Genomic DNA, 45,133 nt, shown 5'->3' with positions numbered 1-45,133 from the left:
TTTCAAACTCTAGCCGATCCCCGCTCCGAAAAGCGAATCCGGCCGCAATCCCCAAAAATGCACACGCCAAATAAACCCCGTGCGGGAAGCGTTGGTATTTCCAGAGGATTGGCCGCTCCGGGACCGTCCGCGCCAATGCGTGTCCGGTGCTCCCTGTCGAGCGACTAGAGAACACTACCCCTCCCCCGAGATCAGGGCAAGTTGTCCCTGGTCACAGCTCTCCCCGCCCGGGGCGGGGAGAGGGCAGCGGGGCCGGGACCCCCGTCCTGCGGTCCCGCCAGAGCAGCACCAGTACTCCGCCGACACCCACGAAGAGTGCGGCGGCGGCTCCGGCCACGGGGAGCAGCGGGCTCCCTGTGGCGACGCCCAGGGCCTCCGAGCCGGTCAGGGAGCCCGACGGTTCGGCCGGCGTCGAGACGCGGGCGACCCTCGGTGCGTCCGGGACCGGTTCCGCGAGGGTGCCGCAACCGCCGATGCCCGTCATCACCAGTACCGCGCCCCCTGCGGCGCACCTGGCCCGCACTCGTCCTCGTTCCACGGTCCCCCCACTCCCATCGCCGACGGCCACCCTCGCCCCGCCTGACCAAGCGTTCCCAGCACAGTGGGAGAACCGGACCCTCCGCACCCGGATTGCCCGATATTCACTTGTGCGTGTGACCCGCACCCCTCACAGAATCCCCACCCAGTTCGAGCCCTGCGCACAGAGTCCCCTGGCCCTCAGGGCCCGCTGAGCCGCTTCCAAGGTGAGCGGCGAGTGCTCCGGCAGCGCCGCCGCGCGGAGGACGGGCTCGCCGTTCAGCCGAGAAGAGGGTGGACGTCCGGCCACGGGTAGCCCAGCCGCTCGGCGAGCTCGGGCGAACCTCCCCAGACCTCGGCGGCGGCTCGGGGGTCGCCTGCGATGAGCTGTGCTTCGAGGTGCTCGGCCTGCTCCGACGGCTCGTCCGCAGTGATCGGGAGCACCATCCCGAACTGGAGCTGGTCGTTCTCGTCCCGGCCGCGGGGGTGTCTCAGGACGACGTCGATCCGATCGGGCTCCGTGCGGGAGGACCCGACGCCCTCCACCTCGCAGTCCCACCTGACGAGCCAGTCCTCCTGGCGCCTCAGTGCCGCTTCCAGCAGCCGGGCGACCACCCCGCCCGTCCACTCCCAACTGCGGTCCGCGCCGGCTCGCCGGACCTCCGCCTCGTACTGGTCCACGGTGAACCGAAGCTCCGGCAGGTCCAGGTCCTGCCGGGCCGGGTCGCGCCAGCCGGCCCAGACGACGTGCTCGCCGTCACGCCCGACCGTCAGGTACAGGGCGCCGCAGCACTTCTCGTAGCCGCACCCGGACCACGCGATCCGAACCTCGTGGGGCGTGCCCGTGGCCTGCAGCGGCCCGTCGTCGCCGAACAGGTAGCGGGGGCCCACGCCCGCGTACGCGGGTCCGATTCCGTCGTAGCTCTCGGGCACGTCGGCCAGGAAGTCCCGGCCGTTGACGATCGGGCGGACCCCGATGCCGCCCTCGCCGGGCGGTGGGCAGTCGATGTGCAGGGTGAGATGGTCCGGTTGTCCTGTGGTCACCGGCCCATCGTTGCGGCGCCGGGCGGAGCTGTCAGCTGGATTTGGGTGGCCTACCGACGGCGTGCGCCCGGGGTGGTCGTCGGGCCAGGAGATCCGGAGGGTCGCGATGACGCCGAGGAAGACGGTGGCGAAGGCGAGCGCGAGCAGGACCGCGAGGGCGGCGCCGACCAGGAGGCCGGCGCCGCCGAGCCTCATCGGCGGGCTCCGACGCCCCGACGGCCGTGGCGGACGTCGGGGTCGGCGGTGAGGGTCACGACTCCCACGGCCGGTCGCCCCTCTCGCGGAGGACGTGGAGGAGGTTGAGGAGGGTGGCGAGGGAGGTGTCGCCGAAGTGGATGAGGAGGCGGCCGTCGATGGTGGTGCCGTTGACGTGGGCGGAGCCCCACTGGATGCCGAAGGGCTTGCCCCGCTCGTGGAGTTCACGGAGGAGAGCGGTGACCTCGGGCTCGGTGTAGGTGCGCAGGTACGGGTCGTGGGGAGCGATGGGGCCGTTCACGCGGCGGCGTCCAGCTCGAACCAGACCCGCTTGCCGGTCTTGCGGGGGTCCGCGCCGAAGCGGTGGGTGAGGGAGCGGACGAGGTGGAGCCCGCGGCCGGAGAGGGCGTAGGGGTCGGCGGGGTGGTCGGGCTCGGGGAGGGTGGGGCAGTCGTCGCAGACGCAGACGCGGACAGTGCGGTCGCCGATGAGGACGACGACCACGGTGGGCGCGGGGCTGCCGCCGTGCTTCCAGGCGTTGACGTACAGCTCGTGGAGGGCGAGCTCGGCGTCGTGGACGAGGTCGTCCGGCCAGTGGGCGCGGGTCAACGCCTCGCGCAGCTCCTCGCGGGCGGTGGACCAGTCGGGCGGGGTGAAGGCACGCATGAGGGAACCTCCGGGCGGGGGTCGTGCGGTGGGGTTCGTCGTCGAGAGGTCGACGGACACGTCGCCGTGAGCCAGGCCAGGACGAGGCTGGTGGATGCCACGCGTGGCTGCTCTTCGGTGCGAGATGGGCAGAAGGCGCCTACTGCCCGTGAGTACAGGCTTTACTGACGATCCGTCGGATCGACATGGCACGACCATAACGCAGGCCCATGAGAAATTTTCCATGGATCCGCGATATTCCCTCTAACGTGGCATCGCGAAGCCCAGAATGGACCGTGACTCGGCAGCGCGGCAGACTGGGGCCACTCTTGTCGGGGAAGGAAGCAATGGCTCGCACGAACCCAACCCTCCGCCAGCGTCGGCTTGGTGCAGAGCTTCGAAGGATGCGCGAGCAGGCCGGCTTCGGTGGCAGTGAGCTCGGCCGCGCGGTCGGCATGAACCCCGCGCAGGTGACGCAGATGGAGGCCGGGAAGATCGGCATCAGCGTGGAACGGCTGCGTACGGTCGCCGCGACGTGCATGTGCGCCAACGAGCCTCTGATCGCCGCCCTCGCGAACATCATCACGGAGCGCGAGAAGCCCGGCTGGTGGGAGGAGTACCGAGGAGTCCTCTCGACGGACTTCGTCGATGTCGCGGAGTTCGAGAGCCAGGCTCGACGGCTCACCACCTTCACGATGGCCTTCGTTCCCGGACTGCTCCAGACCGGCCGCTACGCCGCTGCGGTCTTCGCCGAAACCTTCCCACCTCTGCCACGCCACGAGGTCGACCTCAGGACAGCCTTCCGCATGCAACGGCAGCGCGTCGTCCGATCCGGCGCGACGCCATACTCGGCGTTCATCCATGAAGCGGCGCTACGCATGAAGTTCAGCGGTCCCACCGTTCTCGCCGAGCAACTCGACGCTCTCATCGAGGACTCCGAGCAATCGACCATCTCCATCCGAGTGATCCCGTTCGACGTCGACGCCATGCCGAGCTCCAACGAGAACTTCACCTACGCCGACGGACCGATCCCCGAGCTGGACACCGTACAGATGGACACGGGCCTTGGTGGCCGAATCTTCGACACCCCGGCCCACATCGCAAAGTTTCGATCCCTGCTCGCTCGATTCGACTCGTGTGCCCTCTCCGAGGAGGAATCCCGAGGCTTCATCGGATCCATCAAGAAGGAAGTGGCAAGCAAACATGCATAGCTCTGCTTGGCAGAAGTCCAGCTACTCCGCCGCAAACGACGAGTGTGTGGAGGTCCGTATCGCTGACGAGGGGATCGAGCTCCGCGAGTCCGACGACGCCGATGCCATCATCCGCACCACCCCTGCCAAGTTCGCCGCCCTCCTCAATCGCACCAAGGCCGGCGCGTTCGACCACCACGGCGGCTGACGCGACAATGATCGGCCCTCGCTCCATCGAGCGAGGGCCGACCCATGGCCACGGCCTCGACGCCATGAAGAGCCACCTCGCGGCTCACCCCTCACCCCTGGCGCCGGCCGTACTGGAGCGGCTCCGCGAGCTCGCGTCGGAGGGCGCGTTCGGCGGGTTCTCGGTGGAGGAGCACGCGGGCGGCTACGACAGGTACTACGAGGACGGCTGAGCCCGGCGGTGGCCGGTTGCTGACAGGGCGGGCGGCTATCCCCGTTCGTGGCGGCGTGTCACAATCCGACTAGAGCGATGTGACATGTCACATGTGTTCCCGGTTTCCACCGGGAACACCTAACGAGGGAGGAACCCCTTTGAAACGCTTTGCCGCTGTTCTCGCCGGCACCGCCGCCCTGGCCGCGCTGACCGGAGTCCAGTCCGCCTCCGCCAACCCCGTGGGCACCACCGTGTGCGGCACCCCGGGCGTACCGAACCACGTCACGGTCAAGGCCTGTATCAACATCAACCAGGGCCACGTCTACGCGTTCGGGCGCGCCACTCCGTACAGCTCGACCTGGCAGGACCAGCAGGTCTCCTTCCAGCTGAGCACCATCGGCATCACCAACCCGGCGCTCGGCACCGTCTACCCGACCGTCCTGATCACGGCCATCGGGCCGGCCCAGGAGATCGGCAGCGTCACCGGCGACGTGCCCTGCGGCTCGCAGGTGACCGCCACGTTCACCGTGACCCAGCCCGGCTGGTACCCGTCGTCCTCGACGGTCACGACCGTCGTGAACTGCTGACGCGACCGACCGGAACCGGGGCCGCCCCTCGCTCGGCGGAGCGAGAGGCGGCTCTTCGCCGCTTCAGAGGCGGCGGAACATGAAGTGCTGGCCGACGTAGCCGTGCTCGGGGTGGTCGAAGACCCCCGGGACGGTGCCGATGACCTCGAAGCCGAGCGACTTCCACAGGTGAACGGCCGACTCGTTCGTCTCCACGACGGCGTTGAACTGGATGCCGTGGAAGCCCTGCTCGCGGTGCCAGGCGATGACGTACTCGCCGAGCGCGCGGCCGACGCCCCGGCCCTGGTGGGCGGGGTCGACCAGGAATGACGCGGTGCCGATGTGGGAGCCGCGGCCCGGCTTGTTCGGGCCCATCTTCGCCGAGCCGACGATCCTTCCGTCCAGGACGGCCACCACGGTGCGGCCCGGGGGCTGCTCCATCCACCAGGGCTTCGCCTCGTCGAGGGTCTGCCGCTCGGGGAAGGCGTACGTGCGACCCTCCGCCATGATCGCGGCGTAGAACGGATAGATGCTCGGCCAGTCCTCGTCGGAGGCGGTGCGGATGTCCATTCGGGAGAGCGTACGCGGGGCGTGCGCCCTCGGGACAGTCCCGGGCGCAGAGCGGGCAGAACGGCCGGCGATCCCGCACTAACGTCGCTCTCGTAGCGCTCCGGGGAACCGGGAAAGCGCCTGACGCAACGTCAATTCCCTGTGCTGATAAGGAACATAACCATGGTAGACATCGCCTCGGTCCACGCTGCCCCGAGTCCGGACCTGCTCACCCCCGACAACGCGATGATGCTGTTCGTCGACCACCAGCCGCAGATGTTCTTCGGCACCGGCAGCGGCGACCGCACCGCGATCATCAACTCCACCGTCGGCCTCGCCAAGGCCGCCAAGATCTTCAACGTGCCGACCGTGCTGTCCACCGTCGCCGCCGAGTCCTTCTCCGGCCCGATCCTCCCGCAGCTGAAGGAGGTCTTCCCCGGCCAGGAGGTCATCGACCGCACCACGATGAACGCCTGGGAGGACGAGGCCGTGGTCGAGGCGGTCAAGGCGACCGGCCGCAAGAAGATCATCCTGTCGGGCCTGTGGACCGAGGTCTGCCTGGTCCTGCCGGCGCTGTCGGCGCTGGAGCAGGGCTACGAGGTCTACGTCGTCGCCGACGCCTCCGGCGGTGTCAGCCCACTGGCCCACGAGCACGCCCTGCAGCGGATGACCGCCGCCGGCGCCGTGCCCGTCACCTGGATCCAGGTGCTGCTGGAGCTCCAGCGCGACTGGGCCCGCGGCGAGACCTACGTCCCCGTGACCGAGCTGGTCATGGAGCACGGCGGCACCTACGGCCTGGGCCTGGTCTACGCCCACTCGATGATCAACCCGCACGCCGCCGGCTGACGGATCCCCGCCACCCCGTGATCCGGGCCCCTGCCGCACCGGTGCGGCAGGGGCCCGATCGGCCCCCGACACACCCCCCTGAACAAAAGGACTTCACCATGCCGTTCATCACCGTCGGCCAGGAGAACACCGCTCCGATCGAGCTCTACTACGAGGACCACGGCACCGGGCAGCCGGTCGTCCTGATCCACGGGTTCCCGCTGAACGGGGCCTCCTGGGAGCGGCAGAGCGCCGCCCTGCTCGACGCCGGCTACCGGGTCATCACCTACGACCGCCGCGGCTTCGGCCGCTCCTCGCAGCCGACCACCGGCTACGACTACGACACCTTCACCGCCGACCTCAACACCGTCCTGGAGACCCTGGACGTCCGGGACGCCGTGCTGGTCGGCTTCTCGATGGGCACCGGCGAGACCGCCCGCTACGTGTCGACGTACGGCTCCGAGCGGATCGCCAAGGTCGCCTTCCTCGCCTCGCTGGAGCCCTGGCTGCTGAAGAACGACGAGAACCCGGACGGCGCCGCCCCGAAGGAGTTCTTCGACGGCGTCGTCGCCGCCGTGAAGGCCGACCGGTTCGCCTTCTACACGGGCTTCTTCAACGACTTCTACAACCTGGACGAGAACCTCGGCACCCGGATCAGCGAGGAGGCCGTCCGCAACAGCTGGAACGTCGCGGCGAGCGGCGGCGCCTTCGCCGCCTCGGCCGCCCCGAGCACCTGGTACACGGACTTCCGCGCCGACATCGCCCGCATCGACGTCCCGGCCCTGATCCTGCACGGCACCGGCGACCGCACCCTGCCGATCGAGAACACCGCGCGCCGGTTCCACGAGGCGCTGCCCTCCGCCGACTACGTGGAGATCGAGGGCGCGCCGCACGGCCTGCTCTGGACCCACGCCGAGGAGGTCAACGCCGCGCTGCTGGCGTTCCTGGCGAAGTAGGAGGCAGGAGGAAGAAGGGCCGTACCGCCGCGCCCGGGTCCCGTCCACGACGGGGGCCGGGCGCGGCGGCGTGCGGGGCCGAGCGGGCGGCGGGAGGGGGGTCAGGAGGACTGCTGCCGGGCGTCGGCGTGCGCGGCGTGGGCCTGCCACTCCCGCGGCGAGACCCCGTAGGTCTCCCGGAACGCGCGGCTGAAGTGGGAGTGGCTGACGAAGCCCCAGCGGTGGGCGACGGCCGAGACGCTGATCTGGCGGCGGGACGGCCGCTCCAGCTCCCGGCGGCAGGCGTCCAGGCGCCGCCCGCGCACCCACTGGCCGACGGTCGTGCCGTCCTGCTGGAAGAGCTTGTGCAGGTAGCGCACCGAGATGTGCTGCGAGCGGGCGATCGACTCGGGCGAGAGCTCCGGGTCGGAGAGGTTCTCCTCGATGTGGTCGCGGATCCGCTCCAGGATCCCGGCCGGCGCGGTCGGGTGGTCCGGGTCGACCCGTTCGAGCAGCTCGGCCACCAGGATGGCGACGATGTCGGAGACGCTGCGCGCGAGTTGGGTGGCGGGCCGGGCGCGGTGGGAGCCGGTCCGGGCGGCGAGGGTGCGCAGCACCTGGGAGGCGAGCGAGCCGATGCCCTCGTCGCCCCGGGCCAGCAGCCCGCCGGTGCGCCCGACGTCGCCGTGCCGGATCCCGAGGTAGAAGCAGGGGACGCGGAAGCGGATCATCCGGCACCCGGGGTCGGACAGCAGGCCCGTCGGGTGCGGGGTGGTGCCGATCAGCAGGTCGCCGGGTTCCAGGGCGGTGCCGGCGCCGTCGCGGCGCAGCGACGCCGTGCCCTGGAGGTGCAGGGCGACGTAGAGGCAGTCGTCCGGGTCGGCGCCGGGCGGCGGCGGGAGGATGTCGATGCACCCGGTGCCGCCGTCGTGGGCGGTCCGGTGGGGCTGGTCAAGCTGGTGGGGCTGGTGGGGCTGGTGGGGCACGGTTGCGGACATGGGTGAGGGACCCGACTGGATCACGGGGGGGCTCCGACCGGTTCGTATGGCTCTGTGCGGGTTCTGGGGCAGGGTGGCGCGCCGCCTGCCGCTCGGCCGCGGGGCGCTGGGGAAGACTCGGGAAGGCTCGGGAAGGGAAGGCGCAACCTCCGGTCGCATTCATACAAGAGGCGAATCCCCGGACCCAACCCTTCGACAGGACGAGAAAACGCCCGCTCACCGCCCGGAAACGCTGCGGCTACCGGGCGGTACGACCGCGTCCGGCCCCGGCGCGGCGGTGAAGGGTGCGCGGATCGTCATCCCGTGGTGCACCGCCGGAACAGGTCCCGCCGAGGCTTCTGCCTAACCTGGACGGGAACCCGCCTCTCCCCTGTCCACCGGCAGCTCAGCTCCCAGGGCCCGAGGCGAGAGCAGCGCGCCACCGCCCGTCCGGCGGACGGCCCTCTTCGCCCCGTACCGATCGGCGCCGTACCGGGCCCGACCCGACCCCGGAGAACCCATGTCCGCGCCCCACCCGCTCCCCAACCCGCAGCCCTGCCCGGAAGCCGCGAGCACCGAGGTCGTGCTCGAAGCCCGGATCATCCTCGGCGAGGACCAGTCCCTCGGCATCCCCGTGCGGTTCGGCTACCGCCGTGACGACCCGTTCGCCGTCTCCCTGGAGTTCCTCGGCGCCGCCGCCGAGGCGGGCACCTGGCAGTTCTCCCGCGAGCTGCTGTGGGAGGGGTTGCAGCGGCCCGCGGGCCAGGGTGACGTCCGGATCTGGCCGCCCTGCACCTGCCACGGCCGCGCCTCGCTGCGGATCATGCTCCAGGGTCAGGACGGCTCGGTGCTGGTCGACCTGCCGGCCCGCCAGCTGCGCCGCTGGCTGCGCCGGGAGAGCTTCGGGCTCGTCCCGGCGGGAACGGAGCGGACCCTGATCGACTGGGACGCCGAGCTGGACGGCCTGGCGGGTTGACGGGCCGACGGGCTACTGGGCCGGCGCGGCACCGCGCTCACCCGGTCCCCTCCCCCGGGCGCGCCAGCAGGTCCGCCGCCGTGTCGGCGATCAGCTCGGGCGCCTGCCCGACGAACAGGGTGGCGCCCCGCTCGTCCGGTTCCAGCGGTTCGAGGGTGGCGAGCTGCGAGGTGAGCAGCGACGGCGGCATGAAGTGGCCCGTGCGGCGGCCGATCCGCTCGGCCAGCAGGTCGTGGCCGGCCGTCAGGTGCAGGAAGTACGCGCCGGGGCAGGCCGCCCGCAGGATGTCCCGGTAACGCCGCTTCAGCGCGGAGCAGGCGACCACGCAGCCGGCGCCCTCCGCGTCGCGCTCGTGCAGCCAGCGGCCGACCGACTCCAGCCACGGCCCGCGCACCGCGTCGTCGAGCGGGACGCCGGCCGCCATCCGGGCGATGTCGGCCGGGCGGTGGAAGTCGTCCGCGTCCGCGAAGGGGGCGTCCAGCCGTTCGGCGAGCAGCCGGGCCACCGTGGTCTTGCCGGTGCCGGAGACCCCGAGCACCACCACGCACGGGGCGCGCCGCGCGCCGCCGGGGCCCGTCGGGGCGCCGTCCGGGGCGCCGTCCGGGGTGCCGTCGACCATCGCGCCGCGCCTACGGGTACCGCGGGGCCGGCCCCTCCGAGCCGGCCGGGTACTCCTCCAGCGGCACGAGGTCCCGCTCCCAGGCGGCGAGCACGGGTTCGAGGACCCGCCACGCCTCCTCGGCCTCGTCGCCGCGGATGGACAGCGCCGGATCACCGGTCAGGACGTCCAGCAGCAGCCGGCCGTAGGCGGGCAGCTCGGCGGGGTCCATCCGCGCGGTCAGCGAGAGCGGGGCCAGCTCCTGAGCCCGGCTGCCGACGCCGGTGAGGTCGAGGGCCAGCCCCTCGGGTTCGAGCGCGAAGCGCAGCACATTGGGCCGGGCCCCGCCGCCCTGGCCGAACGGCAGGTGGGGCACCGGGCGGAAGCGCACCGCGACCTCCTTGCGGTCCGCCCCGAGCGCCTTGCCGCTGCGCAGCCGGAACCGCGTGCCGGCCCAACGCCAGCCCTCAAGCTCCAGTTCCACCTCGGCGAAGGTCTCGGTCCGCCGCCGCGGGTCGACGCCCTCCTCGTCGGCGTACGCGGGGACGGCGCGGTCGCCGATCCTGCCCGGCAGGTAGCGGGCGCGGCGGGTGCGGTGCAGCACGTCGTTCTCGGTCAGCGGCCGCACGGACCGCAGGACGTCCACCTTGCGGTTGCGCAGGTCGCGCTCGCCGAGGGTGATCGGCGGCTCCATGGCGACCAGGCAGAGCAGTTGCAGCAGGTGGTTCTGGATCATGTCCTTGAGCGCGCCGACGTGGTCGTAGTAGCCGGCCCGGCCCTCCAGCGCGAGGGTCTCGTCCCAGACGATGTCGATCTCGGCGATGTGGGTGCTGTTCCAGATCGGTTCCAGCACCCGGTTGGCCAGCCGGCTGCCGAGGACGTTCTGGACGGTCGTCATGGCGAGGAAGTGGTCGACCCGGAACACCGCCTGCTCCGGCACCAGCTCGGCGATCAGCCGGTTCAGCTCCCGGGCACTGGCGAGGTCCTCGCCGAACGGCTTCTCCAGCACGATCCGGCTGCCCGCCGGCAGGCCGGCCCGGTGCAGGGCGGAGACCGCGGCCGGGAACAGCGCCGGGGGCAGCGCCAGGTAGACGGCGACCGGCCCGTCCCCGGCGACGACCGCGGCGACGTCGGCGGGGTCGGTGACGTCGGCCCGCAGGTACCGGGCCGAGGCCGCGACCCGCGCCCTGGCCTCGGCGGAGCAGTCCCCGGCGTGGCGGTCGAGCTGCTCGGCGGCCCACTCCCGGTACCGCTCGGTGGACCAGTCCTCCCGGCTCGCGCCGGTCAGGCTCAGCCGTTCGCCGAGGTGTCCGCCCGCCCGCAGCGCGGCCAGCGCTGGCAGCAGGAAGCGCGCGGCGAGGTCGCCGGTGGCGCCGAGGACGGCGAGCCGCTCGATCATCGCCGCACCCCCGCCCTCGCCCGGGCCAGGTTCACTCCGCTGGCGGTGATCCCGATGTGGCTGAACGCCTGGGGGAAGTTGCCCATGAACTCTCCTGTGGACGGGTGGATCTGCTCCGACATCAGCCCCAGCGGGCTCGCCCGGGAGCACAGCGAGGCGTACAGCTCCTCGGCCTCCTCCGTCCGGCCCTGGCCGATGAGGTTGTCGACCAGCCAGAAGCTGCACAGCACGAACGCGCCCTCGTCGCCGGCCAGGCCGTCGGGGGACTCCTCGTGCAGGTAGCGGTAAAGCAGCCCGCCGCCGGCGGACAGCCGCTCGGCGACGGCCGCGGCGGTCGCCACCATCCGCGGGTGGTCGATCGGCACCACGTGGCGCAGCGGGAGCGCGAGCAGGCTGGCGTCCAGGACGCCGCCGCCGTCCAGGTGGGCGCTGAGGGTCTGCGCGCCCTCGTCCCAGGACTGCTCCAGGATGAGCCGGCGCAGGTGGTCGGCCGAGGCGCGCCAGCGGGCGGTCCTGATCGGCAGGCCGAGCCGCTCGCCGATCTGCGCGGCCCGGTCGAGGGCGACCTGGCAGAGCCCGGCGGAGTAGGTGAAGATCCGGCCCTCGCTGCGCACCTCCCAGATGCCCTGGTCCGGCTCGCGCCAGGCCTCCTCGGCGGCGTCGGCGAGGGTGGCCAGGCCCTCCCACAGGGCGGGCTGGATCTCGCCGCCGGCGCGCAGCCACTGGTCGGCGCAGTCCAGGATCTCGCCGTAGACGTCGTGCTGGCGCTGGTCGGCCGCGCCGTTGCCCCAGCGCACGGGGGCCGAGCGCCGGTAGCCCTCCAGTTCGCCGTCCTCGGTCTCGTCCGGGACGGGGCCGCCGCGCAGGGCGTACATGATCCGGGGCCGGCCGCTGTCCTCGAAGGCGTCGAGCACCCAGCCGAGGAAGGCGTCGGCCTCGCCGCGGAAGCCGATGCGGCGCAGCGCGAAGACGGCGAACGCGGCGTCGCGGATCCAGGTGTAGCGGTAGTCCCAGTTGCGGATGCCGCCGATCGGGGCGGGCAGCGAGGAGGTGGGCGCCGCGACCAGGGAGCCGTCGGCCCAGTCGTCGCACAGCTTCAGGGTGACGGCGGCGCGTCTGACCAGGGGTTCCTGGGGGCCGTCGTAGTCGAAGTGGCGCATCCAGCGCCGCCAGGCGTCGGCGGTGTCGGTCAGCATGGCGTCGGTGTCGACCCGGTGGTGGCGGTGGACGCGGCCCCAGGAGAGGACGAGGTCGAGCCGCTCGCCCCGGCGCAGGTCGTGGGTGCTGTGCAGGCCGTCGAGCGGGCGGTTGGAGCGCAGGTGCAGCCGCAGGCCCGGGCGCCGGGTCGGGCGCACCTCCAGCCCGCTGAACAGCGCCCTGGTCCGGGCGCCGCCGCGCGGTTCCAGTTCCGCCCGCAGGCGGACGTGGCCGTCCACCACCACGGCGGAGCGCACGAGCTCGGAGCGGCCGGCGGCGGCGTCGTCGGTGAGGTCGGCGCCGGAGCGCAGCGCCAGCGCGTCGGTGAGGCGTACCAGGCCGGTGCGCGAGCGCAGCTCGGTGACCAGGACGCCGGTGTCCGGCTCGTAGCGCTGGCGGGCCTCGACCAGGTCCTCCGGCGCGAGGGTGAAGTGCCCGCCCCGGGCGTGGTCCAGCAGGCCGCAGAAGAGGGGTTCGGCGTCGAACCGGGGCAGGCACAGCCAGGGGATGGAGCCGTCCAGGCCGACCAGGGCGGCGGTGGTGCCGTCCCCGATGAGGCCGAGGTCCTCCAGCGGCAGGTAGCCCTGCCGCCGGAGAACCGGCCGGAAGGGTGGGTCGGGGTCGTACATGCCGCCTCGCTCTCGCAGCGCCGGGGGGAAGGGGCGGACAACGCCCTCGGAAGGCGGTCAGCACCTCCACCACGTCCTCCAGCCCTCCCACCGTCGCCGCAACCGCGCCGGAGCGCGACCCGGCCGCCGCGGCGGCGGTGCGTTCCGGTGACATCCGCCGGCCGCCCCGGGCGGTCCGGCGGGGCCGCCTGCTAGCGTCGGAGCGCCGGTGGCGGACGACGGACGACGGACGACGGAGGGTGCTGTGGAGGACAGGGGCGCGGTGCGGGCCTACATCGGGTCGTTCACCTCGGCGGGCGGGCGCGGGATCACCGTGGCGGCGGTCGACCCGGGCACCGGGGAGCTGAGCGTGACCGGCACCGTCGACGCCGTTCCGAACCCGTCCTACCTCGCCCTCGGCCACGCGGAGGGCGGCCCGGTGCTCTACGCCGTCTCGGAGACGCTGCCGGGGGCGGTCGCCGCCTTCGACCTCTCCGGTCCGCTGCCCCGTCCGCTCGGGGCGCCCGTGCCGGTGCGCGGCGACGAGCCCACCCACCTCGCCCTCTCCCAGGGCCACCTGCTGACCGCCAACTACGGCTCCGGCAGCGTCAGCGTGCTGCCGCTCGCCGCCGACGGCGCCCCGCAGGCCCCGAGCGGCGTGCTGCCCAACGAGGGCGGCGGGCCGCACCCCGAGCGCCAACGCGCCCCGCACGCCCACCAGGTGGTGCCGGACCCGTCCGGGCGCTGGGTGCTCGGCGTCGACCTCGGCACCGACGCGGTGCGGATCCTCGCCCTGGACCCGGTGACCGGCGAGCCGGCCCTGCACGGGCAGACCGCGCTGCCGCCCGGCACCGGCCCGCGGCACCTCGCCTTCCACCCCTCCGGGCGCCACGCCTACGTGCTCGGCGAGCTGCGCCCCGTCGTGACCGTGTGCCGCTGGGACGCGGCGGCCGGGGTGCTCGAACCGGTCGGCGAGGCCCCGCTGTTCCCCGACGGCCCCGAGGGAGCGGTCCTCCCCTCGGCCCCGGTGGTCTCCCGCGACGGCCGGTACCTGTGGGCGGCGGTGCGCGGCACCGACACCATCACCGTGCTCGCGCTCGACGCGGACGGCGAGCGGGCGCGGGCGGTGGCCTCGGTGCCGTGCGGCGGCGCGTGGCCGCGCGACCTGGTCCTCGACCCCGCGGGGACCCGCCTCTACGCGGCGAACGAGCGCTCGGGGGACGTCACCTGGTTCGACGTCGACACCGGGACGGGCCTGCCCCGCCGGGCGGGCTCGCTGGCCGTGCCGGCGGCGTCCACCGTCCTGTTCGGCTGACGGCGCCGTACGCCGACGCCGCCCGGGAGCCGGGCGTCAGCCGCCGTCGCGGAACACCAGCACCGGGCAGGCGGCGTGCCGGGTGCAGTGCTGGGCCACCGAGCCCAGCAGCATCCCGGAGAAGCCGCCGAGGCCCCGGCTGCCGACCACGAGCAGGTCCGCGCCCCGGGAGGCGTCGATCAGCGCGCCGGACGGGGAGCCGTGGCGCGTCGCGACCCGCACCTCGGCCGGCGGCCGCGGCCCGACCGCCTCCTGGACGGCCTTGGCTGCCTCCCGGCGCGCCTTGCCCTCCAGCTCGGCCTCGTCGGTGCTCCCGGGCGGGAACCAGCCGCGCGCGCCGTGGAACGTCGGGTACTCCCAGGCGATCACCGCCTCCACCGCGGCGCCGGTGAGCTCCGCCTGCCGCACCGCCCAGCGGAGCGCCCGCTTCGACGGCTCCGACCCGTCCACGCCGACCACGATGCGGCCGGTCCCTCCGCGCTGCTCCGCCATGCCCGCTCCTCGGCTCGACACCCCCGCCCTCCACCCTGGCGCCGACCGCCCCGCCCGCGCAGTCCGGCAGGGCCGGCCGGGGAGCGCCGTCACGCTCCGTCCGGGTCCGCGGGATCTCAGGGCGCGGCGGCCTCCTCCGCCAGCGCGCCGAACCGCCGCAGGCGCGGGACCGGCAGGCGGTGGTTGACCGCGACCGCCGTCGCGCCGCCGTCGTGCCGCCAGCGCAGCAGGGCGGCGCGGTCCTCGACCGAGCCGGCCAGCACCTCGGGCGCCCCGGCCGCCGGGAGCCGGCCGCTGATCTTGACGTCCAGGCCGAACTGCTCCGTCCAGAAGTACGGGTCGGGCCGGTAGGGCGGCGCCGCGTCGCCGTGCAGGAGGGCGGCCGCGGCGGCCCGGCCCTGCTCCACCGCGTTGGTCCAGTGCGGGGTCCGGCGGGTGCGGCCGTCGGGGGTGCGGCGGGCCACCACGTCCCCCGCGGCCACGATCCCCGGGGCCACCCGGCAGCGCTCGTCGGCCACCACGCCGCCGTCCAGCGGCAGGCCGGAGCCGGCGAGCCACTCGGCGTTGGGCAGGTCGCCGGCCGCCGTGACGACCACGTCGGCCTCCACGGTCTCCCGCCCGAGGCGCACAGCGTGCGGGCCGAGCGGGGTGACGCCCCCGGGCGCGAGCCGGAAGGCCACGCCCCGCTCGCGCGCGGCGGCGACCACGAGGCCGGCGAGCCAGTCGCCCAGCAGGCGGGCGAGCGGCGGATCGCGGTCGATCACGGTGACGTCGAGCCCGAGGGCGCGGCAGGTCGAGGCGAGCTCCATGCCGAGGAACCCGGCCCCCACCACGGCGACGCTGCGCGCCCCGGCCAGCCGCGCGGCCAGCAGCTCGGCGTCGTCGAGGGTGCGCACCACCAGTTCCCCCTCGCCGCCGAGCCGGCGGGGGCGGGCGCCGGTGGCGACGACCAGGCCGTCGTACGGGACCTCCTCGCCGTCGGCGAGGGTCACCACCCGGCGCGCGGGGTCGAGGGAGTCCGCCCGGGCGCCGGTGCGCAGCTCGATGCCGTCCCCGGGCTCCGGCAGCAGCACCGCGTCCCGCAGCGCGTCGCCCGAGCGGAGTCCTTTGGACAGCGGTACCCGGGAGTAGGGAGGATGGGCCTCCTCGGACAGCAGGACGAGGGAGCCGTCGTAGCCCTCGGCCCGCAGGCTCCCGGCGGCGGTGAGGGCGGCGATCGACCCGCCGACGACGACGATCCGCCTCATCGTGCCGCCTCCACCGGGCGTCCGGTGTCCGGCGTCAGACCAACTGCGACCACAGCGCGCGCTCCTCGTCGTTCAGGGGGACGGGGGGGAGCAGCCGTTCCGGATGACCGGGCGGCGGGCCCGCGAGGGCGGGCTCCGAATGCTCCTCGACAGGGGGGAGGAGGACCACTCCGAGTCCCGTGGAGCCCCAGCAGACCGCGAGCGCGGACCAGCCCGGCATGAACCGCATGATTCTTCGCCCGATACCCGACCAGAATGTCCCGTGCATCACTTTTCCTCCGCCTTCGCTGCTTCCCTCCGCCGTCCGCGGCACGATGGCGCACCGCTCTTAAGCTCGCATTAAACGACCGACCGCCCGGACCGCCCCGCCGTCGCGGCCGGAACCCGGCCGCCGACCCCGGCCCCCGCCGCCCGGCGTTCGCGGTGTGCGCAGGCCGTGGCCGGGGCGTGAAGGCATAAGACGCTGACTAACTTTATGCAGGCATCGGGTTCGTAAACGAAGGAAACAGCGCGGAGAATACCGGGAACGCGGTCGGTGAAGTCGGCATGAATGACCGGAATCGTAAATTCCGTGTGACTCCTGTCAAAGACCCGTTCCGGAGCCTCCCGGCGAACTAGGATGCCAACCACCGCCCTTCGGTCATCCCGGCGCCCAGCGCAATTCCGGACATGTCAGCTCAAGCAGAGGAGATCGGAAGTCGTGTCGGCAACAGTGAGCTCCCCTGTCTGCTCCCGGCAGCCGTCCACCGCCCACTCCCCCGCCTTCCGCGCGCTCGTCGCCGGCCTCGACGCGCTCGCCACCGGCTCCGGCTCCGCCGCCGAACTGCGGGGCGACCCCGGCTCCGGGAAGACCTGGCTGCTGTCCGCGCTCGCCGACGAGGCCCACCGCCGCGGCATCCGCGTGCTCCGCGGCTGCGCGACCGAGTACCAGTCCGCCAGCCCCTACCACCTGGTCGCCGACGCCTTCGCCAACCCGCTGGGCGACCGGTCGGGAGCGCCGGCGACGGCCGACCCCGCCGCCCTGGTCCGCACCCTCGCCTACGGGCCGTTCAACGGCCCGGACACCGCCGCCGCCCCCCGCACCGACCAGGGCTGCGAGTTCCTGCGGGCGGTGAACGGCCTGCTGCGCGACTGGTCCCAGGACGGCCTGCTGCTGATCATGGACAACGTGCACTGGGCGGACCCCGACTCGCTGAAGGTCCTCGACTACCTGCTGCGCCAGCGCATCACCATCCCGCTGTACCTGGTGGTCGCCCAGCGCCCCCGGCAGGCCGCGCCCCGGCTGCGCGGCACGCTCGCCCAGGGGGTGGAGCAGCGGACCGTCCGGCGGATCGAGCTCGCCCCGCTGACCCGGCGGCAGTCCGCCGCCCTGGTCGGCATGGAGCCGGACGCGCCGCTGCTGCGCCGGCTGCACCGGGAGAGCCACGGGGTCCCGCTCTACCTCAACGCGCTCGCCCGGGTCGCGGCCCGGGCCGGCCTGACCGAGCAGTCCGCGTCCGCCGAGCCCATCCCGGTGAAGGCCGTGCCCGAGGAGCTGGCCGCCCGGCTGCTCAGCGAGACCGGCGCCCTGGCCCCCGACGAACTGCTCGTCCTGCAGGCCTGCGCGGTGGCCGGCAGCCCGGTCGACAGCCGGGTGGTCTCCCACGTCGCCGGCCTCGACGACCAGCGGACCTGCGAGATCATCGACACGCTGAACGCCCGGGACCTGCTGCGCACCACGGACGAGGACGCGCCGGGCCTGGTCTTCCGCCACCCGCTGCTCCGGCGCGCGATCTACGACGACCTCGCCCCCTGCTCCCGGATCAAGGCCCACCGCCGGGCCGCCGGCGCGCGGGCCACCCTCGGCGCCCCCGACCACGAGGTGGCCCGGGACGTCGAGCGCTTCGCCGCGCAGCCGCTGCCGGAGCAGGCCGCGCTCCTGCACCGCGCCGCGCACCAGGTGCTGGCCACCGACCCGGTGACCGCCACCCGCTGGCTGCGGCTCGCCCTGCAGGGACTGCCCGCCGGCCCCGAGCGCGGCCAGGTGCTGCTGACCCTGGCCACCGCGCTGGCCTCGACGGGCGCGCTGGCCGAGAGCGACGAGATCCTCCTCGAACTGCTGGACGCCGAGCGCGCCGCCCCGGCCGGCCTGCGCAGCGCCGCCGTCGAACTCGGCGCCCGGATCAGAGCGGCCCTCGGCCACTACGTGGAGGCCCGCTCGGTGCTCGCCTCCGGGACGGGCGCCGACCCGCTGCGGGCCTCGGACGGCGACGGCGGGGAGCACGTCGCCGTCCTGCTGCTCCAGGGGTTCATCGACCTGCTCGCCGGCCGGCCGCCGGCCCGCGAGGAGGTCGACGAGGCGCTGCGGCTGGCCCCGCGGACGGCCGACCCGGCGAACCTGGCCGGCGCGTACGCGATGGACGCCCTGCACGCGGCGCTGACCGGCGACACCGCGCGGGCCGGCGCCGCGGCCGACCGCGCCGCCGAGGCCGTCGACCAGCTGAGCACCGCGGGCCACCCCGAGTACCTGGCCGCCGTCGGCTGGAGCGAACTCGTCCTCGGCCGCCCGGCCTCCGCCGAACGGCACCTGGCCCGCGGCGAGGCCGCCCTGCGGGCCACCGGCCAGGGCTACCTGCGGCCCGTCTTCCTGCTCGGCCTGGCCTTCAGCCGGATCGGGCTGGCCCGGCTCGACGAGGCCCGCGCCACCGCGGCCGCCGCCGAGGCGGCCGTGGCCGAGTCGGGCCTGGAGTGCGGCCTGGCCAAGACCGTCGCCTCGGTCAGCGGCGTGCTGGGCGCCCTGACGGACCGGCACGGCGGCCCGGCCGCCCCGCTCGTCTCGCAGAACGGCCACTGGAGCACCCTGGCCCGCCTCTGGCTCGCCGAGGCGGCCCAGCTCGCCGGCGACCACCAGCTGGGGCTGAACCTGCTCAGCCCGGTCGCGACCGACCCCACCCTGCCCCAGCTGCCGCCGCCGGTCCGCCCCCGCGCCCACGAACTGCTCGCCGGCGCCTCGGCCTTCCGCGGGCGGCCGGCCGCCGTCTGGGCCCTGCAGGCCGCCGCGGCGGCCGCGGCGGGACCGGCCCACGACCGGGCGTTCGCGCTCGCCGCCGAGGCCCACCTGGCACGGCAGAACGGCGCGTCCGGGCGGGCCGCCGCGCTCTACGAGGAGGCGGCCGACCTGCTGGAGTCGACCGAGGTCCTCTGGGCCCGGGCCTGGACGCTGGCGAACGCCGCCACCTGCCTGGCGGAGTCGGACGGGGCCTGGCGGGCCGAGCCGCTGCGGGCCAGGGCCGAGGCGATCACCGGCCGCGCGATGGTCCCGGAGCCGGTCGCCGTACCGCGGATCCTCGGTGCGCCGCTGCCGCACCGGCCGGGCGAGGAGCCGGCCGGGCGGGCCCGCAGCGGGGCGGCGCTGTCGGTGCTGACCGACCGGGAGCGCGAGGTCGCCACGATCGCCGGCGCCGGGCTGCGCAGCCGGGAGGTCGCGGAGCGGCTGCACCTGAGCCCGCGGACGGTCGACGTCCACCTGAACCGGATCTACCGCAAGCTCAACATCACCTCGCGCAGCGCTCTGGTGCGCCTGATGGCGGAGCGCAGCTGACCCGTCTCCGCCGAGGGGCGGGGCGCGACCCGGTCGCGCCCCGCCCTCGGCGTGCGCGCCCCCGGACCCTCCCCGGATTGTCATGACCGCTCGTCAGATCGGCTGTTAAGGACCGATTTAGAACCGGCGGCCAGAGTGCGGCAACGGACTGTCGGCACCGTCGGGACGACTCTGCCGAGGCCGTTCTCACGAACCGGTCATGCGCACGAGGAGACGGAACCTTGCAGACCCCGAACCACCAGGCCGCCGCAGCCACCCCCGCGACCGCCCGGGCCGCCGGCCGCGGCCCGCGCAACGCGCCGCGGCCCGCGGCGCTGCTCTCCGCCGCCGTGCTGCTGATCGGCCCCGCCGCGGCGGCCTGCGGATCGGACTCGGACCCGGACTCCGGATCCGGCCCGGCCGTCGCGGGCGGCACCCTCAGGTACGCCGTCGAGACCGAGCCGGCCTGCATCGACCCGCAGGTGAGCCCGCTGGACGTGGCCGCCCTGATCGACCGCAACATCTTCGACTCCCTGGTCGAGCTGGCCCCGGACGGCACCATCAAGCCCTGGCTGGCCGAGCGGTGGGAGATCTCCGACGACCGCACGGCGTACACCTTCCACCTCAGATCAGGGGTCACCTTCCACGACGGCACGGTGCTGGACGCCGCCGCCGTGAAGGCCACCCTCGACCACGCCGTCGACCCGAAGACCAAGTCGCAGTACGCCGTCGGCCTGCTCGGCCCGTACGCGGGGGCGGACGTCGTCGACCCGTCGACCGTGCGGGTGCGGCTGTCCCGCCCGTACACGCCGATCCTCCAGGCGCTCAGCACCGCCTACCTGGGCATCCAGTCCCCGGAGTCGCTCAAGCGGGACAACACCGAGGTCTGCAGCAGCCCGGTCGGCTCGGGCCCGTTCAGCTTCACGGCCTGGACGAAGAAGCAGAAGATCGACCTCACCCGGAACGACAAGTACGCCTGGGGGCCGTCCTCCGCGAAGCACACCGGCGCGGCCTACCTGGACGCCATCAGCATCCAGTTCATCCAGGAGGACTCGGTCCGCATCGGCTCGCTGACCAGCGGCCAGCTCGACGCCGTCGGCGGGCTCTCGCCCTCCCGGGTCGCCGCGCTGAAGTCCAACGGCAAGCTCCAGTACCTCAAGGCCGAGGCGCCCGGCGGCGTCTACGCCGTGCACCTCAACAGCAACCGCGGGCCGCTCGCCGACCAGCGGGTGCGCACCGCCCTGCAGCGCTCGGTCAACCTCGACCAGCTCGTCTCCACCGTCTACTTCGGCCAGTACAACCGCGCCTGGAGCCCGCTCAGCCCCACCACCCCGGGCTACGCCAAGTCCCTGGAGAACACCTGGCGCTACGACCCGGACCTCGCCAACCGGCTGCTCGACGAGGCCGGCTGGACCGCCAAGGACGCGGACGGCTACCGGGTCAAGGACGGCAAGCGGCTGACCCTCGCCTGGCCGTTCGGCGCGCAGCTGCTGCGCGAGCAGCGCGACGTCCTCGCCCAGGGCATCACCGCCGACGCCAAGAAGGTCGGCATCGAGGTCAACCGCGAGGGCCTGGACACCGGCAGCTACGCCAAGCGCGTGATGGCCGCCGACGCCGACCTCTGGGACGCGAGCACCGTCCGGGCCGAGCCCGACATCCTGCGCACCCTGTTCGAGTCCGAGCAGGGGCCGGCCAAGGGCGGCATGAACGTCCTCAAGGTGAACGACCCGCAGCTCGACGAGTGGCTGCGGCACGCCGCCGGCACCCCGCACGGGGACGCCCGCGACGCCGAGTACGTCCAGGTGCAGAAGTACGTGGTCGACCAGGCCCTGGTCATCCCCGTGTACACCCCCTCGTACCTGCTCGGGGCGTCGAAGAGCCTGAAGGGCCTGAGCTTCGAGCCCACCGGCTACCCGCTGTTCTACGACGTGTCGAAGGGCAAGGGCGCGTGACAGGCACTCTCCGGTGGCTGGCGCGCCGGCTGGCGCTGTCGGTCCTGGTGCTGCTGGGCGCCGCCACCGTCTCGTTCGGCGCCCTCCAGCTGGCGCCCGGCGACCCGGTCCAGATCGTCCTCGGGGGGACGGCCGCCACCCCGGCGGCCGTCGCCCAGGTCCGGGCCGACCTCGGACTGGACGACCCGCTGGCCGTCCGGTACGGGGACTTCCTCGGCCACCTGGTGCGCGGGGACCTCGGCCACTCCTTCCAGCTCAACGCCGACGTCTCCGACGTGATCCTCGACCAGCTCTGGCCGACGGCGCAGCTGGCGCTGGCCGGCTTCGCGATCGCCCTGGGCCTGGCGCTGGTGCTGGCCCTGTCGACGGCGGGGCGGCGCCCGCGGCTGCGGCTCCTCTCCTCCACCGTCGAGCTGGTGCTCAGCTCCAGCCCGAGCTTCTGGATCGGGGTGCTGCTGCTCACCGTCTTCTCCTTCCAGTGGCAGCTGTTCCCGGCGACCGGCGGCGACGGGCTCGACGGCCTGGTGCTCCCCGCGGTCACCCTGGCGGTCGGCATGGTCGGGCCGTTCGCCCAGGTGCTGCGCGAGGGCATGGAGAGCGTGCTGCGCGAGCCGTTCGCGCTCAGCGCGCTGGCCCGGGGCACCGACCGGTCGGCGGTGCTGACCCGGCACGCGCTGCGGCACGCGCTGATCCCCCTGGTGACGCTCGCCGGGTGGGCCGTCGGCACGCTGCTCAGCGGCGCGGTGGTGATCGAGACGGTGTTCACCCGCCAGGGGCTCGGCCGGGTGATGGCCTCGGCCATCTCCGGCCGGGACCTCCCCGTGGTGACCGGGGTGGTCGTCGTCTCGGCCGTCGCCTTCGTCCTGATCAACCTCGTCGTCGACTGGCTCTACCAGGTCGTCGACCCCCGACTGAAAGAGGCACACCTGTGACCGCTCGCATCCTCCACGCGGACCTGGTGCTCCCCGATCCCGCCGACCAGGGCATCGCCGACGGCGCGGTGCTGGTGGTCGACGGCCGGATCGAACTCGTCGGGACGTACAGCGAGGTGCACCGCCGGACCGCTCCGCAGACGCCCGTGCACCACTTCCCCGGGGCGACGATCCTGCCCGGGCTGATCGACTGCCACGTCCACCTGTCGATGAGCGGCGAGGGCGACGCGGTGGCCACGCTGGACGCCTCCGACGACCGGAGCCTGCTGCTGGCGATGGCCGGGCGCGCCCAGGAGCTGCTGAACGCCGGGGTCACCACGGTGCGCGACCTCGGCGACCGGGGCGGCCTCGCGTTCGCCCTGCGCGACGCGATCGCCGCCGGGCGGCTGCCCGGCCCGCGCATCCTGGCGGCCGGCGCGCCCGTCACCGTCACCGGCGGCCACTGCTGGTACCTCGGCGGCCAGGCCGACGGGGTGGAGGAGATCCGGGCGGTGGTGCGGCGCAACGTGCAGAACGGCGCGGACGTCATCAAGGTGATGGCGACCGGCGGCGGCCTCACCCCGGACGGTCCGGCGCCGTGGGTGGCGCAGTACACCGACGAGGAGGTCCGGGCGGCCGTCGAGGAGGCGCGCCGGTTCGGGCGCCCGGTCGCCGCCCACGTGCACGGCTCGGACGGGGTCCGGATCGCCCTGGAGGCCGGGGTCGACACCCTGGAGCACTGCACGTTCATCCCCCCGCCGGGCAGCGCCCGCGGGCCGGACGACGCCGCCGCCGAGCTGATCAAGAAGATCGCGGCCGAGGGGACGTCGGTCTGCCCGACCTTCAGCGCGGTGCTCGACGAGACCATCAAGCGGATCGGCGAGAGCGGCGTGCGCCCCTGGCTCGACCTGGTCCGCCACCAGCACGAGCAGGGCGTCCGGCTGCTCGCCGGGACCGACGCCGGGATCCCCGGCTCGGGCTTCGGCCAGTACGTCGACGGTCTGGAGTGGTTCGCCCGGGCCGGCCTGGACAACGCCAGCATCCTGACGGCCGCGACCTCGGCGGCCGCCGACGCCCTGGGCGTCGGCCACCGGACCGGCCGGCTGCGCACCGGCCTGGAGGCCGACCTGCTGGTCGTCGACGGGGACCCGCGCACCGAGCTGGCCGCGCTGCGCCGCTCCCTGCTGGTGCTCGCCCGGGGGCGGGCGTTCCGGCCCCGCGGCGAGTTCGGCGGCCTGCGATGAGCGCGCTCTCCGCCGCCCGGCCGTCCGGGCCGGCCCGCGCCCGCGCCGCCCTGCGCCGCCGCCCCCGCGCGGTGGCCTTCGCCTGGGCCGTGCTGGCGCTGCTGGCGGTGGCCGTGGTCTGGCCCGGCCTGCTGGCCCATCAGGCCCCGGACGCGGTCAACCCGCTGGAGGCGCTGGAGGGTCCGAGCGGCCGGCACCTGCTCGGCACCGACCAGCTCGGCCAGGACCTCTACAGCCGGATCGTCCACGGCGCCCGCTCCTCGCTGGCCATCGGCCTGGGCGCCACCGGTATCGCGGTCGTCGCCGGCACCCTGCTGGGCGTGCTCGCCGCCGCCGGCGGCCGGGCCGTCGACGAGGCCGTGATGCGGGTGACCGACATCCTGCTGGCCTTCCCCGGGCTGCTGCTGGCGCTGCTGGTGGTGGCGATGCTCGGCCCGGGCACCGGGAACGCCGTGCTGGCGATCGGCTGCTCGCTGACCCCCGGCTTCACCCGGCTCGCCCGCGGCCAGGCGCTGGTCATCCGCGAGTCCGGCTACGTCCAGGCGGCCACCGTGCTCGGCCGCCGCCGCGGCTGGATCTACCTGCGCCACCTGCTGCCCAACGCCGTCCCGCCGCTGCTGGTGTTCGCCACCGTCGGCGTCGGCAGCGCGATCATCGCCGGCTCCTCGCTGAGCTTCCTCGGCCTCGGACCGAAGCCGCCCACCCCCGAGTGGGGCGCGATGCTCGCGCAGAGCCGGGACCTCCTGGACGTCGCCTGGGCGCCGGCGGTCCTGCCGGGCGTGGCCGTCACCGTCACGGTGCTCACCATCAACGTCGTCGGCCGCGACCTGCGCCGCCGTTTCGAAGGGCGGAACCCCGGTGCCCGAGACTGACACCCCCGAGCCGCTGATCACCGTCGAGGGGCTGCGGGTCACCTTCCCGGCGCCCGGCGGCCCGGTCACGGCCGTCCACGACATCGGCTTCACCCTCGCCGCCGGCGAGTGCCTGGCGATCGTCGGGGAGTCGGGCTCGGGCAAGACCGTCACCGCCCGCTCGCTGCTCGGCCTGGCCGGGCCGACCGCCACCGTCACCGCGGAGCGGCTGGAGCTCGCCGGCACCGACCTGCGCACGCTCTCCGAGCGCGAGTGGCAGCGGGTCCGCGGCGGGCGCGTCGGCCTGGTGCTCCAGGACGCGCTGGTCTCGCTCGACCCGCTGCGGCGGGTCGGCCACGAGGTCGCCGAGGCGCTGCGCAACCACCGGCCCGCGCCGCGCCGCGCGCTCTGGGACAGCGCGGTGGCCCTGCTGGAGGACGTCGGGCTGCCCGAGGCCCCGCGCCGGGCCCGGCAGTACTCCCACCAGCTGTCCGGCGGCCAGCGCCAGCGGGCGCTGATCGCCTCGGCCCTGGCGGCCGGCCCCGAGGTGCTGATCGCCGACGAGCCGACCACCGCGCTGGACGTCACCGTGCAGGCGCGCATCCTGGACCTGCTGGCCGCCCGGAAGCGGGCCGGCACCGCGGTGCTGCTGATCAGCCACGACCTCGCGGTGGTGGCCCGGCTGGCGGACCGGGTGGCGGTGGTGCACGCCGGGCGGGTCGTCGAGCAGGGCCCCACCGGCGAGGTGCTGCGCTCCCCCGCCCACCCGTACACCCGGCGGCTGCTGGCGGCCGTGCCCACCGCCGGCACCCGGGGCCACCGGCTCGCCGGGCCCGCGCGGCCGGAGGGCGCCGCCGCGCCGGAGGCCGGGGGCCGCAGCGGCCCGGAAGCGGTGGCGGGCGGCTGCCACTACGCTCCGCTCTGCCCGGTCGCGGCCGACGAGTGCCGGGCCGAGCGGCCCGTGCCGGTCGAGACCGGCCCCGGGCACACCGCCCGCTGCCTGCGCCTGGACGCCCCCTGGAAGCCGTCGCCGGCCGTCCACCGGGAGCCGGCCGCGGCGGCCGGCACCCCGGTCCTGGAGGTGTCCGGCCTGGTCAAGACCTTCCGGACGACCGGCCGCGGCCGGCACACCGCCGTGCGGGACGTCTCGTTCGTCCTGCACGAGGGCGAGACCCTCGGCGTGGTCGGCGAGTCGGGCTCCGGCAAGACCACGGTCGCCCGGATCGCCATGGGCCTGCTGGAGCCGGACGCGGGCGCGGTGCGGCTGCTCGGCGAGCCCTGGTCCGGCCGCCCGGAGACCGCGCGCCGGGAGCGGCGGCGCTGGATCCAGCTCGTCCAGCAGGACCCGCTGGGCTCCTTCGACCCGCGCTGGACGGTGCGGCAGATCGTCGGGGAGGCCCTGCCGGCCCAGGACCGCCGGCGGCGCGCCGCCGAACTGCTGGACCAGGTGGGGCTGGACCAGGCCCTGCTGGAGCGCCGTCCGCTGGAGCTGTCCGGCGGCCAGCGCCAGCGGGTGGCGATCGCCCGGGCCCTGGCGCCCGGCCCCAAGGTCCTGGTCTGCGACGAGCCGGTCTCGGCGCTGGACGTGTCCGTCCAGGCGCAGATCCTGGACCTCTTCGGCGACCTCCGGGAGCGCCTGGGGCTGTCGCTGCTCTTCATCTCGCACGACCTCGGCGTGGTCAACCACCTGAGCGACCGGGTGCTGGTGATGCGCGACGGCGAGGTGGTGGAGAGCGGCCCCGTCGACGAGGTCCTCCACCGGCCCGCGCACGACTACACCCGGTCGCTGCTCGCCGCGCTGCCCAGGGCGGAGGACGCCTGGAACCCTCCGACGGCCTCCCCCGCCCCCACGACCCCCACCTCCGACGGCCCCCGGGCCGCCGGCGTCCCATCCCACCCGATGAACGGAACCTCCCTTGTCTGACGCCGACTTCAAGCTGTCCGTCCTCGACATCACCCCGGTGCCGACCGGCTCGACCCCCGCGGACGCGATCCGCAACTCCGTCGACCTGGCGACGCACGCCGACCGCCTGGGCTACCACCGCTACTGGGTCGCCGAGCACCACAACACCACCGGCGAGGCCAGCTCCGCCCCCGCCGTGCTGGTCGGGCAGATCGCGGCCGCCACCCGCTCGATCCGGGTCGGGGCCGGCGGGGTCATGCTGCCCAACCACTCCTCGCTGGTGGTCGCCGAGCAGTTCGGCGTCCTGGAGGCCCTGCACCCGGGCCGGATCGACCTCGGCATCGGCCGCGCCCCGGTCGACCCGCTCACCGCGCACGCCCTGGAGCGTCCCGCCGGGGCGCAGAACGGCTCGCTGTTCCCGCGCCAGCTCTCCGACCTGATCGGCTACTTCAGCGCCGAGAGCGGCGCCGAACCGGTCACCGCGGTGCCCGCCTCGGCGGCCAACCACCCGCCGCTGTGGATCCTCGGCAGCAGCCCGTCCAGCGCCCAGCTCGCCGCCGCCCTGGGCCTGCCGTACGCCTTCGCCAACCACCTCAACGGCGACGCGTGCATCCCCTCGATGGAGCTGTACCGGCAGCAGTTCAGGCCCTCCGCGGTGCTGGAGCGCCCGTACGCGATCGTCACCGCCATGATGGTGGCCGCCGACACCGACGCCGAGGCCGAGCGGCTCTGGGGCACCCTCGGGCTGGCCGCGATCAAGATGCGCAAGGGCTACCTCGGCCCCTACTCCAGCCCGGAGGAGGCCGCCGAGTACCCGTACACCCCGCTGGAGCGCGAGTTCCTCGCCTCCCGGCTGGCCCGCCACCTGGTCGGCGGCCCGGAGGCGGTCCGCCGCAAGACGGAGGACTTCGTGGCCCGCACCGGCGCCGACGAGCTGATGGCGTTCAGCCTGGTCCACGACCACACCGCCCGGGTGCGCTCGCACGCGGTGCTCGCCGAGGCCTTCGGCCTCGCGGGGGCCGCGCAGCCCGCCCTCTCGCACGCGGGCTGACCAGGCCGATCCCGGCCGGGCGCAGCAGCGGATGCTAAGCCCGGCTTTAGCGGCGGGGCCGAATCTGGTCGGGGGAGCGGGCGGCGGCATTCGATGCCCTCGTGCCATCGCCCGCTCTCCCCTTCGGCCAGGCCACGACGCTCGGGAGAGGAACGGACAGTGAACGTCATCGGGGAAACGGCGGTGCCGAGGTGACGGGCACCCACGTCCCGCGGCAGCGGCGGCACACGCTGTACTTCCTGGAGGAGATCCGGCCCTTCTCCCCGGTGTTCCTCGACACCGAGGTGGACATGACCCGGGTCCTGGAGCACCGCGCGGAGCCGGCCGGGCGGCGCCACTCGGTGATCGGCTACGTGCTGCACACCGCCGCCCGGGTGCTGGTGCGCCATCCGCAGGCGAACGTCGCGGTGCGCGGCGGCGTGCTGCCGAAGGTCGCGCCGAGCCCCGGGGCGCACGCCAAGATCGCACTGGACAAGACCTGGGGCGGGCAGCGGGTGGTGCTCTCCGCCGTGCTGCCGGACCTCGACCGGGCGGACCTCGACGAGATCCAGGACAAGCTGGAGCACTACCGGGACTCCGACCCCGAGCAGCTGCCCCAGTACGCCGGCCTGCCGCTGCTGCACAAGCTGCCCCGCCCGATCGCGCAGACCGCCTTCCGGCGGGTGGTGCGCCCGCTGGGCGGCCGGGCCCAGCGGATGGGCACCTTCTCGGTGACCTCGCTCGGCCACCGGGCCGTGGACGGCTTCCACTCGGTGGGCGGCACCCCGGTGACCCTCGGCGTGGGCCGGATCACCGACCGCCCGGTGGTGCGCGACGGCGCCCTGGCGATCGCGCCGACCATGCGGCTGAGCCTCGCCTTCGACCACCGGATCCTCGACGGCGCCGAGGCGGCCGACATCCTGACCGAGGTCAAGGAGGGCCTGGAGTCCTTCGGGGCCGGGGTGTCCGCCGCGGCGCCGGTGTCCGCCGGGGCCCGGGCCGGGGGTGCCGGGTGAACGACGTCACCGAGCTCAAGCAGTTCGTCGTGGTGCACGCCAAGGCGCAGAACATCCCCGCCGAGCGCTACGAGCGGGTGCTGGAGCGGATCACCTCCGACGGGGACGGCCCCGGCTCCTGGGTGCACGAGTGGTCCCGCGACGGCGACGAGCTGGAGCTGGCGGGCAAGCTGCCCGAGGCGATCCGCAGCCACGCGATGGCCCGCTTCCCCTACGTCGACGGACCGGCCCGGCAACGCGCCCTGGACCGCTGCGTCGAGCTGTTCGAGCGCTGGCGGCGCACGCAGAGCGGCATCGAGCGGATCGACGTGGACCTGCCCGGCGGCCGGGTCGGCTGCTGGGCCGCCGGCCTGTCCGCCACCGCGCCGCGCCCGCTGCTGCTGGTGAGCGGGGGGATCGTCAGCATCAAGGAGCAGTGGGCTCCGCTGCTGGCCCTGGCCGACCGGCTGGGCATGGCGATGGTGGTCACCGAGATGCCGGGCGCCGGCGAGAACACCGTGCGCTACGACTCCGAGAGCTGGCGGATCCTGCCCGCGCTGCTGGACGCCCTCGCGGACCGCGCCCGGGTCGAGGAGACCTACGCCGTGGCGCTGAGCTTCAGCGGCCACCTGGCGCTGCGCGCGGCCGGCAGCGACCCGCGGCTGCGCGGGCTGGTGCTGGCGGGAGCGCCGGTGCACGACTTCTTCACGGACGCCGACTGGCAGCGCGCGCTGCCCCGGGTGACCGTCGACACGCTCGCCCACCTCACCGGGGTGCCGGTCGAGGACCTCGGCACCGAACTGGCGGGCTGGGCGCTGAAGGACGAGGAACTCGCCGCGCTGGACGTCCCGGTGGCGTGCACGGTGAGCCTGCGCGACGAGATCATCCCGGCCGGCGACGTCGAGCGGCTGCGGGCCGGCCTGCGCTCGCTGCGGCTGCACACCTACGACGACGTGCACGCCTCGCCCCGGTACGTCGGCGAGACCCGGCTGTGGAACGTGCGGTCGGTGCTGCGGATGCGGGGAGGCTACGGGGTGCCGCACGCGCTCCTCGACGTCCTGCTGTTCCTGCTGGGCACCCGCCGGCGGCTCCTCGGCCCGCCGCGCTGAGGCCGGCCGGCCCCGGGCCGTCCCGGGCCGTCCCGGGCCCTCCCGAGCCATTCCGGGCCGCCGCGGGCCGCCGCGGGCCGCCCCACGAACCGTCAGAGAAACCAGAGGAGTTCAACCATGAGTCGTACGGTCGTCATCGCCGGCGGGGGCCCCACCGGCCTGATGCTGGCCTGTGAGCTGCGCCTGGCCGGGGTGGAGGTCGTCGTCCTCGACAAGCTCCCCGAGGCGCCGCAGTGGTCGCGGGCCCAGACGTTCCAGGCCCGGTCGCTGGAGAGCTTCCGGCAGCGCGGGCTCTCCTGGTTCGACGACTACGGCCAGGCCCGCACCTACAACTTCGGCCTGCTGGAGCTGAAGGACATCATCGCCCCGGAGCTGGTCGCCAAGCGCGTCCCGCAGCGGGACGTCGAGCAGCGCCTGGAGGAGCACGCGCTCAAGCTCGGCGCGGACGTGCGCCGGGTGCACGAGGTGGTCGGCCTGGAGCAGGACGAGGACGGGGTCACCGTCGAGGTGCGCAGCGCCTCGGAGGAGTACCGGCTGCGGGGTGCCTACCTGGTGGGCTGCGACGGCGGTTCCAGCACCGTGCGCAAGCTGGCCGGCATCGCGTTCCCGGGCACCTCCTCCAGCGTCAACGGGATCACCGGGGACGTCGATCTGATCAATCCGAACAAGGACGCCTACGGGCCGCGGCTCACCCAGGGCGGGGTGTACGCGCAGATCCCGATGGAAGCGGGCGTGCACCGGCTCACCACAATGGAGTTCGACGTCGTCCCGCCGTCCCGCGACCTCCCGCTCACGACCGACGAGTTCGCGGCCGCGGTGAAGCGGGTGATGGGCATCGACGTGCAGCTCGGCGAGCGGCACCTGCTGTCCCGGTTCGGCAGCGCGACCCGCCTCGCGGAGCGCTACCGGGCGGGCCGGGTGTTCCTGGCCGGGGACGCCGCGCACATCCACCTGCCGTTCGGCGGGCAGGGGCTGAACACCGGGGTGCAGGACGCGATCAACCTGGGCTGGAAGCTCGCGGCGGCCGTCCAGGGGTGGGCCCCGCCCGGCCTGCTGGACTCGTACCACGAGGAGCGGCACCCGGTCGGCGCCCGGCTGACCCTCAACACCCAGGCCCAGGAGGCCCTGCTGCACCCGCTGAACGAGGTGCAGCCGCTGCGGGACCTGTTCACCGACCTCCTGCAGTTCGAGGAGGTCCGCGACTACCTGGTGGACGTGCTGACGGCGCTGGGCATCCGCTACCCGGCGCCGGGCGGCGAGGAGGAGCAGGCGCGGGCGCACCCGCTGCTGGGCCGCCGGGTGCCGCTGGTGGACCTGGAGACCCCGGACGGACCGTCGAACGTGGCGCTGACCCTGCACACCGCGCGCGGCGTGGTCCTGGACACCTCCGGCCGGGGCCTGGCGGCCGCGGCCGCGGCGCCGTGGGCGGAGCGGGTCGACGTGGTGGAGGCGCGGCCGGCCGAGGGGATCCCGGAGGGCGTGCTGCTGGTGCGGCCCGACGGCTACGCGGCGTTCGTGGACCCGGACGGTACGGACGGCCCCGGCCTGCGCGAGGCGCTCGGGCACTGGTTCGGCGAGGGCCGTCCGCAGTCGGCGGTCAGGGCCTGATCAGCGGCATCAGCACGTCGTCGACCAGGGAGAGGACGTACTCCTCGGGGATCGGCACACCACCGGTGACGACCCGTCCGATGAGCATCGAGGGGCCGAGGCCCACGATCATCGGGGTGACCGCCTCGGCCCGTACGCTCCCCTGGTCGACGCCGCGCTCCAGCGCCTGCAGCAGCATCTCCCGGCAGGGCTGGATGACGCAGTCGCGCACCGTGCGGGCGCACCCGCCCTCGACATCGGCCGCGGCCTCCGGAAGGACGGCGCCGTGGGCCGAGTTGAGGGCGGTCTGCATACAGCGCAGCAGCATCAGGACGTCGTCCCGGACGTTGCCCTCGGCGGGCAGCTCGCCGGGGATCGGCAGCACGTTGCGCAGCGCGTCCAGGACCAGCGTCTCCTTGCTCGACCAGCGCCGGTAGAGGCCGGCCTTGCCGGTGCGGGCGCGGTTGGCGACACCGTCCATGGAGAGCTTGCCGTAGCCGACGTGCCGCAGCTCCTCGAAGACCGCGTCGAAGATCGCCTTCTCCAGCACGGCGCCCCGGCGGCGGGTCTCGACGGCCCCCGACTCCTTTGCGGCGCCCGTCCGTTGGACGTCGCGGTCAACTACTGCGCCCATTGCTCCTCCTGAGTCGGGGTCAGCCGGTGACTCCCATTGCGGCGCCCACCCGGCACCCCTATAGTGAACATCATTGTTCCTTATCTGGTCCATCGATGTCCCCTGACATCATCACTCCGTGGAGACACCCATGTCGACCTCGTCGACCTCCCCAGCCACGAGCTCCGGAACCCCACTCACCGCGAGCGTCGGCGAGGCCAAGCGCGGCGCGACCATCGCCCTCCTGGTCATCCTGGCCTGCCAGCTGATGGTGATCGTCGACGCGACGATCGTGAACGTGGCCCTGCCGTCGCTGCAGAAGAGCCTGCACTTCTCGAACACCAACCTGGCGTGGGTCATCAACGCCTACACCCTCGCGTTCGGCGGTCTGCTGCTGCTCGGCGGCCGCGCCGGCGACATCCTGGGACGCCGGCGGGTGTTCATCGCGGGCATCGCGGTCTTCACCGCCGCCTCGCTGGGCGCCGGCCTCGCCAACAACGAGACCGTGCTGATCATCGCCCGCGCCGTGCAGGGCGTCGGCGCCGCGATCGCCGCCCCCAGCACGCTGGCCCTGATCGTCACCAACTTCCAGGACGCCGCGCGCACCAAGGCCATCAGCATCTACTCCACCGTCTCCGGCGCGGGCGCGGCCATCGGCCTGATCCTCGGCGGCGTGCTGACCGACTGGGTGTCCTGGCGCTGGGTGTTCTTCGTCAACATCCCGGTGGGCCTGGCGATCATCGTGCTCGCCCCGCGCTACATCAAGGAGCCCCCGCGCAACGCCGGCCGCTTCGACCTGCCCGGCGCCGTCACCGCCACCGGCGGCCTGGTCTCGCTGGTCTACGCCTTCATCCGGGTCTCCTCCGACGGCTGGAGCGACGGCACCGCGCTCGCCTGCTTCGCCGCCGCGGTCGTCCTGCTCGCCGCCTTCATCCTGATCGAGCTGCGCACCGAGCAGTCGCTGCTGCCGCTGAAGCTGCTCAACGTCCGCAACCGGACCGCGGGTTACGGCAACATGCTGCTGCTCTCCGCCGCCATGTTCGGCATGTTCTACTTCCTCACCCTGTTCCTCCAGGACGTCCTGGACTTCAGCCCGCTGCAGACCGGCTTCGCCTTCCTGCCGCTGGCGCTGGGCCTCTTCTCGACCGCCCGCTTCGTCCCGAAGCTGCTGCCGAAGTTCGGCCCCAAGCCGCTCATGCTGACCGGCAACCTGATGATCACCGCCGGCATCATCTGGAGCTTCCAGATCGACGAGGGCAGCAGCTACCTCGCCGGCCTGTTCGGTCCGCTGCTGCTCTTCGGCATCGGCGCCGGCCTGAGCTTCGTCCCGCTGAACGTCACCATCCTGGCCGGCGTCCCGCCGCAGGACTCGGGTGCGGCCGCGGGCCTGCTCCAGTCGATGCAGCAGATCGGCGGCGCGCTCGGCATCGCCATCCTGATCACCGTCTTCGGTGACGCGACCCGCCAGGCCGCCAAGGACGCCGGCGCGGAGGTCGTGGCCAAGGCCGACCACATCCTCTCCGAGGGCATCTCCAGCGCCCTCGCCATCGGCACCGTGTTCAGCGCGGCCGCCGCGGTGGTCACCCTGCTGGTCATCAGGACCCCCAAGCCGGCGGCCGCCCCGCTCGCCTCCGTCAAGAGCTGACGGAGCGTCACCCCCGTACCGCCGCAACCGAAGCAGGCCGGGCCTTCCCCTTCCCCGGGGGGAGGGTCCGGCCACCTCCGGTTGCGGCGGTCCCTGCTCAAGGTCCCTGCTTAAGGGGTCCCTAAGCCCTCCCGACCAGGATCGTCACGACCGTAGAAGCCTGTGTCGAATCGAGGAACCCAGCATGAGCCAGCCGGTCCTGATCGCGGGAGGCGGCCCCACCGGCCTGCTGCTCGCCGCCGAATTGGCGCTCGCCGGCGTCGAGGCGATCGTCCTGGAGAAGAGCACCGAGCGCGTCGAGGCGTCCGCCGGCATGGCCCTGCACGGCCGCTCCCTGGAGCTCCTCGACCAGCGCGGCGTCCGCGACCGGATCCCCGCCGGTGACATCTTCACCTGGCCCCGCACCCCCTTCGCCTTCATCTGGCTCGACGTCGACGCGGTCGACCCCCGCGAGCACACCTTCGCCCACCCCCAGTGGCGCACCGAGCAGCTGCTGGAGGAGCGCGCCCGCGAGCTCGGCGCCGACATCCGCCGCGGCCACGAGGTCGTCGGCCTCACCCAGGACGCCGACGGCGTGCGGGTGCGGGTCAGGACCCCGCAGGGCGAGCAGGAGCTGGCCGGCTCCTACCTGGTCGGCGCCGACGGCCCGTCCAGCACCGTGCGGGAGCTCGCCGGCATCGGGTTCTCCGGCGACGGCAAGACCTACCGCGGCGTGCTGGGCGACGTCGAGCTGGCCTCCGACTCCCACGAGGCCTTCAGCGGCGGCCTGACCGAGGAGGGCGTCTTCGGCGCCCTGCCGCTGCGGCCCGGCGTGCTGCGCCTGATGACCATCGAGTTCGGCGTCGAACCGCCCGCCGACGACGTCCCGGTCACCGAGGACGAACTGCGCGGGGCCGTGGAGCGGGTCACCGGCAAGGCCCCCGACATCCGCCGCACCGACTTCCTCGCCCGCTTCGGCGGCCGCACCCGGCTCGCCGACCGCTACCGCGACGGCCGGGTGCTGCTGGCCGGCGACGCCGCCCACGTGCTCTTCATCTCCGGCACCCAGGGGCTGAACACCGGCCTCCACGACGCCGCCAACCTCGGCTGGAAGCTCGCCGCCGAGATCAACGGCTGGGCCCCCACCGGGCTGCTCGACAGCTACGAGGCCGAGCGCCGCCCGGTCGGCGAGCAGGTCACCCGCCACGCCCGCGCCCAGATGGCGCTGATGCACCCGCTGCACCGCGCCGCGCCGCTGCGCACCATGTTCGAGGAGATCGCCGGGATCGCCGCGGTCAACGAGTACCTGCTGAAGCTGCCGACCGCCACCGGCTACCCGCTGCCGCGCCCGGAGGGCGAGGAGCGCACCCCGCACCCGCTGCTCGGCCGGCCCGTGCCCGCCGCCGCGCTGACCGGCGCCGGCCACGCCTCCCTCGCCGAGCCGCTGCGCGGCGGCCGCGGGGTCCTGCTGGACCTCTCGGGCGGCGCCGCGGACCTGGCGGCGGCCGCCGGCTGGGCCGCCCGGGTCGACGTGGTCACCGCCGAGGCGGCCGAGGGCATCGACGCCCCGGCCCTGCTGATCCGCCCCGACGGCCACGTCGCCTGGGTGGACACCCCCGAGGGCGACCCGGCGGGCCTGCGCCACGCCCTGGCCCTCTGGTTCGGCGCGGGCGCCTGACGAACCCCCTGCCGGGGCGCCGGCGGGCGCCCCGGCAGGGCCGCTTTAGGCCTCGGCAAGGTGACCGTTAGCCGCTGCGCCGAGCCTGGTCGGGACATCCTGCCGGCCGCCCGGGCGGCGAGACACCCCTGAAGGAGTTCGACAATGACGGTCGTCGACGGCACCGGCGGACCCGCCGTGCAGGCACCCGCCACCCCGGAGGAGCGGGCCCGCCACTGGAGCCTGTACCAGCCGTGGCTGCAGGACCCGGTCGAGTACTGGGACGAACTGCGCGAGCTCGGCCCCGTCATCCGCTCCGAGGAGGGCGGCGGGTTCTGGATCCTGACCCGCTACGAGGACATCGAGTGGGCCGCCCGCAACCCCGAGATCTTCTCCAGCGCCGAGCTGGTCATCCCGCACCGCCAGCTCTTCCCCGAGAAGCAGATCCCCATCCAGCTCGACGGCGAAGAGCACCGCCAGTGGCGCCGGACGCTGTCCAACCTGTTCGACCCCCGGGTGGTGAACCACTTCACCCCGCAGCTGCGCCAGGCCGCCGCCGAGGCCGTCGAGCCGCTCGTCGCCAAGGGCCGCACCGAGTTCATCCAGGACTTCGCCACCGTCCTGCCGGCCGAGGCCTTCCTGATCAACTTCGGCATCGGCCGCGAGCACCTCCAGCCGCTGCTCGACCACAAGCACTGGCTGCGCCACGTGGGCATCCCCAACGCCCGCAACGACGAGGACCTGCGCAAGGCCAACCAGCCGCTGTGGCAGTTCTTCAGCGACGCCGTCGACCGCCGCCGCGAGGAGGGCACCGAGGGCCGCGAGGACGTCATCAGCAAGCTGCTGGAGGCCGAGTACGACGGCCGCCGGCCCACCCAGGACGAGATGGTCAACGCCCTGTTCGTCTCCATGCTCGCCAGCCTGGACACCACCACCTCGGCGCTCGGCCTGATCTTCCTCTACCTGGCCGAGCACCCCGAGGTGCAGGACGTGATCCGCACCAACCCCGAGCGCATCCCCACCGTCGTCGAGGAGCTGCTGCGCCACTCCCCGGTCTCCTCGACCGGCCGGCTGGTCACCCAGGACGTCGAGCGGCACGGCGTGACCCTGCGCAAGGGCGACCGGGTGCTGCTCTCCTGGGGCCTGTCCGGGCTCGACCCGCAGGTCTTCAAGTGCCCGCACCAGGTCGACTTCGAGCGCGAGTCCACCCGTCAGCTGGCCTTCGGCATCGGACCGCACCGCTGCCTCGGCATGCACGTCGCGCGGCGCATCCTCCAGATCGCCCTGGAGGAGTGGCACACCCGCATCCCGAGCTACCGCCTCACCCCGGGCAGCACCCCGGTGCACCACTACTCGCCGGCCCGCGGCGTCCACAACCTCGACCTCACGTTCGGCTGAGCCGCCCGGCCGCACCGACGTTCCGGAACGGAGCCACCAGATGAGGATCAGCGTCGACCGCGAGCGCTGCCAGGGGCACTCGATGTGCATCGTCCTGGCACCCGACGTGTACAGCGTCACCGACGAGGGCTACAACGAGCAGGGCGACTTCGACGTCGCCCCCGGGCAGGAGGACCGGGCCAGGCGCGGTGCCGGCGCCTGTCCCGAGCGCGCCATCACCCTGGCCGGCTGAGGCCGTGCACACGGAACGGCGGTGGGGCGCCCCTGATCGGGGGCGCCCCACCGCCGTTCCGTCGTCCCCCGCGGGACCGGCCCCCGCCCCGGGGGCCGGTCCGGGCGGCGGGTCAGCTCGCGCGCAGCAGGTCCAGCCGGCCGTCGTCCAGCAGGATGGAGCGCTGCAGGTCGCGCAGCACCCGGCCGGGCTCGATGCCCAGCTCGTCGTTGAGGGTCTCCCGGGCGTTGGCGTAGGCCCGCAGCGCGTCGCTCTGCCGCTCCGAGCGGTACAGGGCCAGCATCAGCTGCCGGTGGAAGGCCTCGCGCAGCGGGTGCTCCGCCGTCAGGCTGTAGAGCTCGCTGACGAGTTCGCGGTGGCAGCCGAGCGCGAGGTCCGCGTCCATCCGCATCTCGATGCACTCCAGCCGCGCCTCCTCCGCCCACGCCGCGAAGGAGTTGACGATCGGGCCGAGCCGCAGCTCGCTGAGCACCGGGCTGCGCCACAGCGCCAGCGCCCCGTCCAGCACGGCCGAGGCCTCCTCGTAGCGGTCGCGCTTCATGGCCGCCCGGCCCTGGGTCATCAGCTGCTGGAACTCGTGCACGTCCAGCGTGTCGTGGCCGAGGCTCAGCAGGTAGCCGGGCGAGCGGGTGGCGATCGGGTTCACCGCCCGACCGGGCCGGTCGAGGAACTTGCGCAGCTGCGAGATGTAGACGTGCAGCGCGGCGGTCGCCCGCCGCGGCGGGCTCTCGCCCCAGAGTTCGGCGGTGAACTGGGACACCGTCACCACCTGGCCCGCGCGGATCAGCAGGACCGCCAGCAGCGTCTCCATCTTCCGCGCGCTGACCACGGATACGGCGTCACCGTCGCACACCCGCAGACCACCCATGATTTCGTACCGCATCGAAGACTCCCCGTTCTCCGTCGTACAAACTGAACTCGTCCCCCGTGCGCGCTCAGCGCGACAGGGTTTGGAACTGCCCGTCGTGGTACAGCAGCGGACGGCCGTCCTCGCGGTACTCGGTGTGCTTCGGCTCGGCGATCACCAGGGTGTGGTCGCCGGTCGACACCCGGTCGACCACCTCGCACACCAGGAGGGCCAGCACGTCGTCGAGCACCGGGACGCCGTACGGTCCCGGCCGCCACCCGGTGGGCGCCGCGAAGCGGTCGATCCCGCTCCGGGCGAAGGTGGCGGCCAGTTCCTGCTGCTCCTCGGTGAGCAGGTGCACCGCCACGTGCTCGGCCACCGCGAAGGCCGGCCAGGACGAGGCGGTACAGCTGAGTCCGAAGGAGAGCAGCGGTGGATCCGCGGACAGGGACACCACCGAGGTCGCCGTGAAACCGGCCGGGCTCTCACCACTGCTGGTGACCACGGCGACCCCGCTCGCGTGGTGACGGAAGACGCGGCGGAAGACATCACCGCTCACAGGTGCAGACATCATCGTTTCCCCCGATTTCGCATGGCATGGGCTGCAAGACACAACGAGCCCTGCCGTTTCCGGCAGGGCTTCGTTGCCTCTGGGTCCAGCTTCGCGTAGTTGAGGTATTCGAACATCTGCGAAACTACTTACATACGTATGTGATCCGGGTAACGCGGCCTGATCTGCGGGAACGTCAGGCGGCGCCGATCTCCTCCCGCAGGAACGCGACCAGGTCGGCCGGGGTCGGGTACTCCATCACCACCACCGGGGGCAGCTCCAGCGCCGTGGCCTCGCAGAGCCGGTTGCGCAGTTCGAGTGCGGTGAACGAGGAGAAGCCGCTGTCGACGAAGGTCAGGTCGAGGTCCAGCGCGGCCGGGTCGCCGTGCCCCAGCACCTCCGCCGACAGGCCGCGCACCACCTCCACCAGCAGCTCCTCCTGGGCGGCCGGGTCCAGTCCGGCCAGCCGCTCCCGCAGGCCCCCGGCGGCTCCGCTCGCCGTGCCGCCGGCCGGGGACGCCGCCTTCAGCAGCTCACCGGCCTCCGGCAGCGCCCGCAGTACCGGGTCGAGACCCGGCACCGGCAGCGCGGACCAGTCGAGGTCCAGCACCACCTGGGCGGCCGTCCCGCCCCGGGGGTCGATCCGGCCCAGCACCGGCTCGGCGGCCGTCACCCGCAGCCCCGCCGGGGCCTCGTCCTCCTCGCCCGGCCACGGGCCCCTGACCACCGAGGCCGCGGGCAGCCCGGCGGCCCGGCGCCGCGCCACCAGCGCCTCCGCGTACGCCGCGCCGGCCGCCTCACCGGCGGTGCCCGGCTCGCCGAGCAGGCCGACCGTCCCCGCGAAGAGCAGGAAGACCTCCAGGTCCAGCCCCGCCGTCGCCTCCTCCAGCGCGCGCAGCCCGGCCACCGGGCGGCTGAGCCGGGCCAGCCGGCCCTTGCGGTTGCCCGGGTCGGCCTCGCGCCGCCCGCCGCCCGCGTACACCACCGCCGTGACCGGGAGGTCCTGCGGCGCCTCGGCCAGCAGCGCGGTCAGCGCGCCCGCCTCGGCGAAGTCGCCCGCGCCGACCGCCACCCGGACGTCCGCCGCGGCCAGCTCGGCCAGCAGCGCCGGTCCCGGGTCGGCCGTCAGCAGCAGACCGCGGGCGCCCAGACCCGCCAGCCAGCGGACCACCGGCGCCGGCCGCTCGCCGACCACCAGCACGGTGCCGCCCGGACGCCACGCCGGCGCGCCGGCCCCGTCCTGCCCCGGCGCCCGGACCAGCCGCCGGGCGAAGGTGCCGTCCGGACGGACGGCCAGCTGGTCCTCCTCGCCGGCGCCGCCGGCCAGGATCCGGGCGAGCCTGCGCTCCCCGGCCCCGTCCGGCACCCCGGCCACGTCGATCTGGCCGCCCGCGCGCCGGTGCGGCTCCGCGTACGCCGACACCAGCGCGCCGCGCACCAGCGCCTGCTCCGGGTCCGGCGCCTCGCCCGCCACCGACACCGCGCCCGAGGTCACCGACCACAGCGGCACGTCGAGCGCCATCTCGGTCATCCGGTGCTCCATCATCAGGGCGGTCAGCACCCCGCCCGGCAGGGTCGCCTCCCACGGGTGCGCCGCGGTGTCGAGGGCGAGCAGCGACAGCACGCCGGCGATCCGCGCGCCCTCCCGCTCGACCGCGGACACCAGCTTCGCGAGCATCGCGTCGGGCTGCTCGTCGTCCCGGCCCAGCACCACCCGCACCACCGTGCCGCCGCCGGCGGCGAGCACCCGCTCCGCGGCCGCCGCCCACGGGTGGTCGGCGTCGGACTCCGGCAGGACGAACAGCCAGTCGCCGGACGGCTGCGGGGACCCGCTCTCCGGGACCGGCTGCCAGCCCGCCCGGTAGCTCCAGCCGGCGCTGCGCCGCCGGCCGGACAGCGCCGGCAGCAGCCGGTCGAGCGCGTCCCGGCCCGCCGCGTCCAGCCCCAGCGCCGCCGCGAGGCCCTCGGCGTCGCCGCCGTCGACCAGGTTCCAGAAGTCCTCGTCCTGCGCCGCCGCGGACTCCGCCCCGGGCCGGGGCGCCTCCAGCCAGTAGCGCCGGCGCTGGAACGCGTACGTGGGCAGCTCGGCGCTCAGGTCGCGCGCGGTCCGCGGCGCCCCGGCCCGCCAGTCCACCGCGCCGCCCCGCGCCCACACCTGGGCCAGGGCGCCCTGCACCGCCGCCGGCTCCGGGCGGTCGCCGCGCAGCAGCGGCGCCAGCAGGGCAGGCTCGGCCGCCAGGCCGTCCCGGGCCATCGCGGTCAGCACCGCGTCCGGCCCCAGCTCCAGGAAGGCCCGCACGCCCTGCTCCTCCAGGAAGCGGACGCCGTCCAGGAACCGCACGGTGCCGCGGATCTGCCGCGCCCAGTAGTCCGGCGAGCGCAGCTGCTCCGAGGTGGCCGCGACCCCGGTGACGTTGGAGACCACCGGGACGGCCGGCTCGTGGAACTCCAGCCCCGCGACGGCCGCCCGGAACTCGTCCAGGATCCCGTCCATGTGCGCCGAGTGGAAGGCGTGGCTGACCTTCAGCCGCTTGGTGCGGTGCCCCGAGGCCCGCCACGCGCCGGCCACCTCGGCCACCGCCGCGGCGTCACCGGAGATCACCGTCGCCCGCGGGCCGTTGACCGCGGCGACGGCGACCGCCTCCCCGTGACCGGCCAGCAGCGCCAGGGTCTCCTCCTCGGAGGCCTGCAGCGCCACCATCGACCCGTCGCCGCGGGCCGACTGCATCAACCGCCCGCGCGCCGCCACCAGCGCGGCCGCGTCGTCCAGCGACAGCACCCCGGCGACGTGCGCCGCCACCACCTCGCCGACCGAGTGGCCGAGCAGGAAGTCCGGTGTCACGCCCCGGTGCTCCAGCAGCCGGTACAGGGCCGTCTCCACCGCGAACAGCGCGGCCTGGGTGTAGTCGGTGCGGTCCAGCAGCGCCGCCTCGGGGGAGCGCGGCGCGGCGAACAGCACCTCCAGCAGCGGACGCTCCAGATGCCGGTCCAGCCGTTCCGCGACCTCCTCCAGCGCCCGGGCGAACACCGGCTCCACCGTGTGGAGTTGCCGCCCCATCCCGAGCCGCTGGCTGCCCTGCCCGGTGAACAGGAAGGCCGTCGCGCCGTCCGGGCGGCCGTGGCCGCGGCCGGTGACGACGCCCGGGCCCGAGCCGTCCCGGGCCAGCGCCCGCAGCCCGCTCAGCCGCTGGGCGCGGTCCCCCGCGACGACCACCGCGCGGTGGTCGAACTCGGCCCGGCCCGCCAGCACCCGGGCGACCTCGGCCTCGGTCACGTCCTCCCGCTCGGCGGTGAACTCCGCCAGCCGCTCGGCCTGTTCGCGCAGGGCCGCCTCGGTGCGGGCCGAGAGCGGCCAGGCGGGGGCGGCGACCGCCGGGGCCGGCTCCGCGTCCGCGGCCGCCACCGGGGCGGGGGCCTCCTCGATGATCACGTGGGCGTTGGTGCCGCTGATCCCGAACGAGGACACGCCCGCCCGGCGCGGCCGCCCCCCGTCCTCCCAGGAGCGCGCCTCGGTCAGCAGCTCCACCGCGCCGGCCGCCCAGTCCACCTGCGCGGACGGCTCGTCGATGTGCAGGCTCTTCGGCAGCGTCCGGTTGCGCATCGCCATCACCATCTTGATGACGCCCGCCGCACCGGCCGCCGCCTGGCTGTGGCCGATGTTCGACTTGATCGACCCCAGCCGCAGCGGACGGTCCGCCGACCGGCCCTGCCCGTAGGTGGCGAGCAGCGCCTGCGCCTCGATCGGGTCGCCCAGCGTCGTCCCGGTGCCGTGCGCCTCGACCGCGTCCACCTCCCCGGGCTCCAGGCCCGCGTCGGCGAGCGCCTGGCGGATCACCCGGACCTGCGACGGCCCGTTCGGCGCGGTCAGGCCGTTGGAGGCGCCGTCCTGGTTCACCGCGCTGCCGCGGATCACCGCGAGCACCGGGTGGCCGTTGCGCTGCGCGTCCGACAGCCGCTCCAGCAGGAGCAGCCCCGCCCCCTCCGAGAAGCCCGTGCCGTCCGCCGCGTCCGCGAAGGAGCGGCACCGCCCGTCCGGGGAGAGCCCGCGCTGACGGCTGAACTCCACGAAGAGCCCCGGCGTGGACATCACCGCCACCCCGCCCGCCAGCGCCAGGTCCGACTCCCCCTCCCGCAGCGAGCGGCTCGCCAGGTGCATCGCCACCAGCGACGAGGAGCAGGCGGTGTCCACGCTCACCGCCGGCCCCTCCAGGCCGAAGGTGTAGGACACCCGCCCGGAGGCGACGCTGCCGGCGCTGCCGTTGCCGAGGAACGCCTCGTACTCCTCCGGGGCCCGCTCGAAGCGCCCCGCGTAGTCGCTGTACATGACGCCCGCGAAGACGCCGGTCCGGCTGCCGCGCAGGGCCGCCGGGTCCACACCGGCCCGCTCGAACGCCTCCCAGGCCGTCTCCAGCAGCAGCCGCTGCTGCGGGTCGGTCGCGATCGCCTCCCGCGGGCTGATCCCGAAGAAGGCCGGGTCGAACTCGCCGGCGTCGTGCAGGAACCCGCCCCGGCGGGTGTACGAGGTGCCGGCCCGCTCCGGGTCCGCGTCGTACAGCGCCTCCAGGTCCCAGCCGCGGTCCACCGGGAAGCCCGCCACCGCGTCGACGCCGTCGTCGACCAGCCGCCAGAGCTCCTCCGGGGAGCGCACCCCGCCCGGGAACCGGCAGGCCATGCCGATGATCGCGATCGGCTCCTGCCGGCCGGACTCCAGCTCGACCAGCCGCTGACGGGTCTTCTGGAGGTCGGCCGTCACCCACTTGAGGTACTCGACCAGCTTCTCTTCCTTGCTGTCTGCCATCGTGCAACGCCCTCCGGGCAACGTCCTACGGGTCTGCGTCCTACGGGTCTGCGTCCAACGGATCTGCGGCCACCGGGTCCGCTTCCACCGCACCTGCCGGACGCGGGCCCGCGCCGTGCGGGCCCGCGTCCCGGTCCGATCAGCTGCCGGACCGTCCGAGCTGGGTGTCGATGAAGGCGAAGATCTCGTCGGTCGAGGCGTCCCGGAGCCGGTCCTCGGCCTCGTTCCCCTCCGGCGCGGTCCGACCCGGTGCCTCGTTCCACTTCAGCAGGACGTTCTGAAGCCGCGCTGTAATCGCCCCGCGCAGCCCCGGCTCCGACGGCACCGCCGCCAGGCTCGCCTCCAGCCGCTCCAGCTCCGCCATGGCCGCCGACACCGCCACCTCGGCCGGGTCCGCCGGCTCCGGGGCGATCGAGTCCCGGACGAACGCGGCGAGCGCCGCCGGCGTCGGGTAGTCGAACACCAGGGTCGCCGGCAGCCGCAGACCGGTGGCCGCGTTCAACCGGTTGCGCAGCTCGACCGCCGTCAGCGAGTCGAAGCCGAGCTCCTTGAACGCCCGGTCGGCGTCCACGCCGTCCGCCTCCGAGTGCCCCAGCACGGCGGCCACCAGGCCCCGCACCAGCTCCAGCACCAGCGCGGTCTGCCCCGCCGCGTCCAGCTCCGCCAGGCCCGCGAGCCCCGCGGCCCCGGACTGCGCCGCGCCCCGGCGGCGTGCCCGCACCAGCCCGGCCAGCAGCGCGGGCAGCGACCCCCCGGCGGCCCGGGCGTGCAGGGCCGGCAGGCTCAGCTCCACCGCCACCACCGCCGGCCGCTCCCCCGCCACCGACCGGTCCAGCGACCGGTCGAACAGCTCCAGGCCCAGCTCGGCCGAGAGCGGCAGCAGACCACCGCGCTCCACCCGGGCCAGGTTCGCGGCGTCCAGGTGACCCGTCATCCCGCTGTCCTGCGCCCACAGGCCCCACGCCACGGAGGTCGCGGCCAGGCCGCGGGCCCGGCGGTGCTGGGCCAGCGCGTCGAGGAAGGCGTTGGCCGCCGCGTAGTTGGCCTGCCCGGCGCTGCCGCTCACCCCCGCGAAGGAGGAGAACAGCACGAAGGCCGCGAGGTCCAGGCCCTCCGTCAGCTCGTGCAGGTGCTGCGCCGCGTCGGCCTTGGGACGCCACACGGTCTCGAAGCGCTCCGGGGTGAGCGCGTCGAACACCCCGTCGTCCAGCACACCCGCCGCGTGCACCACGGCGGTCAGCGGATGCTCGGCCGGCACCGACGCCAGGATCCCGGCCAGCACGTCGCGGTCGGCGACGTCCCCCGCGACCAGCTCCACCGAGGCGCCCAGGGCGGTCAGGTCCGCCAGCAGCCCCTCGGCGCCCGCGGCCGTCCGCCCGCTCCGGCTGACCAGCAGCAGCCGGCCGACGCCGCGCCGCTCCACCAGGTGCCGGGCCACCAGGGCGCCCAGCGTCCCGGTCGCGCCCGTCACCAGCACGGTGCCCCCGGGGGCGAGCCCGGCCCCCGCGGGGGCCGCCGGCGCGCCCTGCCGCGGCACCACGGCCGCCAGCCGCGGCACGTACACCAGGCCCTCGCGCAGCGCGAGCTGCGACTCGCCGACCGCCAGGGCCGCCGGGACGGCCTCCTGGCTCGCCGGGCAGCCGTCCACGTCGAGCAGCAAGATCCGGTCCGGGTGCTCGGACTGCACCGACCGCAGCATGCCCCACAGCGGAGCGTGCGCGAGGTCCGGCACGTCCTCGGCCGCCCCGACGGCGACCGCCCCGCGCGTCACCACGACCAGCCGCGAGCCGGTCAGCGCCCGCTCCCCCAGCCACTCCTGCACCAGGGCCAGCAGCTCGTACGTCGCCGCGCGGGCGCCGTCGAAGCCGGACTCGCGCCGCTCCGACGCCCGGGTGAGGAACACCGTGTCCGGGGCCGGGGCACCGGCGGCCAGCGCCGCCCGCAGCTCGGCGAGGCCCGCGAAGGACGGGGCCGCGCCCAGCACGTCGGCCAGGGCGAGCGGGTCCTCCCCCAGGATCGCCCGGAGCCCGGACACCGCGTCCCCGTCGGTCCGGGCGGGCACCCAGTCCACCGCGTACAGCGGACGGGCGCCCGGGTTCAGCGCGGCGAGCTGGTCCGGGGTGATCTCGCGGACGGTCAGCGTGTCGACGCCGATGACGGGGGTGCCGGCGGGGTCGGTGGCGCTGAGCGCGTAGGTGGTGTCACCGGTGGCGCGCCAGTGCGCGCGCAGGGTGGTCACCCCGCTGGTGTGCAGGGTGACGCCGCTCCAGGCGAAGGGGAGCACGACCCGGTTCTCCTGCTGCTCGTCGAGGAGGAGGGTGTGGAGGGCGGCGTCGAGAAGGGCCGGGTGGAGGCCGAAGCCGCCGGTGTCCGTGTCGTCCTCGGGCAGGGCGATCTCCGCGAACAGGTCGCCGTCGGTGTGGCGCCAGGCGGTGCGGAGGCCCTGGAACAGCGGGCCGTACTCGTAACCGCGGTCGGCCAGGCGGTCGTAGAGGCCGTCGAGCTCGATGCGCTCGGCACCCGCCGGCGGCCAGGGACCGGTGGTCGCGACCGGCTCGGTGACCTCGGTGGTCAGTCGGCCGCTCGCGTGGCGGGTCCA

Annotated in this window: 39 protein-coding genes; 22 read left to right on the top strand and 17 right to left on the bottom strand. The window is 74.5% G+C overall.

Going from position 1 to position 45,133, the window contains the following annotated elements:
* Positions 1–211: 211 nt before the first annotated feature.
* The 4 genes from ACFC0B_RS39405 to ACFC0B_RS39390 form a co-directional block, all read right to left on the bottom strand.
* Positions 212–538 (bottom strand): hypothetical protein, encoded by a 327-nt coding sequence (locus tag ACFC0B_RS39405; RefSeq protein ID WP_376097920.1) that lies wholly within the window; start codon positions 536–538, stop codon positions 212–214.
* Between the two features lie 257 nt (positions 539–795).
* Positions 796–1,755 carry a hypothetical protein gene (locus tag ACFC0B_RS39400; protein WP_376097917.1) on the bottom strand — a complete coding sequence of 320 codons (960 nt, stop codon included), beginning with the start codon at positions 1,753–1,755 and terminating at the stop codon, positions 796–798.
* A 55-nt stretch (positions 1,756–1,810) separates the two neighbouring features.
* Positions 1,811–2,056 carry a hypothetical protein gene (locus tag ACFC0B_RS39395; protein ID WP_376097914.1) on the bottom strand — a complete coding sequence of 82 codons (246 nt, stop codon included), beginning with the start codon at positions 2,054–2,056 and terminating at the stop codon, positions 1,811–1,813.
* A complete protein-coding gene (locus ACFC0B_RS39390; RefSeq protein WP_376097911.1) occupies positions 2,053–2,421 on the bottom strand; it encodes an ATP-binding protein in 369 nt (122 codons plus the stop codon). The genes ACFC0B_RS39395 and ACFC0B_RS39390 overlap by 4 nt, the downstream gene beginning before the upstream one ends.
* A gap of 209 nt (positions 2,422–2,630) precedes the next feature.
* On the opposite strand from ACFC0B_RS39390, the gene ACFC0B_RS39385 reads away from it, so the two are divergent.
* The 4 genes from ACFC0B_RS39385 (at position 2,631) to ACFC0B_RS39370 (ending at position 4,577) form a co-directional block, all read left to right on the top strand.
* Complete coding sequence (locus ACFC0B_RS39385; RefSeq protein WP_376097908.1) at positions 2,631–3,611, top strand: helix-turn-helix domain-containing protein; 981 nt, start codon at positions 2,631–2,633, stop codon at positions 3,609–3,611.
* Positions 3,604–3,798 (top strand): DUF397 domain-containing protein, encoded by a 195-nt coding sequence (locus ACFC0B_RS39380; protein WP_376097905.1) that lies wholly within the window; start codon positions 3,604–3,606, stop codon positions 3,796–3,798. The genes ACFC0B_RS39385 and ACFC0B_RS39380 overlap by 8 nt, the downstream gene beginning before the upstream one ends.
* Before the next feature lie 64 nt (positions 3,799–3,862).
* Positions 3,863–4,009, top strand: a complete 147-nt coding sequence (locus tag ACFC0B_RS39375) for a hypothetical protein (RefSeq protein ID WP_376097902.1) — start codon at positions 3,863–3,865, stop codon at positions 4,007–4,009.
* Positions 4,010–4,148: 139 nt separating this feature from the next.
* On the top strand, positions 4,149–4,577 hold the full coding sequence (locus tag ACFC0B_RS39370) for a hypothetical protein (RefSeq protein ID WP_376097899.1): 429 nt from the start codon (positions 4,149–4,151) through the stop codon (positions 4,575–4,577).
* A gap of 63 nt (positions 4,578–4,640) precedes the next feature.
* On the opposite strand, the gene ACFC0B_RS39365 is transcribed toward ACFC0B_RS39370, so the two are convergent.
* Entirely contained in the window at positions 4,641–5,126 is a 486-nt protein-coding gene (locus ACFC0B_RS39365) for a GNAT family N-acetyltransferase (protein ID WP_376097896.1), read from the bottom strand.
* Positions 5,127–5,288: 162 nt separating this feature from the next.
* Between ACFC0B_RS39365 and ACFC0B_RS39360 the strand changes: the two genes are divergently transcribed.
* Positions 5,289–5,951, top strand: a complete 663-nt coding sequence (locus ACFC0B_RS39360) for a hydrolase (protein ID WP_376097893.1) — start codon at positions 5,289–5,291, stop codon at positions 5,949–5,951.
* 98 nt (positions 5,952–6,049) lie between these two features.
* Positions 6,050–6,886: an alpha/beta fold hydrolase gene (locus tag ACFC0B_RS39355; RefSeq protein ID WP_376097891.1), complete on the top strand. Its 837-nt coding sequence runs from the start codon at positions 6,050–6,052 to the stop codon at positions 6,884–6,886.
* A gap of 101 nt (positions 6,887–6,987) precedes the next feature.
* On the opposite strand, the gene ACFC0B_RS39350 is transcribed toward ACFC0B_RS39355, so the two are convergent.
* Positions 6,988–7,863: a helix-turn-helix domain-containing protein gene (locus ACFC0B_RS39350; RefSeq protein WP_376097888.1), complete on the bottom strand. Its 876-nt coding sequence runs from the start codon at positions 7,861–7,863 to the stop codon at positions 6,988–6,990.
* A gap of 499 nt (positions 7,864–8,362) precedes the next feature.
* Here ACFC0B_RS39350 and ACFC0B_RS39345 point away from each other — a divergent pair, with 499 nt between their 5' ends.
* Positions 8,363–8,818 (top strand): SsgA family sporulation/cell division regulator, encoded by a 456-nt coding sequence (locus ACFC0B_RS39345; RefSeq protein ID WP_376097885.1) that lies wholly within the window; start codon positions 8,363–8,365, stop codon positions 8,816–8,818.
* Positions 8,819–8,855: 37 nt separating this feature from the next.
* Here ACFC0B_RS39345 and ACFC0B_RS39340 read toward each other — a convergent pair whose 3' ends face one another.
* From ACFC0B_RS39340 to ACFC0B_RS39330, 3 genes are read right to left on the bottom strand one after another with little or no spacing between them, the layout of a single operon-like run.
* Positions 8,856–9,437 (bottom strand): gluconokinase, encoded by a 582-nt coding sequence (locus ACFC0B_RS39340; RefSeq protein WP_376097882.1) that lies wholly within the window; start codon positions 9,435–9,437, stop codon positions 8,856–8,858.
* Between the two features lie 10 nt (positions 9,438–9,447).
* Entirely contained in the window at positions 9,448–10,815 is a 1,368-nt protein-coding gene (locus ACFC0B_RS39335; protein WP_376097879.1) for a glucose-6-phosphate dehydrogenase, read from the bottom strand.
* Positions 10,812–12,641 (bottom strand): glycoside hydrolase family 15 protein, encoded by a 1,830-nt coding sequence (locus ACFC0B_RS39330; protein WP_376097877.1) that lies wholly within the window; start codon positions 12,639–12,641, stop codon positions 10,812–10,814. The genes ACFC0B_RS39335 and ACFC0B_RS39330 overlap by 4 nt, the downstream gene beginning before the upstream one ends.
* Positions 12,642–12,885: 244 nt before the next feature.
* Here ACFC0B_RS39330 and ACFC0B_RS39325 point away from each other — a divergent pair, with 244 nt between their 5' ends.
* A complete protein-coding gene (locus ACFC0B_RS39325) occupies positions 12,886–13,935 on the top strand; it encodes a lactonase family protein (protein ID WP_376097874.1) in 1,050 nt (349 codons plus the stop codon).
* A 36-nt stretch (positions 13,936–13,971) separates the two neighbouring features.
* Here the strand turns inward: ACFC0B_RS39325 and ACFC0B_RS39320 are convergent, their stop codons facing one another.
* The 3 genes from ACFC0B_RS39320 to ACFC0B_RS39310 all read right to left on the bottom strand — a co-directional run bounded on the left by ACFC0B_RS39320 (position 13,972) and on the right by ACFC0B_RS39310 (position 15,894).
* Positions 13,972–14,427 (bottom strand): universal stress protein, encoded by a 456-nt coding sequence (locus ACFC0B_RS39320; RefSeq protein WP_376097871.1) that lies wholly within the window; start codon positions 14,425–14,427, stop codon positions 13,972–13,974.
* Between the two features lie 116 nt (positions 14,428–14,543).
* Positions 14,544–15,674 carry an NAD(P)/FAD-dependent oxidoreductase gene (locus tag ACFC0B_RS39315; protein WP_376097868.1) on the bottom strand — a complete coding sequence of 377 codons (1,131 nt, stop codon included), beginning with the start codon at positions 15,672–15,674 and terminating at the stop codon, positions 14,544–14,546.
* Between the two features lie 34 nt (positions 15,675–15,708).
* Entirely contained in the window at positions 15,709–15,894 is a 186-nt protein-coding gene (locus ACFC0B_RS39310; protein ID WP_376097865.1) for a DUF6059 family protein, read from the bottom strand.
* A gap of 480 nt (positions 15,895–16,374) precedes the next feature.
* On the opposite strand from ACFC0B_RS39310, the gene ACFC0B_RS39305 reads away from it, so the two are divergent.
* The 10 genes from ACFC0B_RS39305 to ACFC0B_RS39260 all read left to right on the top strand — a co-directional run bounded on the left by ACFC0B_RS39305 (position 16,375) and on the right by ACFC0B_RS39260 (position 30,836).
* Entirely contained in the window at positions 16,375–19,254 is a 2,880-nt protein-coding gene (locus tag ACFC0B_RS39305) for an AAA family ATPase (protein ID WP_376097862.1), read from the top strand.
* 221 nt (positions 19,255–19,475) lie between these two features.
* On the top strand, positions 19,476–21,185 hold the full coding sequence (locus ACFC0B_RS39300) for an ABC transporter substrate-binding protein (RefSeq protein WP_376097859.1): 1,710 nt from the start codon (positions 19,476–19,478) through the stop codon (positions 21,183–21,185).
* Positions 21,182–22,117: an ABC transporter permease gene (locus ACFC0B_RS39295; protein WP_376097856.1), complete on the top strand. Its 936-nt coding sequence runs from the start codon at positions 21,182–21,184 to the stop codon at positions 22,115–22,117. The genes ACFC0B_RS39300 and ACFC0B_RS39295 overlap by 4 nt, the downstream gene beginning before the upstream one ends.
* Positions 22,114–23,340 (top strand): amidohydrolase family protein, encoded by a 1,227-nt coding sequence (locus ACFC0B_RS39290; RefSeq protein ID WP_376097853.1) that lies wholly within the window; start codon positions 22,114–22,116, stop codon positions 23,338–23,340. Before ACFC0B_RS39295 ends, ACFC0B_RS39290 begins: the two co-directional genes overlap by 4 nt.
* On the top strand, positions 23,337–24,212 hold the full coding sequence (locus ACFC0B_RS39285) for an ABC transporter permease (RefSeq protein WP_376097850.1): 876 nt from the start codon (positions 23,337–23,339) through the stop codon (positions 24,210–24,212). Before ACFC0B_RS39290 ends, ACFC0B_RS39285 begins: the two co-directional genes overlap by 4 nt.
* On the top strand, positions 24,199–26,115 hold the full coding sequence (locus ACFC0B_RS39280) for a dipeptide ABC transporter ATP-binding protein (protein WP_376097847.1): 1,917 nt from the start codon (positions 24,199–24,201) through the stop codon (positions 26,113–26,115). Before ACFC0B_RS39285 ends, ACFC0B_RS39280 begins: the two co-directional genes overlap by 14 nt.
* Entirely contained in the window at positions 26,108–27,145 is a 1,038-nt protein-coding gene (locus ACFC0B_RS39275) for an LLM class flavin-dependent oxidoreductase (RefSeq protein ID WP_376097844.1), read from the top strand. The genes ACFC0B_RS39280 and ACFC0B_RS39275 overlap by 8 nt, the downstream gene beginning before the upstream one ends.
* A 191-nt stretch (positions 27,146–27,336) precedes the next feature.
* On the top strand, positions 27,337–28,140 hold the full coding sequence (locus tag ACFC0B_RS39270; protein ID WP_376097841.1) for a 2-oxo acid dehydrogenase subunit E2: 804 nt from the start codon (positions 27,337–27,339) through the stop codon (positions 28,138–28,140).
* Entirely contained in the window at positions 28,137–29,228 is a 1,092-nt protein-coding gene (locus ACFC0B_RS39265; protein WP_376097838.1) for an alpha/beta hydrolase, read from the top strand. Before ACFC0B_RS39270 ends, ACFC0B_RS39265 begins: the two co-directional genes overlap by 4 nt.
* A 117-nt stretch (positions 29,229–29,345) precedes the next feature.
* Positions 29,346–30,836, top strand: coding sequence for an FAD-dependent monooxygenase (locus ACFC0B_RS39260; protein ID WP_376097834.1), 1,491 nt, complete (start codon positions 29,346–29,348; stop codon positions 30,834–30,836).
* Here the strand turns inward: ACFC0B_RS39260 and ACFC0B_RS39255 are convergent.
* A complete protein-coding gene (locus tag ACFC0B_RS39255) occupies positions 30,826–31,449 on the bottom strand; it encodes a TetR/AcrR family transcriptional regulator (protein WP_376097831.1) in 624 nt (207 codons plus the stop codon). The two genes, ACFC0B_RS39260 and ACFC0B_RS39255, sit on opposite strands and share 11 nt — an antisense overlap.
* A gap of 130 nt (positions 31,450–31,579) precedes the next feature.
* Here ACFC0B_RS39255 and ACFC0B_RS39250 point away from each other — a divergent pair, with 130 nt between their 5' ends.
* The 4 genes from ACFC0B_RS39250 (at position 31,580) to ACFC0B_RS39235 (ending at position 36,339) form a co-directional block, all read left to right on the top strand.
* A complete protein-coding gene (locus ACFC0B_RS39250; protein ID WP_376097828.1) occupies positions 31,580–33,073 on the top strand; it encodes an MFS transporter in 1,494 nt (497 codons plus the stop codon).
* Positions 33,074–33,257: 184 nt separating this feature from the next.
* On the top strand, positions 33,258–34,730 hold the full coding sequence (locus ACFC0B_RS39245) for an FAD-dependent monooxygenase (RefSeq protein ID WP_376097825.1): 1,473 nt from the start codon (positions 33,258–33,260) through the stop codon (positions 34,728–34,730).
* 144 nt (positions 34,731–34,874) lie between these two features.
* Positions 34,875–36,107, top strand: a complete 1,233-nt coding sequence (locus tag ACFC0B_RS39240; protein WP_376097822.1) for a cytochrome P450 — start codon at positions 34,875–34,877, stop codon at positions 36,105–36,107.
* Positions 36,108–36,147: 40 nt separating this feature from the next.
* Positions 36,148–36,339 (top strand): ferredoxin, encoded by a 192-nt coding sequence (locus tag ACFC0B_RS39235; RefSeq protein WP_376097819.1) that lies wholly within the window; start codon positions 36,148–36,150, stop codon positions 36,337–36,339.
* A 112-nt stretch (positions 36,340–36,451) separates the two neighbouring features.
* Here ACFC0B_RS39235 and ACFC0B_RS39230 read toward each other — a convergent pair whose 3' ends face one another.
* From ACFC0B_RS39230 to ACFC0B_RS39215, 4 genes are all read right to left on the bottom strand, one after another.
* Positions 36,452–37,222: a BTAD domain-containing putative transcriptional regulator gene (locus tag ACFC0B_RS39230; protein ID WP_376097817.1), complete on the bottom strand. Its 771-nt coding sequence runs from the start codon at positions 37,220–37,222 to the stop codon at positions 36,452–36,454.
* A gap of 52 nt (positions 37,223–37,274) precedes the next feature.
* Positions 37,275–37,757: a flavin reductase family protein gene (locus tag ACFC0B_RS39225; RefSeq protein ID WP_376097814.1), complete on the bottom strand. Its 483-nt coding sequence runs from the start codon at positions 37,755–37,757 to the stop codon at positions 37,275–37,277.
* 175 nt (positions 37,758–37,932) lie between these two features.
* Entirely contained in the window at positions 37,933–42,534 is a 4,602-nt protein-coding gene (locus tag ACFC0B_RS39220) for a type I polyketide synthase (protein ID WP_376097811.1), read from the bottom strand.
* A 139-nt stretch (positions 42,535–42,673) separates the two neighbouring features.
* Positions 42,674–45,133 (bottom strand): type I polyketide synthase (locus ACFC0B_RS39215; protein WP_376097808.1); only part of this gene is annotated, 2,460 nt, incomplete at its 5' end.

It is taken from the genome of Kitasatospora sp. NPDC056184 (assembly GCF_042268405.1).
Lineage (GTDB): Bacteria > Actinomycetota > Actinomycetes > Streptomycetales > Streptomycetaceae > Kitasatospora.
The sequence above is the reverse complement of the archived record's forward strand: the minus strand, read 5'-3'. Positions and strand labels throughout refer to the sequence as shown.

Coding starts and splice junctions, on each gene's coding strand:
- ACFC0B_RS39400 (WP_376097917.1), bottom strand. CDS start 1,755: ATGAGGCTCGGCGGCGCCGGCCTCCTGGTCGGCGCCGCCCTCGCGGTC.
- ACFC0B_RS39390 (WP_376097911.1), bottom strand. CDS start 2,421: ATGCGTGCCTTCACCCCGCCCGACTGGTCCACCGCCCGCGAGGAGCTG.
- ACFC0B_RS39385 (WP_376097908.1), top strand. CDS start 2,631: ATGAGAAATTTTCCATGGATCCGCGATATTCCCTCTAACGTGGCATCG.
- ACFC0B_RS39380 (WP_376097905.1), top strand. CDS start 3,604: ATGCATAGCTCTGCTTGGCAGAAGTCCAGCTACTCCGCCGCAAACGAC.
- ACFC0B_RS39375 (WP_376097902.1), top strand. CDS start 3,863: ATGAAGAGCCACCTCGCGGCTCACCCCTCACCCCTGGCGCCGGCCGTA.
- ACFC0B_RS39365 (WP_376097896.1), bottom strand. CDS start 5,126: ATGGACATCCGCACCGCCTCCGACGAGGACTGGCCGAGCATCTATCCG.
- ACFC0B_RS39360 (WP_376097893.1), top strand. CDS start 5,289: ATGGTAGACATCGCCTCGGTCCACGCTGCCCCGAGTCCGGACCTGCTC.
- ACFC0B_RS39355 (WP_376097891.1), top strand. CDS start 6,050: ATGCCGTTCATCACCGTCGGCCAGGAGAACACCGCTCCGATCGAGCTC.
- ACFC0B_RS39350 (WP_376097888.1), bottom strand. CDS start 7,863: ATGTCCGCAACCGTGCCCCACCAGCCCCACCAGCCCCACCAGCTTGAC.
- ACFC0B_RS39345 (WP_376097885.1), top strand. CDS start 8,363: ATGTCCGCGCCCCACCCGCTCCCCAACCCGCAGCCCTGCCCGGAAGCC.
- ACFC0B_RS39340 (WP_376097882.1), bottom strand. CDS start 9,437: ATGGTCGACGGCACCCCGGACGGCGCCCCGGACGGCGCCCCGACGGGC.
- ACFC0B_RS39335 (WP_376097879.1), bottom strand. CDS start 10,815: ATGATCGAGCGGCTCGCCGTCCTCGGCGCCACCGGCGACCTCGCCGCG.
- ACFC0B_RS39330 (WP_376097877.1), bottom strand. CDS start 12,641: ATGTACGACCCCGACCCACCCTTCCGGCCGGTTCTCCGGCGGCAGGGC.
- ACFC0B_RS39320 (WP_376097871.1), bottom strand. CDS start 14,427: ATGGCGGAGCAGCGCGGAGGGACCGGCCGCATCGTGGTCGGCGTGGAC.
- ACFC0B_RS39315 (WP_376097868.1), bottom strand. CDS start 15,674: ATGAGGCGGATCGTCGTCGTCGGCGGGTCGATCGCCGCCCTCACCGCC.
- ACFC0B_RS39310 (WP_376097865.1), bottom strand. CDS start 15,894: ATGCCGGGCTGGTCCGCGCTCGCGGTCTGCTGGGGCTCCACGGGACTC.
- ACFC0B_RS39285 (WP_376097850.1), top strand. CDS start 23,337: ATGAGCGCGCTCTCCGCCGCCCGGCCGTCCGGGCCGGCCCGCGCCCGC.
- ACFC0B_RS39260 (WP_376097834.1), top strand. CDS start 29,346: ATGAGTCGTACGGTCGTCATCGCCGGCGGGGGCCCCACCGGCCTGATG.
- ACFC0B_RS39255 (WP_376097831.1), bottom strand. CDS start 31,449: ATGGGCGCAGTAGTTGACCGCGACGTCCAACGGACGGGCGCCGCAAAG.
- ACFC0B_RS39250 (WP_376097828.1), top strand. CDS start 31,580: ATGTCGACCTCGTCGACCTCCCCAGCCACGAGCTCCGGAACCCCACTC.
- ACFC0B_RS39245 (WP_376097825.1), top strand. CDS start 33,258: ATGAGCCAGCCGGTCCTGATCGCGGGAGGCGGCCCCACCGGCCTGCTG.
- ACFC0B_RS39240 (WP_376097822.1), top strand. CDS start 34,875: ATGACGGTCGTCGACGGCACCGGCGGACCCGCCGTGCAGGCACCCGCC.
- ACFC0B_RS39235 (WP_376097819.1), top strand. CDS start 36,148: ATGAGGATCAGCGTCGACCGCGAGCGCTGCCAGGGGCACTCGATGTGC.
- ACFC0B_RS39230 (WP_376097817.1), bottom strand. CDS start 37,222: ATGCGGTACGAAATCATGGGTGGTCTGCGGGTGTGCGACGGTGACGCC.
- ACFC0B_RS39225 (WP_376097814.1), bottom strand. CDS start 37,757: ATGTCTGCACCTGTGAGCGGTGATGTCTTCCGCCGCGTCTTCCGTCAC.
- ACFC0B_RS39220 (WP_376097811.1), bottom strand. CDS start 42,534: ATGGCAGACAGCAAGGAAGAGAAGCTGGTCGAGTACCTCAAGTGGGTG.